The following is a 47400-nucleotide window of genomic DNA, read 5'->3' on the forward strand; positions in this document are numbered from 1 at the left end:
CGCTCCAGCCTGCCCGCACGCGCCTTTGCTGAACCAGCGGTGGCCTGCCGGTCGCGGAACCCCAGTGGTGGACCTTGCGGAAGGCGCTGCCCGCTGGGGGCGATTTGGGCGGCGACGAGAAGCGCAGCGCCGGGGTGGGCGCGCGTGAGCGCGCTTCGTGATCTGACTTGCCGCGGTTGTCCGAACGCAGCGACCGCAGGTCGCGAAGTGAGTTCTGCGGCACGACCCTGGCGCGAGCATCGCAGTGGAGTCGGCGCGCAGCGTCGACCGCCGCCGAATGAGCCGCCAGCGGGCAGCGCCTGCCGCGACGCTCATAGAAGGCACGAAAGCAGACACACACAGACTTCAGCTCAGGGCCGCGAACTGCCGGTCCGGCGCGTGACCTCCCGAGTCATTGAACGCGGATCGAAGTCAGACGCCTGCCAGCGAGGCCAGCGTCGCCGTATCCACCGCGCCGGCGTGCATGCCGTGCTGGCCGGTCTGGGCGTTGCGGTAGACGATCAGCGGCACGCTCTCCGCAGCGAGCTGGTTGAACAGGCCGGTGTTGTCCTTGACCTTCTGCAGCACCTCGTCGGGGAGGTTCGAGGGCACGCTGATGCCGCCGCCACGCGCCATCACGCTGGCCTCGTTCTCGCTCATCGCCTTGGCCGGGTCGGGCGCGGCCAGGATGGTGGCGCCCTGCGGGCCGGACTGCGGGCGCAGCAGCCCGATCGGCATCCAGACCATCTTCAGCCGGTTGAGCAGCGGCTGCGAGGCCTTCCACAGCTCGCCGCAGTGCGGGCAGGTGGTGTCGAAGAACACGTAGACAGTGTTGGCGGCCATCACCGCGCCGACAGTGAAGCCGCTGCCGCGCTGCGCGATCGCGTAGGCCTCGATGGGGCTGACGCGGCGCCCCGGGGCGGGCGCGGCGGCGGGCGCTTCTTCCTTCTTCGAGCAGGCGGCCAGCGGCGCGAGCGCCAGCGAGGCGAGGCCGAGGACGAGCGGGCGGCGGTTCATGGGCAGGTCTCCGTCAGGGGCGATGTGAAAGGGATCAGGGATGGTCGCGCAGCCACGCGGCGGCCTGGCCGCGCGACTGCAGGCCGAGCTTGTCGAGGATGTTGGCGACATGGCGCTTGACCGTGTGCGGGCTGATGTCGAGCAGGCGGGCGATCAGCTTGTTGCTGTCGCCGGCGGCGATGCGTTCCAGCACTTCGCGCTCGCGGCCGCTGAGCAGCAGGGCCGCCGGGTCCGGCGCGCTCGAGCTGCCGGCTGCTGTCGCGGCCGACACAGCCACAGCGGCCGCTGCGACCTGTGCGCCAGACATGGCAGCCACAGCGGCGCCACCCAGGGCAGGCGCTGCAGGCACCCCGCGCAGCGCTGCCGAGCGCGCGGCCAGCGCGGCAAGCACCTGCCGCTGCGACGCATCCAGCGCCGCGCCCCAGTCCTGCGCCGCCAGTGCGCCGAGCACCGCCGGGCCGGCCATCAGCGCATGGCCGGCACTGCCGGTGTCGGCCACCCGCTGCAGGGCTTCGGCCAGGGGAGTGCCGGCCTGCGCCGCGCGGCCGGCACGCAGCAGCGCATGCGCGCCGCGCAGTTGCAGCTCGATGCCCTGGCCGAGCAGGTCGAGCCTGGCGGCATCGGGCAGCAGCGCGGCGAAGGCGTCGGCAGCCTCGGCCCAGCGCCCTTCGGCAGCGGCCTCGCGCGCCGCCAGCGGCCCCGGGCCGGCACCTTCATGGGCCGGGTGCCAGGTCTGCCAGTGGCGCAGCGCCGCGGCGTCGGCACCGAGCAGGTCCAGCACACGCACCGCGATGCGGGCCACGTGCGCCCGCCAGAAGCGCAGCCGGCTCGGCGAGGCGTGCTCGGTCTCGTGCATGAACAGTTCGTCGAGGCGGCGGCGTACCGCGTCGGCGTCGCCTCGCAGGGCACCGACATAGGTGCGGATGATGTTCAACGCCACCGCGATCTCCGAGGCGCGCGCCAGCCAGCGTGCATCGGCCTCGGCCTGGCGCGCGCTGGCTTCCGCCTCGTCGATGCGCCCGGCCCACACCAGCGACGCGGCCTGCAGCCCATGCAGGGTGGCGCGCACCGGCAGCTCGCGCTCGCCGATGCGGCGCAGCGCCTCGCGCCCGTAGCGTTCGAGCAGCGGCGCCATGCCGGGCAGGCCAGCCCATGAGGTGGGCGGCGAGCACTCCCACCAGTTGAGCAGCGAGCCGTGATCCTCGAGCAGTTGCAGCACCTGGGCGAAGCGCTCGCACAGCGTCGCGTACTCGCCGCGGTCGTGCAGCAGCGTGCACTGCGCGTCGAGCACCAGCAGCTCGGCTTCCGGCGTCAGGGCCTGCGCAGACAGTTCATCGGCCAGCGCCTGCGCACGCTCGACCTCGTCGTTGGCGTTCCAGGCCGCAACCAGCAGCGCCTGCGAGAGATGCAGTTCGTCGACGTCGCCGCGTTGCCGCGCCGCCTCGACCGCGGACTCCATCAGCACCGCCATCTCGCTCCAGCGCCAGCGCATGCAGACGGCGATCGCATCGAAGCGCAGCAGCCGCGCCGAGCGCGCGCGCCAGCCGGCCGGAAACTGCGCGACCAGGCGCGACACCTCGGTGCCCTGGCCCTCGAGCAGCAGCTCGTCGGCGATCTCCGCCAGCGCCGCCTCTGCCGCCGCCCAGTCGCCGGCGCGCAGCCACAGCGCGACGCGGCGCAGCGGGTCGGTCTCGACCGCGGCCGCGCGCTGCAGCAGCCGAGGGAGTTCGTCGGGGAAGCGGCGGCGCAGCCGGTCTTCCAGCGCGTCACGGAACAGGTCGTGCAGCACCAGCGTGCGCTCGTCGGCGTCGAGCGCGGTGACGAACAGGCCGCGGCGCTCGATCTCGTCCAGCCGCTGGACGGCACGCGCATCGCCGGTCACCGCCGCGGTGTTCGCCGCGGTCAGCACCGGCAGCACCGCGCTGCGCACCAGGAAGTCGTGCAGGCCGATCGGCATCTCGTCGATGACTTCGCTGGCGAGGTAATCGAACAGGCTGCGGTCCACCGCCGCCGGCCGCCCGTTGCCGGCCGCCAGCGGCGCGCTGCCGGCACGCCCGCGCAGCGCAGCGAAGCACAGGCGCAGCCCGGCCGGCCAGCCCTGGGTGCGCTCCATCAGTTCGGACAGGCGTGCGTTCAGCTGCGGCGACTGCTCCAGCTCGACCAGTGCTTGTGCCTCCTCGGCCGTGAAGCGCAACGCCTCCTGCGTGAACTCGGCCAGTTCGTCGGCGGCACGCCAGCGTGACAGCGCCAGGCGTGGCGCGATGCGCGTGGAGATCACCACCGTCCACTGCGGCGGCAGCCGTTCGAGCAGCACGTCGAGCAGCGCATGCACCTCGGGCGACTGCACGCGGTGCAGGTCGTCGAAGACGATCACGCCGTGCGGCGCCTCGCTGGCGGCCAGCGCATTGATCAGCTCGGCCACCGTGCTGCGCGTGACACCACCCTCCTCGTCGATCAGCTGGCCGGCCAGCGCCGCAGGGGCGCTGCGCCAGGGCAGGTCAAAGGGCTCGAGCGCGGCGGTCAGCGCACTGAACAGGCGCGCCGGGTCGTCGTCCTCGTCGAGCGACACCCAGGCCAGCGCCGTGCCCTTGGGCAGCGCGGCGATCTGCCCGGCCAGCGCCGAGGTCTTGCCGAAGCCGGCCGGCGCGACCAGCAGCACCAGACGCTTGCACTGCAGCGCGTCGCGCAACGCGCCGTCGAGCGCCGGCCGCGCGATGCGGGCACTGCGCGCGCGCGGCGGCTGGATCTTGGTGGAGGCCAGGCCGGAGAGGTCCATCGCCGCGCTATTGTGCGTCGGCTCGTGCGTCGGCTCGCGCCTCAGCTCGGCGGCTCAACGCAGATGCGGCGTGTCGCTCAGCTCGTTCGGGTTGTGCTCGCCCGGTGCCAGCGGGAAATGCCGAACCAGCAGCGCGTCGACCGCGTCGATGGCGTCGTTCAGCCCGGCCTCGAAGGCCCCCTGGCGGAACGCGGCGCGCATGCGCTCCATGATCGCCTGCCACTGCGCAGCGTCGACGTGCCGGTTCAGCCCACGATCGGCGACGATCTCGATGCGGTGCTCGGCCAGCAGCAGGTAGATCAGCACGCCGTTGTTGTTCTCGGTGTCCCACACGCGCAGCTTGCCGAACATCGCCACCGCGCGTTCGCGCGCCGTCGCGCCGCGCCACAGGTAGCTCATCGGCAGGCCGGCCTCGGCGCAGACGCGGATCTCGCCGCTGTGGCGGCGTTCGCTGGCCGCCACGCGCGCCTCGATGCGTGCGAGCGTGGCGTCGTCGAGCGCGCGGGCAAGGTCGCGCTCGTCGGTCCAGCGATGCCTGAAGATTCTCGCCAGCTTGTTCACTACCAATCCCCCGAGGCGCCGCCGCCGCCGAAGTCGCCGCCGCCGCCGGAGCTGAAGCCGCCGCCACCGTCGCCGCCACCCCAGCCGCCGCCACCGCCGCCGCCCCAGATCACCGGGCCGCCATGGCCGCCGCGCGACATGCCGCGCCGCGACGCGCCGCTGGCCATCACGCCGATCAGGATCAGCGCGACGACGCCGGCGCCGGCCGCGATCAGCACACTGGCGGTGAACCACCAGGTGATGCCGCCGGCCGCCGCACCGGTGGCCAGTGCGCCGAGCTTGCGGCCGAAGATGCCGGTCATCACCATGCCGATGATCGGCACGGCGGCGAACATGAAGATCGCCAGGTCCTCGATGTTGAAGCCGGCGCCGCCGCCCTTCTTCGCCGCGGCCGAGGGTTCGGGCAGGCCTTCGCCGCCGATGCGCGCATCGAGCCGGTCGATCGCGGCGTTCAGGCCGCCGGCATAGTCGCCCTTGCGGAAGGCCGGGCTGATGACCTCGCTGATGATCTGCTTCGCAGCGAGGTCGGGCACCGCGCCTTCGAGCGTCTTGGCGACCTCGATGCGCACGCGCCGGTCGTCCTTGGCGACGACGATCAGCAGGCCATCACCGACCGCCAGGCGACCGATCTTCCAGCTGTCGGCCACCCGCTGGCCGTAGGCCGCGATGTCTTCCGGCTGCGTGCTCGGCACCATCAGCACGACCAGCTGCGAGCCGCGCTTGCCCTCCAGCGCGGCGAGCTTGGCGCTCATCGCCTGCGTCTGCTCCGGCGTCAGCGTGCCGGTCTGGTCGATCACCCGGCCGGCGAGCGGCGGCACCGGCAGCACGTCCTGCGCCTGCACGAGCGTCGCCACCGCGAGCAGCGCGGTGGCGAGCAGGAAGCGCCACAGGCGCATCACGGGCTCCGGCCTACTTCGACGCCGGCTTCTCGAAGCTCACCGCCGGCGGCTGCGAGATCTGCGCCTCGTTCTGCACGGCGAAGTTCTCCTTCACCTTGTAGCTGAACAGCATCGCCGTGAGGTTGCTCGGGAAGCTGCGCGCGAGCACGTTGTACTCCTGCACCGCCTTGACGTAGCGGCCGCGCGCCACGGTGATGCGGTTCTCGGTGCCTTCGAGCTGCACGCGCAGATCCTGGAAGCCCTGGTTGGCCTTCAGGTTCGGGTAGTTCTCGCTGACGACCAGCAGGCGCGACAGCGCGCCGGACAGCTCGCCCTGCGCGGCCTGGAACTTCTGGAACGCTTCGGGGTTGTTGACCAGCTCCGGCGTGGCCTGGATGGACGTCGCCTTGGCGCGTGCCTCGACCACCTTGGTCAGCGTCTCCTGCTCGAAGTTGGCCTCGCCCTTGACGGTGGCCACGACGTTCGGGATCAGGTCGGCGCGGCGCTGATATTGATTCAGCACCTCCGACCAGGCCGACTTGGTCTGCTCGTCCAGGCGCTGGAAGTCGTTGTAGCCGCAGCCGGTCAGCGCCAGCGCGGTGAACAGCGCGGCGATGGCGGCCAGCAGGCGGTGCGGGATGAAGAAGCTCATGGTCGGTCTCCCTTTGCTTTGAAGCGCGGCGATGGTACCCCGCGAGTCCGGATGTGGGACCGTAGCGCGTCAATTCAACGCCACCATGACAATCGGCCCATGAAGATCGTCCACGACGCCCTGCGTGCCGGTCAGGCCGCGACGCCGCCGACCGCTGCGCGCTCGGGCGTGACCATCGCCGGTGGCGCCGGCGCGCTCGGCGCGGCGGTGCTCGAAGCGCTGCTCGCCTCGCGCGCCTTCGCGCCGGTGCGTGTGCTGGTGACGCAGGACTTCCACGCCACCGTGCAGGGCCTGCAGACGCAGGATGTCACCACGCTGGCCGACGCCGGCACGCTCGGCCTGCCGCTGGCCGTGGTGGTGTTCGACAAGCCGCGCCATGCAAACGGCCGCGAAGCCGCGTTCTGGCAGCCGCAGCCGGCCGGGCTGCTGAGCCTGGCGACGCGGCTGCACGCCATCGGCACGCGCCACCTGATCGTCGTGCTGCCGCATGACAGTGCCTCGCTGCCGCAGGCACTGAAGGCCGGCATCGCCAACCTCGACGAGCAGGCGGTGGCCTCGCTCGGCTTCGAGCATGTCGTGCTGGTGCGCACTGCGCAGCGGCCGGAGCATCTGAAGCGCCCCGGCCTGCAGCGGATCGCCGACCTGGTGCTCGCGCAACTGCGCATGATGGTGCCGCAGCGCGACCAGCCGGTGCGGCCGGTGAAGGTGGCCGCGCTGGTCGCCGAGCTCACCCGCGCCCTGCCCACCAGCCCGGCCGGCACGCGGGTGATGGCGCCGGAGTGGGTGTGGCAGGCGGCGCAGGGTGGCGATCTGGACGCGCTGGTGAGCGACTGGCTGGCCGGTGCGCCGCTGCCGCAGGCCGCACTGCCGCGCCAGCGGCTCTGACGCCGGCCCTCAGCGCCGCCCGATCGGCGGCCGCCAACTGACCAGCGCATCGAGTTCGGCCTCGCGGCGTTCGCGCGGCAGCCGCTTGATGCCCTTGAGCACCCAGGCGGCACGCTCGCGTGCCACCTCCTCTTCCAGCGCCCAGCGGCGCAACTGCTGATCGGGGTTGACCAGCAGGCTGGCCAGCCAGGCGGCTTCGCGCGGCTTGAGCTGATTGGCGGGCTTGCCGAGGTGATGGCGTGAGGCCGCCTCCGCACCGCAGATGCCGTCGCCCCAGGGCAGCACGGCCAGGTAGAGCTGCAGGATGCGGCCCTTGCCGAGCGTGCGCTCCATCTCCACCGCGTAGAGCCATTCGCGCAGCTTGCGCACCGGGTCGCGTTGATCACCGGTGTAGAGCAGCTTGGCGAGCTGCTGCGGGATGGTGCTCGCGCCCTGCAGCGGCTCGCCCTCGCGCTGGTTGGCCTTGAGCACCGCCACCCAGGCGTCGAGTTCGTAGCCGGGGTGCTCGAAGAAGCGCTGGTCTTCGGCGGCGATCACCGCGTTCTGGATCCAGCCCTCGATGCGCCCGATCGCCGGCTGAGGCCGGCAGCGCGCGCCGGCGTCGGCATCGCGCAGCGACTCTGTGCCGAGGCCGTCGACCGACACGTCCGCGAGTGTCGGCTTCAGCTTGGTGAAGTGCAGCCCCTGCGCACCCAGCGTCGCCTCGGCGCGCACGGCGACGCTGCCCTCGATGCGCGCCGTGCGGGCTTCGGGCAGGGCGTTGCCGAACACCGCCAGCACCCGCGCCAGCGGCGTGTTCGGCAGCTCGGCCTGCAGTTGCAGACCCTCGCGCTTCAACTCGGCGCGCCAGGCCACGTTCACCGCCCCGGCGCCGGCGCCGAGGCGCAAGCTGCCGTCGAATCGGTCCGCGCCGCGCACATGCACACGCAGACGAGCCGCGGCGACCCGCAGCGGATGCGGGCCGAGCGCATCGAGCTGCACACGGCAGGGCGCGCAGTGCGCCTCAAGCGTGTGATCGTCGATGCGCTGCAGTTGCCACTCGCCGACGCGGCGGCCGTCGAGTCGCGGCAGCGCCAGCGGATGGCTGGCCCAGCGCAGCAGCGTCGGCACGCTGGCCTGGCGCGCGGTGCCGCCGATGTGCAGCGTCGTCGCCCACTCGCCCGGCTGCGGAGCCAGCGCACGCATCGTCAGCCAGACCATGGCTGCACCGATCAGCAGCACGGCCAGCAGCAGGCCGAGCACGAACAACAGGATCTTCTTCATCACAGACTCTCCACCACGGTGACCGCCTGCCAGGGGCCTTGCGACTGTCCCAGCGTGGCGGCCCAGAACCACGACGACGGATCGACGAAGGCGGTGCCGTCGACCGCTTCGATGCGCTCGCACACGCGCAGGCGCTGGCCGTCCACGCCGTCGGCCTCGAAGCAGCGCCACAGCCGCTGCTGCGGATCGCGCTCGAGCTGCGTGTGCGCGATGCGCCAGCCGAGGCCGCGGAAGCAGTCGGCAGCCGGGTGCAGCATGCGTGTCGGCGCCTCGACGCGGCGCATCACCAGCACGCGCGCGCCGTCGGAGAAGCGCGCGATGGCGCCGGGAAAGCGCGCCGCGAAACGCTGCTCGACCGCACTCATCGCCAGCGGGCGCAGCGCGCGGCCGTCCCACTGCCGTGGCCACTCGACGTGGCGCGTGATCGGCTCGGCATGCGACATCGGTGCGAACAGCGGCAGCGCGGCCGTCAGCGCCATCGCCAGCATGGCCAGCGCCGGCCAGTGCCTAGACCAGATCGACATGCGACCTCCTCGTCATCAGCGCAATCACCGCGCTGCACACCAGCGCCAGCGCGAGCAGGCCGATGCCTTCGTGCAGCGCACCCGCCAGCCCCAGCGGCCGCGACTCCAGCGCCACCAGCACGGTGTTGCGCAGCACGTTGCCGATCAGCACGATCGCGCCGACCGCCGGCAGACGGCGCAGGAAGGCGCCGTCGCGCAGCGCCACCAGCGCCGCCACCGCGCAGGCGCAGAACCACGCCATCCAGGCCATCTGCACACCCGAGCAGGGCGCATCGACGATGACCAGTTGCCCACGCACGAGCATCGCCGTGCCGCTGCGCTCGGCGGCGATGCCCACGCCCTGCAGCCCCCAGGCGCTGAGCTGCGCCGTCAGCACACGCAGCGGGTAGCCGCCGTAGTACTGCAGCGAGGCGATCCACGGCAGCGCCAGCAGCACCAGCCCGGCCAGCGGCAAGCGCGGCCCGCTGGCCGGCAGCCAGGCCATCAGCGCAGCGGCGAGCGACAGCGCGGCGAGCAGCGCGCAGGCCAGCGGCGGGGCGACCCACAGCGCCGCGTTGGCGGCCACGCCGAGGCCCGCGCCGGCGGCCAGCCAGCCGGTCTGCGGCGCGATGCGCAAGGTGTTCGCGCGCATCGCCACCAGCATCAACAGCGCGGCGATGGCGGCCAGGCCGAGCGGGTCGTCCGAGCCGTCCTGCACGCGCCGCGCCATCCAGGCACCGTGCGGCCAGAGTGCGGCGGCCTGCAGCGCGAGCCAGGCCACCGGCGACAGGTAGGACGGCCGGCAGGCGAGCGTCGCCGGCCCCGCCGCGGGCGCGCGCGGCAGCAACGACGCACCCATCACCACTTGCCCCGGCCCGACAGCGCCACGCCGACCAGGCCCAGCACCACCAGCAGCGACAGCCAGGCCGCCGGCTCCGGCGTGCTCGGCACCGCCGCGCCGACCTCACCCCCCACCGCCAGATTGCCCACGCCCTGCGGCAGCGGCAAGGGCTGGTTCACCGGCGCCGCAGCCTCGCTGGTGCGCACCACCTCGTCGACGGCGATGAAGCTGGTGTACTGCGTCAGCAGGCTGTAGTTCAGGCCGAGCGCGGTGATCGCCTCGCGCTGGCCGCTGCCGCCTTCCAGCGCCTCCTGGTCGGAGAGTTGCTGGATTCGGCTGCGTGCCCACAGGTGGCGCAGTGCCGACGCTTCCGCCTCCGGCGCGCTCACCGGCACGACTTCCAGGTGGTTGCCGATCGCCGCCGAGCCTTCCAGCACCAACTGGCCACGCGGCTCGCCGCGCCACTTGCCGTGGATGACCACCGGGCGGCCGCCGAGCACGTCGGGCAGCGCGTTCAGCGCGGCGGGTTCGACGTCGTAGACCTCCAGGCCCTCGAAGCGCGCCTTCAGCTGCGTCAGCACCGGCGCGTCGATCATCCTGCGCAGCCGCTCGGCCTGCGCCGCGGCCAGCTCCGGCTTGGTGACGATGAAGGGCTCGCCCTGGCCGGCGCGCGCGATGCCTTCGATCAGGTGGCGGTTCACCGAGCTGCCGATGCCGAAGGCGAACACGTTGCTGTTGCCGAGGTTGCGGCGGATCAGCTGGAAGACCTCGTTCTCCACCGTCACGTAGCCGTCGGTGATCACGATCACGCTGCGCGACACGTCGCCCGCCTTGGGCAGCGCGGCAATGCGCCGCAGCGCCGGCACGATCTCGGTGCTGCCGCCGCCGCGCTGCTGGTCGATGGTCGCGATCGCGCGTTCGATGTTGGCGCGCGTCGCCGGCACCGGGGAGGGGCTCAGCATCTGGCTGCTGCCGGAGAACAGCATCACGTTGAAGGTGTCGGTCGGCCGCAGGCTTCCGATCAGGTTGCGCAGCAGAACCTTGGCGGTGTTCAGCGGCTGGCCGTGCATCGAGCCGGAGATGTCGACGACGAAGACGTACTCGCGCGGGTTGATCTGCGCGGCGGCGATCGCCTTCGGCGGCTCGACCAGCGCGAGGAAGAAGTTCTCGCCACCGCCATCCAGGCCCTCGCCGCGAAACAGCGTCAGGCCGGTGGCCGTGCGCTCGCCGGCCAGGCGGTAGGACAGGATGAAGTCGCGGTTGGCGCGCTCGCCGCCGTCGTTCAGCGTCACCTCGGCCTGCGCCGAGCCTTCGCCGGTCACCTCGATGCCGTGCGACGACGAGCGCAGTTCCGACACCGGCAGCGGCGAGGCGAAGCGCACACGCAGGTCGAAGCCGGCGCGCGAGGCCGCGCCTTCTTGCAGGTGCGGCGTGGCCGGGAAGCTCGACGTGCCGCCGGCCGACGCCGGCCGGTGGTAGCGCGGGCCGACCACGGTCGGGAAGACGAACTCGTAGCGGCCTTCGGTGGGCGCCACCAGTTCGGTGTAGCGCAGCTCCACCTGAACGTCGTCGCCGGGCAGGATGTTGGCCACGTTCATCTGGAAAACGTTCGGGCGTTCCTGCTCGAGCAGCGCACTGGTCTTGCCCTCGCGCTTGGCCGTCTCGTGGCGGATGCGCGCGCGCTGTTTCTCCTCGATCTTCGCGTTCAGCACCCGGCCGGCCAGGCGCACCTGCATCGCATGCACCGCGGCGCCGGTGGCGCCGGGGAAGACGTAGCGCGCCTCGATCGGGCGTTGGCCCTCGTTGCGGTAGCGCTGCGTGACGGTGACGTCGGCGATCACGCCGGCCAGGCGCACCTCGACTTGCGTGGACTTCAGCGGCAGCGCATCGACCGACGGATCGCCCGCCACCTGGAAGTAGGGCCCCTCGGCCGGACGCGCCTGCGCATCGTCGGCAAAGGCGGGCGACCAGGCCACGCTGAGCGCAAAGGCCCACAGCGCGAACACGATGGCGATGAGCACCCGCCCGGTGCGCGACAAGGGCGCCAGCGGTTGGCGGAACAGCGGGAAGATCGGTCCTCGAACACGGCGCATGCGGCTTCTCCTGATGGCTTGCCGCACTCGGTGGCGGCACGGGGATCAGGATGAAAGTCGCCTGCGAAGGGCGTTCGAAGCGAATCGCGGCTGCGTGAAGTCGGCGTGAAGTGCGCAGGTACTCGGCTTGACAGCGGGCTCATGATGGGAAAATAATCCCAACAATGGCTACCGAGAACCAAATCCAGCTCGCGTTGAACGCCGCGGTGCTGAAGCTGCTGAGGCCGCTGTGCCGGCTGCTGCTTCGCCACCACGTGCCCTTCGCTGCGTTCGAGGAACTGGCCAAGCACACCTACGTGCAGGTGGCACTCGACGACTTCGGCATCCCCGGCAGGAAGCCGACGCTGTCGCGCGCCTCGATTCTGACCGGGCTGACCCGCAAGGACGTCACCCGCCTCGCCGCCGACACCGCGCCCGAGCGCGCCGCCAGCGACGAAGCCTACAACCGTGCCGCCCGCGTGCTGACCGGCTGGGCGCGTGACGCCGACTTCCATGACGCCGAAGGCCGGCCCATGGCGCTCGACCCGGTGGAGGGTCCGAAGAGCTTTGCCCAACTGGTGCGGCGCCACAGCGGCGACATGCCGGCGCGCGCCGTGCTCGACGAGCTGCTGCGCGTCGGCTCGGTTCGCGAGCGCGAGGACCGCAGGCTGGAGCTGGTCACCGCGGGCTACGTGCCGCGCAGCGGCGAGACCGAGAAGATGGGCATCCTCGGCGCCGACGTGGCCGACCTGATCGCCACCATCGACCACAACCTGCAGCACGCCGACACCGACCCGCGCTACCAGCGCAAGGTCATGTACCTGAACTACCCGGCCGACCAGCTGCCGGCGTTCCGCAAGCTCAGCAGCGCGCAGGCCCAGGCGCTGCTCGAGAAGCTCGACCAGTGGCTCGCCGAACACGGCGCGAAGCCCGGAGACGACCTGCCCGATCCCGCGATGCGCGTGGGCCTGGGCATCTATTACTTCGAGGAGCCGATGGCTCCCACCCCAGGGAAGGAAGACTGAGATGAACATCAAGCGACTCGCGGCCATGGTTACCGCCGCCGCGGTGGCCGTGCTGGCCGCCTGCGGTGGCGGCGGCTCCACCGGCGGCATTGGCGGCACCGGCAACAACCCGGATGTGGCGGTCGGCACCATCACGCAGTTCGGCAGCGTGTGGGTCAACGGCATCGAGTACGACACCAGCGACACGACGATCCGCATCGACGACAACCCCGGCGCGCAGAGCGACCTGCGCATCGGCATGGTGGTGCGCGTCGACGGCTCCATCTCCGGCGCACGCGCCGGCGAGATCACGGTCGACGGCGCCGTGAAGGGCTTCGTCGAGCAGGTCATCGACGCCAACCGCATGATCGTGATGGGCCAGCTCATCGAGATCGACAACACGACGCGCTTCGAGAACAACGTGCGTCCTGTCGTGGGCAACCGCGTCGACGTGCACGGCCTGGTCGCCGGCGACGGCGTGATCTCGGCCGGCTACATCGAGCGAAAGACGACAGCGCCGACGCCGCCCTTCGCCGTCAAGGGCGTGGTGAAGAACCAGAACACGATCGCGCAGACCTTCCAGATTGGCACGCTGACCGTCGTTTACGCCAATGTCACCATCAACGACATGCCGACGGGATCCTGGAACGGGCTGGAGGTGGAGGTCAAGGGCTCGAGCTGTGCGGCGGCGCCGGTATGCGGCACGCTGAACGCCAGCCAGGTCGAGCCCAATGGCATCGACGTCAGCGGGGCCGAGAAGGCGGAGGTCGAAGGCGTGGTGTCGGCAGTGACGGCGGGCGGCTTCACGCTCGGCGGCGTGCAGGTGGCGACCAGCGCCACGACGCGCTACGAAGGCGGCGTAGCCGCCGACCTGATCGTCGGCAGCAAGGTCGAGGTCGAAGGCACGGTCTCCGGCGGCAGGATCGCCGCGACCAAGGTGTCCTTCCGCGACGCCGTCCGCATCGAAGGCGATATCGCCTCGATCAGCGGCGACACGCTGACCATCGCCGGTGTCGGCGGCGTGAGCATCAGCGTGCCCTCGTTCGCCGAGCTGCGCGACGTGGCCTCGGTCGGCGACCTCGCGGTCGGCAACCACCTGCGCCTGCGCGGCAAGCTGGGCAGCGGCAACAGCATGGTCGCCACGCGGCTGGAGCTGCGTTCGGACACACCGGACGCGGACCTCGAGCTGCAGGGGCCGGTCACCGCCTTCGCGGCTGAAACGAGCGTCACGCTGCTCGGCGTCACGGTGCCGACGAGCGCGGTCTCGTCGTACCAGAACGCGAGCGGCACGACGATCTCGCGTGCCGCATTCTTCACCGCGCTGAAGGTCGGCACGCTCGCCAAGGCCAAGGGCGAACGCATCGGCGCCACGGTGAGCTGGAACGAGCTCGAACTGGAGAACTGAGGCCGGCGGCGTCGGCCCGCCCCGCTCAGAGCGGGCCGACCTGGTAGCCGACGCCGCGGATGGTCACGATCAGATCGGCGGCGAGCTTGCGGCGCAGGTTGTGGACGTGCACCTCGATGGCGTTGCTGCCCACGGTCTCGTTCCAGCCGTAGACCTCGGCCTCGAGCTGCTGGCGCGTGACGACGCGGCTGTGGCGACGCAGCAGCACCTCCAGCACGCGGAACTCGCGCGCGGTGAGCACGACCGTCCGGTCGTGCCATTGCACCGAGTTGTTCGAGGGCAGCAGCCGCAACGGCCCATGGACCAGCTCCCCCTCGGGCAGCCGGTCGACGTTGCGGCTGCGCCGCACGATCGCCTTGATCCGCGCCACCAGTTCGACGAGGTCGTAGGGCTTGACGAGGTAGTCGTCCGCGCCGATGTCGAGCAGCTGGATGCGGTTCTCGCGAAACCCGCGCGCGGTGATCACGATCACCGGCGTGGCGTTGCCGCCGCCGCGCATGTTCACCAGACAGTCGCGCCCGTCGAGCTCGGGCAGGCCGAGGTCGAGCAGCACGCAGTCGTACTCGTACTTGCCCGATAGCTCGAGCAGCTGATTGCCGTTGGTCACCCAATCGACGGCGTGGCCGTCGCGCAGCAGGTACTTGGAGGTCGCACGGCCGAGCTCGGCGTCGTCTTCGGCCAGCAGCAGGCGCATGAGTTGTTCTTCTTTGGTGGCAGAAATGATCTGCGTCATTTCATCAGCCCCGGCCCGCGCCGTGGAGCACTCACCCTAGGGGTCCCGGGGGTCGTTCCGCGCCCAAGTGGGGAATCCTCCCCGTTGGACCGTGCCGCCAGCTGCGCTGAAATCCGGCCTGACCATGCCTTCGTCCACCGTTCATCGCCTGCAGGCGGCAGCATTCGCGGCGGCCTGCGCCCTCGCCTGCGCGCAGGCGGCGCGGGCGCAGATCTACGCCGGCACCGGCGAGGGCGGCAGCATCGTGCTCAGCAACCACGCCAGCGACGCAGCGCCTACCCTGCTCGTTGCCGGCGATCCGGTGCCGAGGCCGGTGCAGGTGCCGCCGGCGGCCGCATCGGCTCCTGCGCCGGTGCGGCCGCGTGCGGCGCCACGCGATCTCGCCCCGGAGATCCGCGACGCCGCGCGCCGGTATGCGCTGCCCGAGGCGCTGCTGACGGCGGTGGTGGCGGTGGAATCAGGCTTCGACCCGAAGGCCGTCTCGCGCAGGGGCGCCAAGGGCCTGATGCAGTTGATGCCGGCGACCGCGCGCCGCTTCGGCGTGCGCGACGTGTTCGCGGTGCGCGAGAACCTGCACGGCGGCGCGGCCTACCTGCGCGTGCTGATCGATCAGTTCGACAACGACGTGACGCTCGCGCTGGCCGCCTACAACGCAGGCGAAGGCGCGGTGCTGCGCGCCGGCCGCCGCCTGCCCGACTACCCCGAAACGCGCGACTACGTGGCCCGCGTGCTCGCCCAGGCACCGCTGCGCTGACGGGGAACGACCCTACCCCGCGCTTCGGGGATGCCCGAGCCCGGTAGGGTGCCCCGGCATTAAGAACTGGTTAAGCCCCACCCCAAGAATCGACCGCATCGACAGGGAGGTCGACACGATGGCGGCAACGAGGGGGGGGCGGGCAACGCGGCGCCCGGGTGGCTTCACGCTGCTCGAACTGCTGGTGGTGATGGTGATCATCGGGCTGCTCGCGGGCATCGTCGCGCCGCAGTACTTCTCGCAGATCGGCAAGTCCAACGCCAAGGTGGCGCGCGCGCAGATCGAGTCCTTCGGCCAGGCGCTCGACCAGTACCGCCTCGACGTCGGCCAGTACCCCACCAGCGAGCAGGGCCTGATCGCGCTGCGCACCGCGCCGCAGCAGGCGGGGCGCTGGCAGGGCCCGTACCTGAAGCGCGACATCCCGGACGACCCCTGGGGCCGCGCCTACGTCTACAAGCGGCCGGGCCAGCATGGCGACTACGACCTGGTCAGCCTCGGCGCAGACGGCCAGCCCGGCGGCGAAGGCGAGGCGGCAGACGTCGTCTCGTGGTGACACGATGATCAAGCCCACCACCGCCCTGCTCGCCGAGACCTCCGCTGCGCGCGACAACCCGCGGCGCGTGCGGCGCATCGACGACGAGCAGTTCGCCCACGACCTGGCGCTGATGCTGCGCTCCGGCCTGAGCCTGCTGGAGGCGCTGCGCACCCTCACCGAGCAGGGCGCTGGGCACGACGTCGCGCCGCTGCGCGAGGTGCTCGCGGCACTGCAGCGTGGCGAGAGCCTGTCGCGTGCCATGCAGACCTGCGGCGCCTTCGGCGTGCCGCTGCTGGCCTGTGCCAAGGCCAGCGAGCTGACCGGCGATCTGGCCGACAGCCTGCAGCGCTTTGCCGCCAATGCCGCGCGCATCCGCGTGCTGCGAAGCCGCCTCGTCTCGGCCTGCGTCTACCCGGCGCTGCTGGTCGGCGTGACCTTCCTCGTCGTGCTGTTCCTGCTCGTCTACGTGGTGCCGCGCTTCGCGCTGGTGCTGGACAACACGGCGCAGGACGTCGCCCCGCTGTCGCGCGCGCTGATCCACCTCGGCAAGGCCATGCACGAGGTGCAGCTGCCGATCTGGCTCGGCCTGGCGGCGGCGCTGGGCGCCCTCGGTTTCGTGCTCTGGCGGCAGGCGCGCGCCGGCCAGCTCGCCGGCTGGGTGCTGCAGCAGACGGTTCGGCTGCCGTGGATGCGCCCCTACGTGCGCAGCTTCGGCCTGTCGCAGCTGTCGCGCAGCGGCGCGATGCTGATCCGCTCCGGCGTGCCGGCGCTGAAGGCGCTGGCGATGTGCCGCGAGCTGATCGCCGCCGGCGACCGCCCGAAGCTGGACCAGGCGCTGGCCGCCGCCACCACCGGCGCGCCGCTGGCGCAGTCGCTGCACGAGGCACAGCTGCTCGACACGCTGGCCTGGCGCGTGCTGCGCGTCGCCGAGGAGACCGGCCAGCTGCACGCCGCACTCGACCGCGTCGCCGACGTGCACGACGCGCTGCTCGAGCGTGGGCTCGAGCGGCTCGGGCGGCTGATCGAGCCGATGCTGATGCTGGCCATCGGCACCGTCGTCGGCGGCATCGTCGTGCTGATGTACGTGCCGATCTTCCAGATGGCCAGCAGCATCCGCTGAGGCCGCCGCCTGCAAATCATGAACGACGGCACCGCCATCGCAGCGCCCCACGGAGACGCCGCGCGCCACGTGCAGGACATGCTGACGCGCCTGGGCCAGCGCTTCGCGGCCGCGAGCCCCATGCCGCTGGACGGGCAGGACGCGCCGCCCCCCGTGCGCGAGGCGGCGATGAAGCGCTGGCTCAGCGAAGGCAGCGGCCTCACGCTGGCCGACCTGACGCACTGGACGCCGGAGCAGGCCGACGTCGAGCTGGTGCCTTTCAGCGCCGGCCAGCAACGCCTGTGCGTGGTGCTGCGCGACGGCACCGCGCTGCGCCACGTCGTGCTCGCCGATCCCTTCGACGCCGGCACGCGCATGTGGCTGGAGTCGCGCATCCGGGCGGCCGGCCACCCGCCCACCGTCTGGTACGTGGCCAGCGTGAACGACGTCGCCGCGTTCTATGCGCGGCTCGAGCGCGAGACGCGCGCGCTCGACGGCGCCGCCCGCGCCGAGGTCGACGGCGAGGCGCCGGCCGACGCTGCCGCCGACGTGCTGCAACTCTCGCTGGCCGGCATCAGCGCCGACGAGAGCCCGGTGGTGCGCTTCGTCAACGGCACGCTTTACGACGCGCTGAAGGCGCAGGCCAGCGACATCCACCTCGAATGCGCTGCCCGCGGCCTGGCGGTGAAGTACCGGCTCGACGGCGTGCTGCAGGCGGTGGCTCGCCCCGAGGGCCGCGAGTTCGCCGACCGTGTGGTGTCGCGAATCAAGGTGCTCGCCGACCTCGACATCTCCGAGCGCCGCGTGCCGCAGGACGGCCGCCTCAAGCTCAGCTATGGCGGCCGCGCGATCGACGTGCGCGTCTCGATCATGCCCAACCTCTACGGCGAGGACGCGGTGCTGCGCATCCTCGACCGCTACCAGCTCTCGGCCGAGGAGACGCTGAGCATCGAGCACCTCGGCTTCGACGCCGCCAACGCCCGCTTCATCCGCCGCCTCGGTGCCATGCCCTACGGGCTGCTGCTGGTCACCGGCCCGACCGGCAGCGGCAAGACGACGACGCTGTACGCCGTGCTCTCCGAGGTGAACACCGGCCAGGACAAGATCATCACCATCGAGGATCCGGTCGAGTACCAGCTGCCCGACGTGCTGCAGATTCCGGTCAACGAGGCCAAGGGCCTGACCTTCGCACGCGGCCTGCGCTCGATCCTGCGCCACGACCCGGACAAGATCATGGTCGGCGAGATGCGCGATGCCGAGACGGCGCAGATCGCCATCCAGGCCGCGCTGACCGGCCACCAGGTGTTCGCTACCGTGCACGCCAACAACGTGTTTGACGTGATCGGCCGGCTCTCGACGATGGGCGTGGACCCGTACAACCTGGTCTCGGCGCTGAACGGCGTGGTGGCGCAGCGGCTGGTGCGCATCGTCTGCCCGCATTGCAGCGTCAGCGAGCAGCCCGCCGCCGAGCGCCTCGAGGCCAGCGCGCTGCCCGAGGCGGCGCAGGGCTGGAACTTCAAGCGCGGCATCGGCTGCGCACATTGCCGTGGCACCGGCTACAAGGGGCGCCGCGCCATCGCACAGACGCTGGCGATGGACATCGGCCTGCGCAGCCTGATCACCGAGCGCGCCAGCCCGGCGCTGCTGCGCGACGCGGCGCGCGAACGCGGCCTGCGCACCTTGCGCGAAGCCGCGCTCGAACTCGTGGCCGCCGGCCAGACCACGCTGGAGGAGGCCAACCGTGTCACGGCCGTGGAAGAGTGAACTGAGCATCCGCCTCGGGCGCAGCGCCTGCATGGTGCAGCTGTGCGCGCCGTGGTCGCGCCGCGTGCTCGCCCAGGCGCAGGCCGAGGGAGCGGCGGCCGACGCGCTGCCTGCGGCGCTGGCCGCATTGCGCGCGCAGGGCCACGACCCGCTGCCCGTGCAGGCGCGCCTGCTGGTGCCCGACGAACGGGTCTACCTGTCGCTGCGGCCGGCCGCCGGCAGCTGGCGAATGGCACGGCAGGAGGCGAGCACGCATTTCGCCGCCGTGCTCGGCCGCCAGGATCTGCACGTGCAGGTGATGGCGCTGCCCGTCGGCTCGGCCTGGCTGGCCGCCGCCCTCGAGCCCGGCGACCTGCAGGACTGGCAGCGTGCGCTCGCCGATGCCGGCGTGCGGCTGGCCCACGTGCAGCTCGCGCTGCTCGACGACCTGCGCCGCATTGCCGCACAGGTGGCAGACGACGCCGTCGTCGCGCTGATGCGCGAGGAGGGCATGACGCTGTTGCGTGTCCAAGCCGGCGTGCCGGTTGCGCTCAGCTGGGAGCGCTGCGATCCGCGCGTGCTGCGCCTGGCCGAGCAGCGCCTGCTCGCCTTCCAGGGCGCCGGCGGCGGCAGCGACGCCATGCCGTTGTGGATGCTGTGCCGCTCACCGGCCCAGTGCGCGCAGTGGCAGGACCTGGCCGAGGGCCACCGGTGGACGCTGCTGTCGCAAGCCGACGCAGCGCCACCCGCGCCACCCGCACCCGCGGAGGTACCGGCATGAAGCGGCTGCCGCAACTCGACTTCCTCGCCGCCGCGCCGCGCCCCTGGCCCGGCATCGCCCTGGCCGCGGTGGCCGCCGTGCTGCTGCTCGTGTCGGCCCTGTCCGCCTGGCGCATCGAGCAGGACAACCGCCAGGCGCTCGCGCAACTGAACGAACGGGCGGCGCGCCTGCTGCCGCCGGCGCCGCGCAAGCTCAGCGAAGCGGAGCGCGTGCGCCACGCGCAGGCTGCGCGCGTGGCCGCCGAGTTGCGCGCGCCCTGGGCCGAACTGCTCGCCACCTTCGAGCAGCATGGCCACACCGACATCGGCCTGCTCAAGCTCGAGCCCGACGCCAAGGCCGGCGTGGTGCGCGTCACCGGCCAGGCGCGCAGCACCGCGGCACTGTTCGCTTACCTGCGCGAGCTGGAGGCGGACCCGCGGCTGGCGCAGGTCGCGCTGACCACGCACCAGACCGAGCGCGAGACGCCGGGGCAGCCGCTGCGTTTCGTCATCCAGGCCGGCTGGCGCGCCGCGCGCGAACCGGCGAAGGATCTGTCGTGAACGCCTGGCAGATCGCGTGGCAGACCGCTTGGCACACGGCCGCGCCGGCGTGGCGGCGGCATCTGGGGCGGCCGGCCTGGCTGGCGCTCGGCCTGCTGGCAGCCTGGCTGCTCGTGCAGTGGCAGTTGCGGCCGGCCCTGCTGCACGACCACGAGCGGCTGGCGCAACGCCGCGCTGCGCTGGCCGTCGCGCCGGCACAGCGCCCTGTCGGCGCGGTGGCCCAGCCGCCGCTGGCCGCCGGCGAGCTGCCATCGCCGCGGCAGCGCGGCCGCGACCTCGAAGCCCTGGTGGTGGCAGCGCAGCGCACCGGGCTGACGCTGGAGCGCGCCGACTACGCGATCGGCGCCGCGGCCAGCGGCGCGCCGATCCGCGTCGAGGCGACGCTGCCGCTGAACGGCAGCTATGCGGCCGTTCGCCGCTTCGTCGCCGAGGTGCTCAACGAGCTGCCGCATGCCGCGCTCGAGAGCCTGCAGCTCGAGCGGGCCAGCGCGCAGGCGCGCGACCTGCAGGCCACGGCGCGCATCGTGCTGTTCTACGCCGAGGAATCGCCGTGAAGCGGCGCCCGGTGCTGTTCACCAGCGCGGCGGTGGTCGGGCTGTGGTCGGCGTGGATCGTCATGCATGGCGACTCGCGCGTGGTGGCCGCCACCACAACGGCAAGGCCGGTGGCAATCCGGCCGGCACCGCAACCAGCGTCATCGGCCGGATTGCTGGCCGCGGCCACGCCGGCGATGCCGGCGCCGGCATCGAGCACGCCGGCTGCCGTCGAACGCACGCGCCTGGCCGAAGCGGCCGAGACCGACACCTTCGCCCCCCGCGAGTGGTTCCAGCCGCCGCCGCCACCCCCACCGCCCGCGCCGGCCCCACCTGCGCCGCCGCCTCCACCTCCGCCGCCTCCACCGCCGCCGAGCCTGCCCTACCGCTTCGTCGGCATGCTCGACGAAGGCGCCGCCGCGCGCCCGCGTGTCTTCCTCGCGCTCGGCGAGAAGCTGCTGGTGGCAGCCGTGGGCGACACGCTGGAAGGCGGCTTCCGGCTCACCGCGATCTCCGCCCAGGAGCTCGTCTTCGAACATGTCCAGAACCGCCACACGCTGAAGCTCGCCGTGGCCGCAGGAGCCTCCTGATGATCTCCACCCTACGCCTCGTCGCCCTGGCCGCTGCCCTGCTGCTGGCCGGCTGCGCTGCGCAGAAGCACCATGACGACGGCCTGCAGCAGATCCACGAGGGCAAGCTCGCGCCGGGGCTGCAGAGCCTGCGCAAGGCCAGCGAACTGGACCCGTCCAACGCGCGCTACCGTATCGACTACCTGACGCAGCGCGAACTGGCCACGCAGGCCATCCTCGCGCGCGCCGACGAGGCCCGCCAGGCCGGCCGGCTCGACGAGGCCGCACAGCGTTACCGCGATGCGCTGCAGCTCGACGAGGGCAACGAGCGGGCGCAGCGCGGCGCGCTGCTGGTCGCCGAGCAGCGCCGTGCCGACACCACCATCGCGCAGGCCGAGCGCGCCCTCAAGGCCGGGCATACCGAGGGCGCGCAGGACCTGCTGCGCCGCGCCGCGAAGGACCTGCCGGGCAACGCCAGCGTCCTCGCGCAACTGCGCGCCCTCGATGAGCGCATCGAGTCGGAGCGCGCCGCGCGCGAGCGTTCGCTGGCCGCCACCAGCGCGTTCCGGCGCCCGGTGACGCTGCAGTTCCGCGACGCCAACCTGAAGATGGTCTTCGAGGCGCTGTCGCGCACCGCGGGCGTGAACATCATCCTCGACCGCGACGTGAAGAGCGACCTGAAGACGACGATCTACGTGAAGGACGCGTCGGTCGAGGACACCATCGACCTGATCCTGCTGCAGAACCAGCTCGACAAGCGCGTGCTGAACAACAACACGCTGTTCGTCTACCCGGCGGTGGCGGCCAAGCAGAAGGAATACAACGAGCTGAAGGTGAAGAGCTTCCAGCTCAGCAACATCGAGGCGGCACACGTCGCCAACATCATCAAGTCGCTGCTCAAGACCAAGGACATCGTCACCGACGCGCGCAGCAACACGCTGGTGATGCGCGACACCGCCGACGCGATCGCGGTGGCCGAGAAGCTGGTCGCCGCCAACGACGTGCCCGACCCCGAGGTGATGCTCGAGGTGCAGGTGCTCGAGGTCTCGGCCGACCGCATGTCCAACCTCGGCATCAAGTGGCCCGATGCGTTCAGCGTCGCCACGCCGAAGACGGTGACCAACATCGGCGAGCTGAAGGCGCTCACGCGCGACGAGCTGCTGGTCTCGCCGCTGGGCATCGCGCTGAACCTGATGCTGCAGGACACCGAGACCAACATCCTGGCCAGCCCGCGCATCCGCGCGCGCAACAAGGAGAAGGCGCGCATCCTGGTCGGCGACAAGGTGCCGGTCATCACCAACCTGATCACCCCGCAGCAGGCCGGGCAGAGCTCGGTGATCACCGGCTCGATCCAGTACGTAGACGTCGGCATCAAGCTGGAGGTCGAGCCGCAGGTCTACGTCGACGGCGATGTCGGCATCAAGATCAACCTCGAGGTCAGCAACATCGCCAAGACCATCACCACCGACTCGGGCATCGCCTACCAGATCGGCACGCGCAGCGCGCAGACTTCGCTGCGCCTGCGCGACGGCGAGACGCAGGTGCTGGCCGGGCTGATCAACGACCAGGACCGAAGCACCGCCAGCAAGGTGCCCGGGCTCGGCCAGGTGCCGGTGGCCGGGCGGCTGTTCTCGTCGAACAACGGCAACGCGACGAAGAGCGAGATCGTGCTGTCGATCACGCCGCACATCATCCGCCCGCAGACGCTGCCCGAGGCGCGCCACGGCGACGTCTGGTCCGGCACCGACTCGGTGGTGCGCGAGAAGCCGCTGCGCCTGGACCCGATCGGCGCGGCACGCAGCGGCAGCGCCGCCCAGATGCCGGCGCTCGCGCCCAGCGGCGGCGCGACGACGGCACAGCCGGCGGCCGGCCCAAAGGCCGGCGGCGCCGGCGGCAGCACCATCCTCAACGCCGGCCGGCCGGCGATGGAGCTGGCTGCACCGCCCGCGGCCGGCGGCACCAGCCCGTCTGCCGAGCCCACCGCGCCCGCCGCGGGCGGCGCCGTGGTCGCTCCGGGCAGCGCCGCGCCGGTGGCCAGCCTCGGCGGGGGAACATCCGGCGGCGGCATCAGCACCTCGCCGCCGCCCAACCAGCGCCGCCCCGCACCGCCGTCGATCCAGCCCGGCCGCGCGCTCGCGCCGGCGGCGCCGAGCGCACCGCCCGGGATATCGCCTCCCGCACCGCCGCCGCCGGCGCCGGACGCCCGCTGAGAACAAGGCCATGCACAGCACCTGCCGCGGTTTCACGCTGATCGAGCTGGTCGTCACGCTCGCGCTGCTGGGCGTGCTGGCGATGCTCGCCGCGCCGATGACCGAGGCGGCGGTGCAGCGCAGCCGCGAGCAGGCCTTGCGCGAGTCGCTGCGCGAGATCCGCAGCGCCATCGACCGCTACCACGCGGCCGTCGAGCAGGGCCGCATCGCGCGCCGGCTCGGCGAGCCGGGCTACCCGCCGACGCTGGACGTGCTGGTCGAGGGCGTGCCCGACGCGCAGGACCCGAAGGGCGGCCGCATGTACTTCCTGCGCCGCCTGCCGCGCGACCCGTTCTTCGCCGACCGCAGCGCCCGCCCGGCGGCGACCTGGGGGCTGCGCAGCTACGCCAGCCCGGCCGACGAGCCGCGCGACGGCGACGACGTCTACGACGTGTACTCCACCGCCGCCGGCACCGCGCTGGACGGCACGGCCTACCGCGAATGGTGATGACCATGCCCCGCGCCACCCGTCCGTCGCACGGCTTCACGATGATCGAGCTGGTCATCGTGATGGCCATGCTCGGCCTGCTGCTGTCGCTCGCGCTGCCGCAGTACATGGCGACGCTGGAGCGCGGCCGCGAGCAGGTGCTGCAGTCCAACCTGGCGACGATGCGCGAGGCCATCGACAAGTACCACGGCGATCGCGGCCGCTACCCCGACAAGCTGGAGGACCTGGTGACCCAGCGCTACCTGCGCGCCATCCCGAACGACCCGTTCACCGAGTCGCCGACCTGGCTCGTGGTGGCGCCCGCCGACGCCGACAAGGGCGGCGTGATCGATGTGCAGAGCACGCTGACCGACCGCGACGGTCAGCCGCGCGGCGCCGCGCTGCCGATGACGGATGCGCCGGCCGAGACCCCGTCGCCGCTGGTCGCGCAGGAGGGCGGCTCCACGCAGGTGGTCAGCGTGACCGCAGGCGGCGCGTCGGCGCCCGCGGCAGGAGCGGCGCGATGAAGGCCGCGCGCAGCCGCGGCGTCGTGCTGATGGGCCTGGTGGTGCTGCTCGCGCTGGCCGGGCTGGCCGTGGTGCAGTTCGCCGAGTCCGCCGCCACGGCACGCCAGCGCGAGCGCGAGACGCAGCTGCTGTGGGTCGGCCGGCAGTACATGCAGGCGCTCGAGTCCTACCACCGCGCCACGCCAGGGCCGATCAAGCACCTGCCGGTCTCGCTCGATGAACTGCTGCGCGACAGCCGCTTCCCGAGCCCGGTGCGCCACCTGCGCCGGCCCTATGCCGATCCGCTGCAGCCCGAGGTGCCGTGGGGCATCGTCAAGCGCGGCAACCAGATCATCGGCGTGTACAGCCAGTCCGACGCCGAACCGCTGCGCCGCAGCGGCTTCGCCTCAGGCCTGGAAGCCTTCGAAGGCGCGACGCAGTATTCGGCGTGGCGCTTCCTGTTCGTCCCCCGCGCCATCACCGGCCTCGCGCCGGGCCGCCCGGCCACGTCGCCCGCTCCAGCCAACGCCGCCACGCCATGAGCCACCGCATCCTCGTCGTCGAAGACCACCCGCTGCTGCGCCACGGCCTGCGCGCGCTGCTGGCCACGCAGGCCGACTACCACGTGATCGACGAGGCGATCGACGGGCGCGAGGCGGTGATGAAGACCATCGCACTGCAGCCCGACCTGGTGCTGATGGATCTGTCGCTGCCCGGCGCCAGCGGCATCGACGCCACTGCGCAGATCCGCCGCCGGCTGCCGCTGCAGAAGGTGCTGGCGCTGAGCGACTACGACTCCGAGCTGCACGCCAGCGAGGCGCTGCGCGCCGGCTGCGTCGGCTGCGTGAAGAAGGACTGTGCTTCCGAGGAGATGCTGCTGGCGGTGAAGACGGTGCTGGCCGGCCGCCGCTTCCTTGGCCAGGACCTGGCCAGCCAACTCCTCGACGGCGTGCTGCATCCGGGCAAGAAACGCAGCGCCAACCCCTGGGACACGCTGTCCAGCCGCGAGCGCACGATCTTCAAGCTGATCGCCGAGGGTGGCACCAACCGCTCGGCCGCCGCTTGCCTGAACCTGAGTGCGAAGACGGTCGAGAAGCATCGCGCCAACCTGATGCGCAAGCTGCACCTGAACTCGGCGCTCGAACTGGTGCTGCTGGCGGTCGATCTCGGCCTGGTGCAGCGGCCGCGCCTGAGCACCGAGGTGTCGCCGGGCGCCCCCTCGGGCGTGCCGGCCTGAGCGGCCGCGTTCAGGGCCTGTCAGGGCTGCGGCATCCAGCGCCACTCGGCGCGGCCGTCGTGCAGCTCGGCCAGCCAGCTGCCCTTGGACGCGATGCGCTGGTCCGGGCCGATCGCCAGGCGCGGGTAGGGGCTCCAGGGCACGAGGTTCTCCAGCCCATGCTCGAGCAGCTCGAGCAGGTACTCCGGCGAGAAGCCGAAATCGACATGCGCCAAGCCCTCGCCGAGCACGGTGGCGGCCTGCAGCGTGCTGGCGGCGACGTCGGCCGGCAGCGCCGACAGGCCGTTCCCGCGCAGCCACAGCGTGGCGCGCTGCAGCTGGCGGTCGAGCGCCTCGCCGGTGCGCATCGGCGTGACGATCCAGCCGCGCGCCGTCAGCGGCAGCACGGCGTCGAGCTCGGCGCGGCCGAGCGCGTGCGTGCCGGGCAGCCAGGCCACCGGCAGCGCGAGCGGCGCGTCGCGCAGCCGCGCGGCGTGTGCCGGCGGCGCGAGCAGCGAGACGACCGCCTGCACGTCGTTCGCGCCCTTCGCGTCGTCGGTGCCATCGGCCACCGTGGCCAGCCCTTCGCGTTCGAGTGCGCTGCGCACGCGCCCGGCCAGTGACGGCGCATGGCCCCACAACTGCACGCGCTGCACACCGGCCTGGCGCAGCGCCCGCGCCGCGAGCCTCGCATCGGCATCGATGCCGGCGTGGTAGTGCAGGCTGTAGAAGCCCGGCGTCGGGCCGCCACCTGCCTCCACCAGCGGCAGCAGGCAGGGCAGCCGGTGGCGCGCGCAGAAGTCGTCCACCGGCGCCCATTGCGCTGCGCCGATGCCGGCCACCAGCGCATAGACCGGCGCGCGCGCCTGGTGCGCGTCGAGCTGCGCCGCCCAGGTCGACGGCTCGCCGTGCAGCGCCCAGTGCTCGTGCCGCCAGACGCGGAACTTGCGGTACGTCGCCATCTCGCGCGTGCGCGTGGCCTGCGCCGAGCGCTGCGCCTCCTGGCGCGACTGGCCGTTCTTGCGCTCGACGAAGCGCCGCAGCGTCGCCAGCATCGCGTCGCGACGCGCCGCGTCGGCGTCGGGTGTGCTGACGGTGGCGATGCGCAGCGTGTCGGCGCTCAGCCCCGCCGGCGGTGCCGACGAGAGCGTGCGCAGGTAGGCGCCGAGATCGGCCAGCGCGGTGTCGGGCCAGTCGAAACGCGGCATCGTGGTCGGCAGGATCACGCCGTCGGGCGTGCGGCCCTCGCGCAGCAGGCGGCCGAGCGCAGCCTCGTCGTACGCAGGGCGGATGCGCCAGCGCGAGGCCGCGGGGAAGAAGCGCCCGGTGTCGCGGTCGAAGGGCCGGAACAGCGTCGGGCCGGTGATCGGCGGCACCGCCAGGCCGCCTTCGAAGTTGCCCATGCCGCTCGGCCGGTGGCAGGGTGCGCAGGCGTCGTAGAGGCTGCGGCCACGCTCGGCATCGGCCGCCTTCGCCTGCGGCTGCACCAGCGCGGCGGCGGCCAGCAGCAGCGCGGCGAGTGCGCGCTTCACGCCGCGGCCGGCAACGCCTCGAGCAGCGCGGCCAGCTCGCCCGCGCTCGGGAAGCCTTCCACGCGCAGCCACGGCGCGCGCGCATGGCGGCGCATCAGCAGCACCGGCGGGTGCGAGGCCTTGCTGCCGCGGTAGACGTCGAAGTGCTTCTGCACGCGCAGCAGGTCGTCGAAGCGGCCGGTGTAGAACTGCCAGCCCGGTGCCGTGCGGAAGCCGCCGGCGAAGCGGCGCAGCTGCTCCGGCGTGTCGTTGTCGGGGTCGATGGTGATGCTCGCCAGCTGCAGCGCGCGGCCGCGCGCCAGCCAGTCGCGCTGCAACTGCGCGAGCACCGCGGTCTGCATCGAGCAGGTGGTCGAGCAGGTGGTGAAGACGAAGTTCAGTACCAGCGGCACCTCGTTGGCGAGCTCGCGGTCGAGCGTGCGTGCCTGGCCGGCCATCGTGGTCAGCGCAACCGCCGGCAGCGGCGCAAGCTGCGGGCGCGACAGCTGCATCTGCGCCACCGCGGCGGCCGCTGCGCGCCGTGGCAGCACGGCCCCGGCCGCGGTGCCGAGCAGCAGTGCCAGGCAACGCCGCCGTGGCGACGGAACTGCGGCCGGCGCCATGCTCAGGGTTGGGCCACAGGCGGCAGGCCGAGCGCGCGCAGCAGCGGCGCCGTCTCGCCCGGTGCGGCACGCAGCAGCGCCTCGCGCGCTGCCGGCGCCAGCTCGGGGCGGGCCTGGATCAGCAGGGCCAGTTCGCCGCTGATCAGCGCCGCCGCATACGAGGTGCCGGTGCCTGCGGTGGTCAGCGGCAGGCCGCCGGCCGACAGGTCGGTGGTGCGCAGCAGTTCGCCCGGCGCCATCAGGTCGGGATAGGGCCGCGCATCGCAGGCCGAGACGCCGCGGCTGGAGAACAGCGCCGGCGCGCCCGACGCGTCGAGCGCGCCGACGGCGAGCGCGCCGGGATTGTTCGCCGGGCTGACGCTGGAGTTGTCCATCGGCCCGCCGTTGCCGGCGGCGAACACCACGTGCATGCCGGCCGCACGCAGCCAGCGCAGGTCGCGCGCGAACTCGTCGTCGCAGACGCCCGGCCGGTCGCCCAGACCCCAGGCGTTGAGCACGATCTGCGGTGCGTCGGCGGTGCCGGGCTGGCCGTCGGGATCGAGCAGCCAGGCCATGATGCGGTGCAGCTGCGACAGCCGGCCGACGTTGCGGTCGTTGTAGATGCGCGCGGCGATCCAGCGCGACTGCGGCGCCGCGCCCAGCGTCTGCCCGCCTGCGCCGGTGCCGGCCACCAGCCCCGCGATCTGCGTGCCGTGGCCATGCTTGTCGACCGGCCGGTCGTGCTCGCCGTGCACGTCGAACCAGTCGGCGGCGCCGCCGCGGAAGCTGCCGGCCAACGCAGGGTGGCGCGCATCGATGCCGGTGTCGATCACCGCGACGGTGACGCCCTGGCCGGTCCAGCCGGCCTTCCACGCCGCCGGCACGCCCAGCGACTGCAGCACCGGCGAGGCCGGCAACTGCGCATCGAAAGCGGTGGCCTGAGCGGGATCGATCGTACGCACCTCGCCGCGGCACGACTTGGGCAGCCGCTGGCGCGGCGTCGGCCGGGCCGGCTTGCAGGGGTCGGCCACCAGGCGGCGCGACGGCGCGAGCAGGCCGAGGTCGTAGCGGATGCTGGCGATGTCGCTGCGCTTGGCCAGCTCGCGAATGTCCTTGGCCGGCAGCAGCGCCGCGATCGCGTTGAGCGTGACCAGCGGCGTGACCTCGCCGGCGCGACGCACCTGCAGGTCGAGCAGCAGGGGCGCCTGCAGCGGCGCGTTGAAGGCGCGCAGCGACTCGATCAACCGCCCCCCGCGCTGGCCCTGCGGCAGCGCCGCGACGCGCTGCGCGAGCACGTCGACATCGGGCTGCTGCGCCAGGCGCAGGATCACCGGGTAGGGCTGCGAGCCGACGTCGCGCGCCAGGCGCGCTGCCAGGTCGGGGTCGATCGTCGCGGCCTGCGCCGCCGCTGCGCAGCCGAGCACGGCGCACAGCGCCGCGGCACGCCCGCTACTGGACCAGGAGGCCACGGACTGTCGATTCGCCTGCATGGAGTGTCACCTTCTCGCCGGCGCGCAGCTTGCGGTCCGGGTTGGCAAAAAGCATGAAGTAGACCTTGTCGAGCTGCGCCGGCTGCTTGCTCGTGGCCGACTGGCGCAGCGTGCCGACCTTGGGCACCTGGGGGATGTAGAAGCGGTCGCCGGTGGCCTCGTTGACGAGCACCGGATGGATCTTGCGTTCGAGCAGCGCCTGCGCCTTGCCGATGTCCTTCACGCGGTAGCGAACGTCGATTAGGAAGTCGGCGCCGGACAGCCGCACGCCGACCAGCTCGACGCCGAAGTCCTCCATGCGCTGAGCGGGAGAACTGGCCGCGGGCGTGGCAGCCACTGCCGCAGCGCCCGGCTCTGCGGCCCGGACGGCAGCGGCCTGCGCGGCCAGCAGCACTGCGGCGGCGAGCCAGGCGCGGCGAAGCGAGAGACTTCGAACGAAATCGACCATGCCATGAACTCCTTCGGGCCATGGTGGCATCGCCTCCTGCGCGACGCGACCCCGTGGCCACAGGTTCCGGGGTCGCGCTCGCTTAGCCGCGCTTAAGTTGCGCGCCGGGCCCTTGCATCGATCAAGGCACCGTGCCGCCGGCGAAGTTGTCGATCCGCCCGCCCGGCGGCAGGAAGATGCCGACCCGGCCGCTGCCGGTGGCGCCGGCGATCGTCACGTTGCCCAGCGCGGTGGTGAGGTTGGTCGCCGTGGTCTTCCACACGTAGGCCGTGCCGGCCGCGTCGACCATCGCCGTCAGCGTGTCGCCGCTGGCGAAGCTGGCCGGGAACGACGCCTGCGTCGTGTACGTGCTGCCGTTGGCGGTCGTCTCGACGATCACCTGCGACGGCACAGCGGTGGTATAGCGCACACGGATCGCGCTGCTGTACCGGCCGGCGGTGTAGGTGCCGCCGGCCTTGAGCAGCAGGCCCGCCCCGTTCAGCGTGGTGTTCGCGAAGGTCATCGCGGCCGCCTGCTGGGTGCCGAAGACCGCCGGGCTCCAGTAGGCGTTGGCACCGGCTGCGCACAGGATCGCGGCGAGGCCGGAGTTGGTGCAGAAGGCCTGGTTCGCGTTCACCCGGATGCCGGCGTTGCCGAGCGTCACCAGCTGCTGCCAGCTGCCGCCCAACGTGTTCGCATTGCCGCGGTTGAAGCTGTCGAGCACGGTCAGCAGCGGGCGCGGCACGGCGATGCTGTCGCTGTCGGTCGCCGCGTTGTTGGCGCCGTTCGGGTCGACGAATCCGCTGGGCACCGCCACGCTGGCGGTGTTGACCAGGGTGCCACGCGCCGACGCGGCGAGCACGCCGTTGACGGTGAAGGTGGCGGAGCCGCCGACGCCGAGGTTGACGACCGCATTCAGGTTGCCGGTGCCCGACGCCACGGCGCAGGCGGCCGCGGGTGCGCAGCTCCAGCTCACCGACGAGAGGGTCGCCGGCAGCGTGTCGACCACCGTGGCGCCACTGACCGCCTGTGGGCCCGCGTTGGCGACCACGATGGTGTAGCTGACCGCCGCGCCGGCATCGACGCTCGCGAGGTTGTCGGTCTTGCTGATCGACAGGTCGGCAGAGGCCGGCTGCACGTTGACGATCACTTCGTCGATGGTGGTGAACTCGCCGTCGGCGGCGGTCAGCCGAAGCTTGTACTGGCCGGTCGTCGGGAAGCTCACACCGGTGCTCAGCGCCCCCGGCGCGGCGATGCTCACCGTACCGGGGCCGGAACCGCTCCAGGCCGCGGTGGTGGCGGCCGGCAGCCCGTCGTCCTGCACCGTGCCGGTGACCGTGGTCGTGCTGGTCGGGTAGGTGAGGGTCTGGTCCGCGCCGGCGTTGACCACCGGCGGGCGGTTCAGCGGCCCGGCCCGGTTGGTCATCGCGAAGCGCGCGACCTGCCCGCCGAGCGCGGAGCCGTCGCCGTTGTCGGTGCCGCCGCGGCGGTCGAACATCGCGCCGGCATGGCGTGTCTCGCCCACCGTGGCCGGGCCGGCGGCGACGATCGCCGCGTCGCTGGTCTTGCCGGCGGGCAGCAGCAGCGTGGCCTGTTCGCGCGGTGCGGCGTAGCGGTTGCCGTCCTCGGTGAGCAGCTGCCAGGTGCCGTCGGTCAGCATCAGCGTGCGCGACTGCAGCCCGGCGTTGGCCAGTCGCAGCACGACGCGCGAGCCGTTGGGCGCGCTGATGCCGATGTCCGAGGCGCTCAGGTCGTTGCCGTCGAACACCCGGCCGTTGACCAGGAAGAAGCGCGGCGCGTAGTTCAGCGTGCTGTTGCCGCCGGCTTTCCACTGCGCCTGGTTGCCGTCGCTGCCGAGGGTGCCGGCGATGGTCGCGTGCTGGGCCGGATCGATCTCCGACAGCAGCACTGTCGCATCGACGTCGAAGTTCGCCGCGGCATCGGCCGCCGGGGCCGGGTAGACACGTCGCGCGCCGGTGTCGACCGGCGGCGCATCCTCCCTGAGCAGGGCGAACAGGCCCATCTGCACCTGCACCTGCGGGTGCGTGCCGCTTTGCAGCAGGAAGCTGCCCGGCCGCAGGTTGTCGAAGGTGTAGGTGCGCGTCGCGCCCGGCTCGGTCTCGCCGGTGAACGAGCGCACGCGGCAGGCGAGCCGGTCGGCGGTCGACCCGGCAGCCGGATCGCAGCCCGGCCCGACCAGGTCGACCGCCGAGACCGGCGCGCCGCCGTCAGTGGGCAGCGGCTGGCCGGCGATGACCACCGAGGTCGGCACCGTCAGGCGATTGACCAGCGTGACGGCCAGCGTGGTGTCGCCGGCCGGCAGCGTGATCACCGGCGCCGCGGCGCTTGCGCGCAAGCCGCCGGCCGCCGTGCAGCTCGTGGCATCGGCGACCTCGCGATAGCCCCACATGACCACGCCGGCCGCGCCGGGCAGGTTCACGGCGTAGGGTTCGGCACACAGCGTCACCGCCGCTGCGGCCGCCTGGCCCGAGGCGATGGCCAGCAGCGCCGCCGTCGCCGCCTGCAGCAGCACCGCACGGTGGCCGCCCGTCTTGCTTGCGCTCTTCATGATCGCTCCCTGCTGCCGCTCAAGGCTGACCGGCGTCGATCGTCACGCCGTGGGGCTCGATCACCATCATGGTCATCATGCCGCCGGGGAAGATGCCGCCGTTGACCACTTCGCGCTCGTTGTGCGAGTGGAACATGTGGAAGTACGCACCCGAGGTGTTGGCCGCCCCCGCGCCGACCGGGCGGACGCCGAAGTCGCCGAGGTAGGGGCTGCCGCTGTAGAACTCGCCGTAGGCCAGCTCGAACTCCGACGGCAGCTTCACCGGGATCGGCTTGCCGATGTCGCTGGCGAGCTGATGGCGCTGCTGCGCCGTGTGGCTGCAGTAGTCGGGCGCCGCGGTGTTGAGCTGCGCCGGGTTGCACAGCTTGCCGTAGACGTCCCAGCCGAGCCCGGCGCCGGTCCAGCTCCAGATCGCGTCAAGCGTCTGGCCCGGCACGACCTTGATCGTGTAGTCGGAGAAGGCGAGGTTGGGCCCCGCGCCAGGCGCGCTGCCGAGCATGCGGCCGTCACGCGCGATCGCCCACGAGTTGTTGCCGTGGTGGTGCATCGGGTGCAGGTCGGTGCCCGCGCCGATCATGCGCAGCAGCATCTTCTCGCCCGGGTGCAGCCGCGGCAGCGTGTTGTAGGGCTGGTGCGGCAGCTCGGCGGCGAAGTTCTTCGCGAACACGTCGGGCGAGGTGCGGCCGTTGAGCGTCCAGTACTTCGGGAAGCGCTTGGACATGTCGGCGCTGAACAGGCCTTCGGAGGTCGGCGTGTAGCCCGCACCGGCCTTGAACGCGTTCACCTGCTCGGCCACGATCTGGTGAATGTCGGAGTCGATGTCGCCGACCACGAACAGCGTCTCGCGGTCGTAGGCCGTGCCGGCGTGGTCATAGGCCCACTTCGAGCCGGCCAGGTTGCTGCTCGGGTAGACGATCAGCGCGCCGACCAGGCCCATCTCGACCTGCAGCGCCGGCTGCGTGCCGCTCTGGTACAGGTAGGTGCCGGGCCGCGTCGCCGTGAAGCTGTAGCTGACCGTCTGGCCGGGCGCCGCTTCCTGCGCCAGCACGCCGGCAACGCCGCCGCTGGCCGCCACGCCGCTCTGGCCGGGGAACAGCATCGAGCTGCGCGTCGGCAGGTTGTTGGTGAAGTTGATCGTCACCGTCTCGCCCTGGTTGACGATCAGCGTCGGCCCGCTGATCTGCATCAGGCCGGTGCCGCCGGAGCCGACCGCTGCGCCGTAGCCCCACGAGTACACCTGCACGCCGTCGGCCATGCTGATGTGGCCCTCGGCGGCGAACAGGTCGAAGCTGCGCGTGGCGCCGCTCGCCGTGCCGCCGACGCCGACGATCGCCGCGCCGGCGTGGGCACCGGCCAGTGCCATCGCAGCGGCCAGCAGCCAGCGCCGGGCGCGTTGAAGGATGTGGTTCGGGCTCATGGTGGGGTCCTCCCGGTGGCTGGTCTCACTGCAGCACGAAGGTGGTCATCAGACCGCCGCGGTCCTCGCCAGCACCGTTGCTCAGCAGGTTCAGGTTGGTCGTGTAGAGGTAGTAGGTACCGGGCGGCTTGCCGCGCGTGTCGATCAGCAGGTCGATGCCGTCGCCGCCACCCAGCGTCACCGAGGCGGTGTCGTGCGCCCAGCTCTGGCCGCCGGGGCCGCGCGCGATCGCCGCGCCGCGGCCGACGATGCGCATCGGCAGGCCGAGCGCGGTGAAGGTGTAGTAGGCGTCGACGCTGAGGTTGGACAGGCGCAGCAGCACGCGCTCGCCGGCCGTCGCGCGCAGCACCGCGTGCAGCTGCTGCGACAGCGCCGGCGCGTCCGGCGCCTGCGGCATGTCGGCGGGGTTCTCCAGCGTGGTCATCGGGTAGCCGCGCCCGTTGATCTGCGTGAAGTCGCCCTTCAGCTCGAGGAAGGGCAGCGGCTGCACCAGCTCGTGAAGCTCGTGGAAGTTCGAGTCGACCGCGCCCATCTGCAACGTGAAGGCACGGTCGTAGCCGGTCGAGCCGTCGCCGTCGTTGTAGGCGAACTGGGTGAAGGTCTTCGCCGCAGCGGCGTCGGTCATCGCGCTGCCGTCCTGCCGCGGCAGCACGTTGAGCATGCCCAGCATGCCCATCTCCATGTGCTCGGTGGCCTCGACGTGGCAGTGCCACATGAAGGTGCCGGGATCGTTGACCTTGTAGTAGTAGGTGAAGGTCGAGCCCATCTGCACGGTGGCCGAGCCCTGCGGCACGCCGTCGAAGATCGCCGAGGCCTGCGGGTAGCCGTGCCAGTGCACCGAGTGCTGGTCGAACAGGTCGGGCCGGTGGATCATGCCGACGTTGGTCAGCGACAGCCAGACCTCGTCGCCCTCGCGGAAGGTGAGGGTCGGCGCCGGGAACTTGGCGTTGGCGATGCCGTTGATCATCACCTCCTCGTCCTTGCCCTCGGCCGGCGCAAAGCCGAAGCCGTACGACTGGCGTCCGTCGCCGAGCACCTGCCAGCCGTCGCCGGCGACCACGTGCACGCACACCTGGCGGTGCTGCGGGTCGCCGGCCGTGCCGGCGCCGACCTGCCGCGAGTGCAGCGTCAGGCCGGTGGCCGCGTCCGTGTCGTGCGTGATGCCCGCCGCCTCGATGTCGAACGGGCACTGCGGGTAGACACCGGCCACTGCGGCCGGCACCACCAGCATGCTGGCCAGCGCCGCGAAGAGCTTGCTGAACGGGTTCATGGTGTTCTCCCTGCCTGCTTATTGCGCGAGCGCGCCGCGGACGAAGTTGCCGCTGTCACGCAGCACGCCGTTGCGGTCGCTGGCCAGCTTCGGCCACAGCAGCGTCACGCCGCTCTGGCCGAGCGAGAAGTGGCCGCCCGGCGCCGCGACGGCAGCGGTCGTCGGGTTGTAGGTGCCGAAGTCGACCCAGCTGCCGCCGGCGAGGCCGCCGCGCGTCAGCGGGCCGAAGCGCACGTCGATGAAGTTGCCGCCCTCGTCGAACGCCGCCGCGGTGGTGGCCACGGTCGGCTCCTGCACCTCGAGCACCGGGGCGCCCTTGGGGATCGACTGCTCGAGCGCGACCATCAACTGCCTGAGCGCGCCGTTGCTGCCCAGCGCGTAGGCGCTGCCGAAGTCGATGCCGGGCACCGCCACGTCGCCCTGCGTGTTGTTCGCACCTGCCGCCGTGCCGTCGCCCGCGTTCAGCGCGGAGAACACCGAGTGGCTGCTGTTCAGCGTCGGGTCGGGCGTGGCCGCCGGGGCGAACAGCACCGCCACGTCGTTGCCGGCCCGCGTGGCCAGCGCCGGGCCCTGCAGCCCGAAGCAGGGGCTGCCGTTGGCGGTGTTGTAGGAGCAGGTCGTCTGGTCGATGGCGTAGTCGATCTTCCAGTTGAAGCTGCGGTTGCCCAGCACCACGCTGTTGACGATGCGTGCCTCGGAGAACCAGCGCGCCTTGCCGGCCAGCCCCTCGCCCACCGCGCCGAAGGTCGCCAGCCGCGCCAGCAGCCCGGCCGAGTGGCCGTAGGCGGCGATGCCGGCGCCGTTCTGCACCACCGACTCGGCGATCACCAGGCAGCCCGGGTCGCCCAGGCCCTGCGCACAGTTCGAGGCCTGCGTCGGGCTGGTGCTGCCCTGGAAGGCGCGCGCCGCGGTGGCGTAGCTGTCGTTCAGCGCGACGGTGTTGTTGACGATGTTGACGTTGGCGGCGTCCTGCAGCGAGATGCCGCCGCCGGCCACGCCCGCGCCGTTGTTGACGATCACGTTGTTGAGGATGTCGACGCGGTTCCAGCTCAGCGGCACCGGCACCAGCACGTCGTTGCTGCCGTTGACGCCGACCAGCGCGATGCCGCCGCCGTCGCCCGCACCGGCCAGGTTGCCCTGGAAGGTGTTGTTGATGACGGTCACGCTGCCGGTGCCCAGCGCGATGCCGGTGTTGGCCGGGTCGACGATGCCGATCACGGCCAGGCCGCCGCCCTGCACCGACTTGGCCTGCGAGAACGCCTGGTTGAAGCGGAACTGGTTGTCCGACACCGTGCTGGCGTAGCTCACCAGTCCGGCGAGTTCGCTGCGGTTGTCCTGGTCGATCAGCGTGGCCGTGCCGGCCAGCGTGATGAACGCGTAGTTGCCGCTCTGGCCGTAGTGCGCCATGCCGCCGCCGTCGCCGGTCGAGAAGTTGCCGGCGATGTAGTTCTGCGCCACGCGGTAGCCGCGCGAACCCGTGTACATCGAGATGCCGCCGCCGCCGCCAGCGGTGTCGCCCGCCAGGTTGCCGTTCTTCAGGATCTCGTTGTGGTGGATGTTGACCAGCAGGTTGTTCGAGTCCACCGGCAGGTCGGCCTGGTCGAGGTCGGCATGGCCGATGCGGATGCCGCCGTTGTAGAGGCCCTGGTTGCCGACGATGCGGTTGTTGGAGATCTGCAGCTGGACGGCGTTGCCGTTGGCGACGATGCCGCCGCCGGTGTCGGCACCGGTCACGGTGAAGCCGTCGATCTGCAAGGCGAGCACCGGCGAGTCGGCGTTGTTCGGGTTGCCCGGTGTCGGGTCGGCGTAGAAGGGCCCGTTGGCCATGCGTCGCGCGTTGCCGGCCAGCGGCCGCTGCAGCACGAAGAAGCCCGAGGCCTCTTCGGAGGCGAACAGCAGCGGCGCGTTGTCCACCGTGTCGCCGCTCAGGCAGGCGTCCATCGTCGCCGGCACGGCCTGGCCGGGCAGCAGCGCGGCGGACATGCCCTGCGAAAGCACCAGGTCGCAGGCCTTGCGGCGCCACGCCGCCTGGCGCACGTAGTCGGCACCCATCGCCGCATTGACGATGGTCGCCGGCGCGCCGTAGCCCTGCACGCGCACGCGCTTCCAGACGATCGGCGCCTCCTCGTAGAGGCCCGGGCCGACGGTGATCAGGTCACCGTCCTGCGCGGCGTCGATCGCCGCCTGGATGGACGCGAAGTCGTAGCCGCCGCCCTGGCCGACGGTGATCGGCCGGACGCGACCCGCCGGCATGTTGGCGGTGCCGGCGTGCAGCGTCGCGCCGCGCACGCTCTTGCGGCCATTGCCGCGCTGCACCTCGACCGTGCCGCTCACGCCGGCCGGCACGGCCACCGTCAGCACGTCGTAGCTCCAGCCCACGTTGGCGGCCGGAATCTCGCTGCCGCCGATGAAGACGCGGCCCGAGTCGGTGCAGGCGCCGGCGCTGTCGCGGGCGCAGAAGCCGTAGTCGCGCAGGATCGTCTTCGGCGCGGCATTGGTGCCCGGTGTGCCGAGGTCGTTCTGGTCGTAGGCCGGGTTGTTCACCCGCGTCTGGCCCATGCCGATGATGCGGATCGTGCCGCCGCCGGCCGGCACCCACGGGCCGACGTCGCTGCCGGCCACCTGGCCGGTGACCATCTTGACGCCCGGCGTGCCGTCGGGCTGCTCGACGTCGAGCGCGTACTGCGACGGGCCGGCGAAGGCCGCGATCGGCAGCACCGGCGTATCGAGGTAGGTCGTCTTGCCGGGCAGGTACTGGAAGGTGTAGCAGTACTGCGTGTACTGCGGGTTGTAGTGCGGGTCGATCACCTGCGCGCCGGTCGCCGGGTCCTTCATGGTCGGCGAGTTCAGGCACACGTTGACCATGTTCGGCGCCACGCCCGAGGGCATCGGCACGTTGAACGCGAAGGTCGACGGCACGAGCGCGTTGTAGGTGCCGTAGCGGTCGGAGTAGACGCGGTTGATCTCGTTGCCCGCGTAGTCGCGGATCGAGACCGGCATGAACGGCGGCGCGTACTTCTCGCCGAAGCTCGGCGAGTACGGGTCGAACTCGTTGGCCAGGTCGTCGAGGATCATGCCGACGATGTGGCCGGCCACCGGCGTGCGCGTGAACATGTGGAAGTCGGCGAACGGGTTCAACCCCGGCGCGACGACGACCAGCTTCTTGTTGCAGTACGGGCGGCGCGCCAGCACGGTGGTGCCGTCGGCCGCATAGCTGTCGCGGAAGCGCGCCGGGATCTCGACGCCCTCGAACAGGGTCAGTGCCCCGGGGACCAGGTTCTGCACCCCTCCGGTGACGAAGGGCAGGCCGTTCTCGTCCAGCGCCTCGTCGCGCGAGCCCAGGCACTCGGCCGGGTTGGCCAGCGTGCCGGGGACGAGCAGGTCGCCGAAGTCGACGTTCTTGTCCTCTTCCTTCTGGTGCTCGTAGCCGTAGGGCGCCACGCCCTCGACCATGTAGCGCCCCGGCGGCAGTGGCACCGGGTCGACGCTGTTGGCGCGCGCCGGATCGGCGTTGCAGCTGCCGTCCGCGGCCAGGCCGGCCGGGCAGTAGTCGACGAAGCCGAAGCCACCGTCGAACACGCCGTCGCGCACCTGGTTCCAGATGCGCATGCCGTCGTAGCAGCGGCTCTGGTTGGTTCCGGTGGCAAAGCTGTTGCCGGCGCGGTCGACGTAGGGCAGCGGGTCGACGCAGTTCTGCGGCATCGCGTTGTCGAAGCTGTCGGTGCCGGCGATCTGCACCGCATGGGCCAGCGTGGCAGCGCTGGGCTCGACGATGCTGCCGTCCGGCGCCACCACCTTGTTCTGGTTGTTCAGCCGGTACAGGCGGATCTCGACGTTCGGGATGCCCGGCTCGTTGTTCTCGGGCGTGGCGAACTTCGGATCGAACTCGGCACGCGTCGAGGCGTAGTGCACGACGCCGGTGATGCCGCCGTGGTCGTTCGGATCGCTCGGGTTGTATTCGCTCTTGCCCCAGTGCACGACGTTGGTCTGGCCGAGGAAGCCCTGGAAGTTCTGCAGCAGGTTGGCCGAGCTCGGCGCCACCGGGGAGCCGTCGGGGTTCCTGCCGCCGAAGATGCGCCACGGCTGGCCGGCGTTCTCGGGCTGGGCTTGCGGCGTCAGGAGCGAGTCGGGCCACAGCGGCTCGACGCCACCGTCCGCGCGCAGGCCGCGCAGCGTGCCGCCGGCGTTGGCCACCGGGCCGCCGTCGTCGGAGATGATCGTCGCGCCGGTGGCCTTGAAGCGCGCGAAGTCTGTCTCGGCGACCATCCAGTTGAAGAACGGGAAGACCTCGGCGAACTCGTAGTAGCCCTCGTCGTCGGTGACCGTCGAGTTGTAGATCGAGCCGTCGCGGAAACGGATGTTGACGACCGACTGCGGGATGCCGGGCTTGGCGCTGCCGGCGGCATCGATCGGGAAGCCGGTGCCGTCACGGTCGTAGAAGACCTTGCCCTGCAGGTTGGTGAACCAGTTGAATACCGGCACGTCGTGCAGGTCGAGGTTGGAGCCGTCGGCCGGCATGACGAACTCGAAGTTCGCGATGACGTTGTCCAGCGGCTCGTCCCACACGGCGAGCTGGTAGCGCTGGCCGGCCTTCAGCCCGCTGATCGCGAAGCGCCCCTCCTCGCCGGCCACGTCGCTGCAGGAGTTCGCGTACAGCGTGCGCCCCAGGCCCACGCCGGCGGCGATCTCGTTGAGGCCGACCCAGCAGGCCGACATCGGCTTGCCTGAGTGGAAGCGCACGCCCGGCGGGCGCGACATGTGCGTGCTGACCACCTTGCCGCTGACCGACGCCGCGCCGCTCAGGCCGCTGGCCGAGGTGTCCTTGAAGCGGCGCACGAAGCCGTGCCAGACGTGATGCCCCGGCGGCCCGAATTCCTTGAAGAAGGCCGGTTCGCCGGACTTCACCCAGGCGTCCACGCCCCAGGTGCCCTCGATCGTCGTGGTCTGGTGCCACTTCGACTGATCCTGGCCGTGGATGGCCGGGGCGATCTCGAAGCCGTTGTCCCACACGACCTGGTCGGTGCGGGTGCGCTGCGCCGCCGTCGGCACCCAGATCGGCACGTTGGTGGGGTTGCCGTTCGCGTCGGCGAAGTTGCAGCGCTGCACGCTGGGCATCTGCGGCGGCGCGACCGAGAAGACGGTGTACTTCGCCGGCGACAGGTTCTTGATGCGCACCACGCCGTTGCGGTCGGTCCACAACTGGTTGGCGCCGAGCCTGGCTACCATCAGCGAGCCGTCGGCGTTGTAGCGCGGCGAGCCGTCGGGGTTGAGTGCGTACTCCGTGCCCAGCGGGTTGCCGAAGGTGTCGGTGGCCACGCGGCCGCCCGAGGCACCGTAGGCGCCGCCGGCCTCGAACATCTGCACCTCCCAGCCGCACAGCGGCGCCTCCTGCACCCCCGGCGCATCGGCCGAGCCGTTGATCGGCGCGTTGTCCTCGAACACGAACACGGAGATCTGCGCCGTCTTGAACGGCAGTGGATTGACCGGCACGACCACGTCCGGGTAGGCGCCCGCCGCATCCGCGCGGATCGGCAGGCCGTTCATCGTGTAGCCGGTGGCGGTGGTGCCGAAGCTGGCGTTGTCCGGCATCACCGACACGTAGTAGCGCTTGCCGGGCTCGCTCGGGTTGAAGCTCACCACGCCGCCGGCGCTGCTGTGGCCGACCTGCACGACCCGCGTGTGGCTGCGGTGGAAGCCGAGCGAGAGCGTCGGGTCGCCGCTGAGGCCCGTCACGTCGGGCACGACGTCGTAGGTGGCGTCTTCCTCGATGGTGTAGCGGTAGGCGTTGACGTCGACACCGTCGGTGCCGCGCACGCGTATCTCCATCGCCTGCGCCGAGGCGAGGCCAAGGCACGACAGGCCGAGCAGCACGCGGACGATGCTGACCGCGGCATGGTTCCAGAGCGCGCGAGTGGACGGTGATTCCATGGTTCCCCCTACTGACCATGAACCGTGGCCCGCAGCGGGTCCGGTTCCATTGCCTTCGGGGTCACTCTATGGACGTGCCCGATTGCTGCGTCGGGTGGCGCTCCTGCTCTTCGCGGTAGGGAGCCCCCCCATCACCCCCGGATCGCGGGGGACGCTGCGCGGCGTGTGCGGATCTGCCTTAGCGCGGCTTAATCGCCGCCCCCGTCGCAGCGGATTTCCGCGACTCCGGGGTCGCCGCAGGCAGGCGCATTGATGACAATCGCCGCAAACAGTTCGAAGCGAGCGACCGACTCCGATGCGCATCCTGATGGTCGAAGACGACACCCTGTTCGGCGGTGCGCTGCACAAGGCACTGCTGCGCGCCGGCTACGCGGTGGACTGGATCCAGTCCGGCCGCGAGTTCGTCGCCGCCATGCGTTCGGCCGAGTACGGCTGCGTGCTGCTCGACCTGAACCTGCCCGATCTCAACGGCGAGGAGTGCCTGCGCACGCTGCGCGAACGCAACCCGGGGCTGTCGGCGATTGTCATCACGGCGCGCGGCGGGCTGATCGACCGCGTGCGCCTGCTCGAGCTCGGCGCCGACGACTACCTGACCAAGCCGGTCGACCTGGACGAGGTCACCGCGCGCGTGCGTGCCGTGACCCGGCGCGCGCAGCTGGCCCAGTCCGGCGGCGCCAGCGTGCTCACGCACGGTGCGCTGAAGCTGCAGCCGGCGCGCCGCACCGCCACCTGGAAGGGCAAGGTGGTGCCGCTGACCAACCGCGAGTTCTGGCTGCTCGAGACGCTGGTGCGCAAGAAGGGCCAGATCCTGTCGCGCGAACGGCTCGAGGAGGCGCTGTACGGCTGGGGCGACGAGGTCGACAGCAATGCGGTGGAGGTCTACATCCACCACCTGCGGCGCAAGTTCGACCCGGCGCTGATCAAGACGGTGCGCGGGCTCGGCTATCACCTGGGTGCGGAGGTCGGCGATGAAGTCGAAGGTTAGGGATTGGTCGCTGCGCACCCGCTTGCTGCTGATCGCCGCGACGGCCAGCCTGGCGACGCTGCTGGCCGGCGGTGCGGCCATGTACTGGGCAGCCGGCCACGAAGACCAGCGCCTGCTCGACTCGCGCCTGGAGGACCTGGCGCGCACCGTGCTGTCGTTCTCCGAGCACGAGATCACCGAGATCCTCGGCGACGGCCGCACCGAGCTGATGCACGCCGAGACGGCAGCCACGCTGGGCTCGCGCTACCGCTACCAGATCTGGACGCGCCACGGCAACATGCTGCTGCACAGCTACAAGGCCTCGCCCCACGAGCCGATGATGCCGCTGCGGCAGACCGGATTCGTCACGGTGCCGATCGACGGCGATGACTTCCGCGTCTACGCGATGGAGGGCAACGGCGGCGAGATGGTGATCCAGGTCGCCGAGCGCCTCGCCGAACGCGATTCGGCGATCGGCATCGTCGGCTTCTACTTCTTCTCTTTCCTGCTGCTGCCCTTCGCGCTGGTGTTCACTGTCACGTGGTGGCTGATGAGCCGTTCGCTGCGTGCCATCGACGCCTCGGCGGCACAGCTCAGCGAGCGCAGCCCGATCGACCTGACGCCGCTGGTGGCCGAGAACCCGCCGGTCGAGCTCAAGCCGATGATCAGCTCGATCAACGCGCTGTTCGAGCGCATCAACAAGACGCTGTCGCTCGAGCGCGGATTCACCTCGGTGGCGGCGCACGAGTTGCGCACGCCGCTGGCGGGCCTGCGCGCGCAGGCGCAGATCGCGGCCACCGCGCATTCGCCGGAGGAACTGGCCGAGGCGCTCGCATCGGTCATGAAGGGCGTCGACCGTGCGGCGCACCTGCTCGATCAGCTGCTCGACCTGGCGCGCATGGAGAGCGTCGCGCACCAGGCCGACGGGCTCAGCCAGTCGGTCGACGTGGCCGTCGTCTACGAGAGTGTGCTGCGCGACCTGGGCACGCTGGCCGAGCGTCGCGGGCTCAGGCTCGAGTCGGCGTTCGTCGAGCGCCGCATCGTCGCGATGGAGCTGGGCATGCTGCTGCTGGTGCGCAACCTGCTGGGCAATGCGATCCGCTACACGCCGGCAGGTGGGCAGGTCAGCATCAGCACGCGCCGCGAGGGCGACTCGGTGATGCTGATCGTGGACGACTCCGGCCCCGGCATTCCGGCGGAGTCGCGCAGCCGCGTCTTCGAGCGCTTCGATCGCCTCGGCGCCCAGGGCAGCGAGGGCGTCGGTCTGGGCATGTCGATCGTGCAGTCGGTCGTCGTCGCCCACCACGCGATGATCCGCCTGCTCGAATCCCCGCTGGGTGGGTTGCGCGTGCTCGTGCAGTTCCCGCCTCGCCGCGCCTGACTGGCACCGCGCCCGTCTTCATGTTTCTTTAAGGCTCGCGCTCCAGACTGCGCGGCAGGCGCCCTCGCCAGGCCACGGGCAGTCCGGGGCCGGCGACGGCATGTGTGGTGATCGGCCGGCCTGCCATGGACAACGACTGGATAGCTGCGGCGCGTCTGCATTTGACGCACGAGACGATGCCGGGCGTCGGCCGCAGCATGCGGCTGGCAACGCCCTGGCCCGGCCGGAGCGTGCCGGAGGCTCCCTTGCGTTTCCTTGTGCTGAGCCCCGATGACACGCTCGCGGCGAACCTGACCGCGGTGCTGCGCGCGGCCGGCCACGAAGCCGTTCGGCTGCGCAGCCTGCCCGATGTGCACGAGCCCCTGCCGCGTGCCGATGCCGTGCTCGCACAGCTGACGGGGCCGGCGCTCGACGGCGCCGACCTGTCGGCATCGTTGCGACGCATCGTGGCCGTGCTGCCGGTGCTCGTGGTCGGCGAGCCGCCGGCGGGGGCCCCTGGCGCGGAGCACGTCGACGCCAGCGCCGATGCCGGACTGCTCGCCGAACGCCTCATCGCGCTGGGCCAGCGCCCCGCCGCACCGCCGCGGGGCCGCTGGCTGGGCGGCGAACTCGACATCGACCTCGTGCGCGAGGTCGCGATGCTCGATGGCGTTCGCGTGGACCTGACGCCGATCGAGTGGCGCATCACCGCCACCCTGGCCGCGCACGAGGCGCACGCCGTGCCGCGCGCCGCGCTCGCCCGCCTCATCGGCGGCGATGCCGGCGAGGCCAGCGACAACGCCGTCGCCGTGCACCTGTACAACCTGCGCCGCAAACTCGGCCGGCACGCGATCGAGACGATCCGCGGCCGCGGCTTCCGCCTGCGCCGCTGAGGAGCGCGGGCCGGCGCGGGGCTATCGCGCGCTGTAGCCCCGCCCGTCCATGCAGGCCAGCGTCGCGCGGTGGAAGACGCCGGCGTCGGCCATCGCCGAGGGCTGCGTGGTCGCCCAGCGATTGCACTCCTGCCGGTCGGCTTCGAGTTGCGCGGCGCCCTGCCCCTGGCGCGGATAGAAGATCGGGTCGGGCGGCGCCTTGGGCGGCGGCATCGGCGGCGCCGGCGGCTCGGCGTAGACCACCGGCGGCGCGACGATGACCGGCGCCGGATAGCCCACCCAGGGCCCGCCGTAGTAGCCACCGTGGGGCCCCAGGTACAACGGCACGCCGATGCCGATGCTCAGGCCGCCGTGCCAGCGGCCATGGCGGCCATGCGCCTGGGCAGCCTCGCTGGCCAGCAACGCGGCGAGAACGATCAGGGGCAGGACGGTCGGGCGTGGCATGGCGGCTCTCCTCGGGGCCGCGGCAGCGCGCCCCCGGATGCATTCTGGACCGCCTGGCAACGATCTAGAAGTCGCGCTGCAGGCGTCTTCGTATCGGCCAGTGTCCGAGCCAGCCCGCCAGCCGGGCGAGCACGCCCGCGCGGCGTGGCGCCGCCTGCAGCACGTCCAGCGGCACCTGCGCAGTAGACGGCGAGAACACCGGCACCTGGGCGGGCCGGGCGGGGGCCTTCGGCGGCACGGGAGCCGCGTCGCGCCGCGCCGGCACGGCGGCGGTATCGGCGCGCGCCGCGCCTTCGGTCGCGCGCCGTGCGGGCTCGAACACCGGCTTCAGCCAGTCGAGGATCGGTTGCCACTGCGCCAGGTCGGCCTGCGCGCGCGAGGGCGGCAGGTCGAATACCGTCAGGCCCTGCTCGGCGCAGCGCACGTAGGCCTGCGTCTCACGCAGCACCCCGATCACCGGCAGGCCAAGCTCGGCCGCCCAGGCCCGCAGCGATTCCTCGCCGCGGGTGCGGGCATCGAGCCGCATGCCGATGGCAGCCACCTTGCACCTGCCGCTGGCCACGCGCGGCAACAGCTTCAGCTCCGCATAGCAGTCGGCGGCGGACTCGCGGTCGAACATCGAGTGGCTGACCGGCAGCAGGATCGCATCGGCGGTCATCACCACCTTGGCCAGATCGAGCCCGCGCAGGCCGCCCGGCGTGTCGAGCACGACGTGGGTCACGCCGGCCGGCGGCCGCATGACGTTGCGCGGGTCGGCTGACCAGCCGACGATGGCGCGGCCACGCACGGCGGGGTTTGCCTCGCGGCGTTTCAGCCACGACTGCGCGGACCCCTGGAAGTCGACGTCGCCCAGCATGGCTGCGCGCCCGGTGGTGGAACACCAGGCGGCGAGGTGTGTGGCCAGCGTCGACTTGCCGCTGCCACCCTTGCGATTGACGACTGCGACGACAGGCATGGGCGGAATTTCCGCCGCATTAGACCACCCCGCGCGCTCACCGCGAGCGGGTGAGAACACGGGGTTATCGCCCGCATTTCACGCCAGCACCCACCGCCCGACGGCCGGCGGGATCAGTCGTCGTCGCTCTCGACCTCGACCTGCTGCGCCACCAGCACGCCATCGACCAGCTTGCCTTCGACCTCGACACGCTGGCCGGCGAGCGTGGCCGGCGTGACGTGCTTGAAGTAGGTGGTCTCGGTCCAGCGCACCGCGATGGGCGCACCGGACCGCGGGGTCAGCGTGAAGCGCGAGGCCGCAGCGTCGACGCTGCCGGCCGTGCCCTTGCGCTCGACGGTGGCGCCGTCCGGCTCGTCTTCGCAGTGCACCGACTTCGCGATCACGCCGGTGGCGCCGAGCGCCCCCTCGACCGCGACGAACTGCCCCTCGGCGAGCACGCCGTTCGGGCAGGACTCGATCTCGGCGGTGCTCGCATCGACCGCCACGCCACGCACGCTGAAGCGCAGCGTCGCCAGGTCGAGCCCGGCGACGTTGCCCTTCAGCTCGGCTTCGGCCTCGCTTCGGCCGTCGCGGATGCGCACCGACTCCGCCCGCACCGAACCGTCGCGCTGCATGGTGCCGCGCGCCTGCACGTACAGGCCGTCGGCCAGCGACGCTCCGTCCGGACGAATATCGGCGCCGACGGCGTTGACAGTCGTGCCGCCGAGGTCGAAGCGCGCCGACGCCGCGTCGAACAGGCCGATCACGCCGCTGATCCGCACCTCGTCGCCGGCGCTGCCCGCGGAGCGGATGCGCAGCTGCGCGGCATCGACCTGCGCAGGCGCACCCGGCGGTCCGACCAGCGAGGCCAGCGGCGCCAGCACCGACACGACCTGCCCTTCGGCGAGCGTGGCGCCGGCCGGCAGCACGGTGGCCGAGGCGGTGAGGATGCGCAGGCTGCCGAGCTGGAAGCCGGTGGCGTCGATCGCGCTGGCCAGGCCGGTCAGCTTCAGGTAGGCGGGCAATGCAGCGCGGCGCTCGACGCGGGTGGCCTGGATCGCCACGCCGCCGGCGCTGCGCACGATGAAGCCGTGCACCTCGACGGTGTCGGCTGCGCGCACCGAGGCCGCACCGGTGTAGCCGCCGGCGAACTGCGTCACCGGGCCGCGCGTCGCGTCGCCGTTGATCGTCACGGCCTGGCCGAGCAGCACGAAGCCGGCCGGCGCGTCGACACGATCGACCGCACCGAGCAGCGCCGCATCGACGCGCAGGCGCGTCAGCGCGCCGGTGGCGTCGGCCTCGAGCTCGACGCGCTCGCCAAGCAGCACTTCGGTGCGGGTCTGGTCGCCCGGAGCGTCTTCCTCGAAGGTGGCCACCTGGCTGTCGTCGAAACGGTCGCCGTCGACGATCACGCTGCCGAAGCCGTTGACCGTGCCCTGGGCCACGTCGGGGCTGATGCCGGTGCCCCCCGAGCCGACGCCGCCGCCGCAGCCGGCCGCGAACAGGGCCAGCGCGGCGGCCGCCACGACCAGCCAGCGAGCGAGAGTGGCGCGCTTCATGACTTCTTCCTCTTCGCGGCGGGCCGGCTGGCGCGCGGCGTCGTGGTGCCTGCGGCCGCGGCGCCGATCGTGCCGGCCTGCGGTTCGCCATAGAAATACACGCCGAAGCGCATGCGCTGCTGCTCGCCCTCGGGAGTCCGCTCGTCGGCGGCCACACGCTTGCCTGCTTCCTTCACCATGGTCTCGAACGCCTCCTGCCAGGCCTCTCGCGCCAGTTCATGCAACTGCTCGACCGAGGCGGCAGACAGACCATCGGCGAAGACACTTTGTTCGAGGTAACGAGGCGCATCGGTGGTCAGGTTGTGGACGGCGGCGGCCATGTGGTCGCCGGCATTGGCGGCGAACAGTGCCGTCAGTTCGTCCAGTCTCCGGCTGGGCAGGAAGGACGTGCTGACCGGGATCAAGAGATCGCCCTCCAGCGTCACCAGCCCGAGGCGCAGCAGTTCATCCATCACGGTGCGGGGGTGCACGTCGACCGACACCTCGCGCGCCAGCGACTCGAAGGTGATCCC

The 47400-nt window shown here is 71.9% G+C and carries 40 protein-coding genes and 1 pseudogene; 19 read left to right on the forward strand and 22 right to left on the reverse strand.

What is annotated here, in order from left to right; all coding sequences use genetic code 11:
- Positions 1-411: 411 nt before the first annotated feature.
- The 5 genes from AAG801_RS12155 to AAG801_RS12175 are packed head-to-tail and all read right to left on the reverse strand — an operon-like array spanning position 412 to position 5863.
- The gene (locus AAG801_RS12155; RefSeq protein WP_341888597.1) at positions 412-996 is read right to left on the reverse strand and encodes a DsbC family protein; all 585 of its coding nucleotides are present in this window, start codon (positions 994-996) and stop codon (positions 412-414) included.
- A 34-nt stretch (positions 997-1030) separates the two neighbouring features.
- Positions 1031-3772 carry a LuxR C-terminal-related transcriptional regulator gene (locus AAG801_RS12160; RefSeq protein WP_341888598.1) on the reverse strand — a complete coding sequence of 914 codons (2742 nt, stop codon included), beginning with the start codon at positions 3770-3772 and terminating at the stop codon, positions 1031-1033.
- 54 nt (positions 3773-3826) lie between these two features.
- Positions 3827-4339 (reverse strand): TPM domain-containing protein, encoded by a 513-nt coding sequence (locus AAG801_RS12165; protein WP_341888599.1) that lies wholly within the window; start codon positions 4337-4339, stop codon positions 3827-3829.
- Positions 4333-5229 (reverse strand): TPM domain-containing protein, encoded by an 897-nt coding sequence (locus AAG801_RS12170; protein WP_341888600.1) that lies wholly within the window; start codon positions 5227-5229, stop codon positions 4333-4335. The genes AAG801_RS12165 and AAG801_RS12170 overlap by 7 nt, the downstream gene beginning before the upstream one ends.
- Before the next feature lie 13 nt (positions 5230-5242).
- Positions 5243-5863: a LemA family protein gene (locus tag AAG801_RS12175; RefSeq protein WP_341888601.1), complete on the reverse strand. Its 621-nt coding sequence runs from the start codon at positions 5861-5863 to the stop codon at positions 5243-5245.
- A gap of 99 nt (positions 5864-5962) precedes the next feature.
- Between AAG801_RS12175 and AAG801_RS12180 the strand changes: the two genes are divergently transcribed.
- The gene (locus AAG801_RS12180) at positions 5963-6748 is read left to right on the forward strand and encodes a hypothetical protein (RefSeq protein WP_341888602.1); all 786 of its coding nucleotides are present in this window, start codon (positions 5963-5965) and stop codon (positions 6746-6748) included.
- A 9-nt stretch (positions 6749-6757) separates the two neighbouring features.
- On the opposite strand, the gene AAG801_RS12185 is transcribed toward AAG801_RS12180, so the two are convergent.
- Genes AAG801_RS12185 through AAG801_RS12200 form a run of 4 tightly spaced genes read right to left on the reverse strand, consistent with a single transcriptional unit; the run spans position 6758 to position 11448 of the window.
- On the reverse strand, positions 6758-8011 hold the full coding sequence (locus AAG801_RS12185) for a biosynthetic peptidoglycan transglycosylase (RefSeq protein WP_341888603.1): 1254 nt from the start codon (positions 8009-8011) through the stop codon (positions 6758-6760).
- On the reverse strand, positions 8011-8535 hold the full coding sequence (locus AAG801_RS12190) for a hypothetical protein (protein ID WP_341888604.1): 525 nt from the start codon (positions 8533-8535) through the stop codon (positions 8011-8013). Before AAG801_RS12190 ends, AAG801_RS12185 begins: the two co-directional genes overlap by 1 nt.
- On the reverse strand, positions 8519-9373 hold the full coding sequence (gene xrtQ / locus AAG801_RS12195) for an exosortase Q (protein WP_341888605.1): 855 nt from the start codon (positions 9371-9373) through the stop codon (positions 8519-8521). Before xrtQ ends, AAG801_RS12190 begins: the two co-directional genes overlap by 17 nt.
- Positions 9373-11448: a VIT domain-containing protein gene (locus tag AAG801_RS12200; RefSeq protein WP_341888606.1), complete on the reverse strand. Its 2076-nt coding sequence runs from the start codon at positions 11446-11448 to the stop codon at positions 9373-9375. The genes xrtQ and AAG801_RS12200 overlap by 1 nt, the downstream gene beginning before the upstream one ends.
- A gap of 164 nt (positions 11449-11612) precedes the next feature.
- Between AAG801_RS12200 and AAG801_RS12205 the strand changes: the two genes are divergently transcribed.
- Both AAG801_RS12205 and AAG801_RS12210 read left to right on the forward strand, forming a co-directional pair.
- Positions 11613-12452 carry a DUF6502 family protein gene (locus AAG801_RS12205; protein ID WP_341888607.1) on the forward strand — a complete coding sequence of 280 codons (840 nt, stop codon included), beginning with the start codon at positions 11613-11615 and terminating at the stop codon, positions 12450-12452.
- 1 nt (position 12453) lies between these two features.
- Positions 12454-13836 (forward strand): DUF5666 domain-containing protein, encoded by a 1383-nt coding sequence (locus AAG801_RS12210; protein WP_341888608.1) that lies wholly within the window; start codon positions 12454-12456, stop codon positions 13834-13836.
- 25 nt (positions 13837-13861) lie between these two features.
- Here AAG801_RS12210 and AAG801_RS12215 read toward each other — a convergent pair whose 3' ends face one another.
- Positions 13862-14530 carry a response regulator transcription factor gene (locus AAG801_RS12215; RefSeq protein ID WP_341888609.1) on the reverse strand — a complete coding sequence of 223 codons (669 nt, stop codon included), beginning with the start codon at positions 14528-14530 and terminating at the stop codon, positions 13862-13864.
- 163 nt (positions 14531-14693) lie between these two features.
- Here AAG801_RS12215 and AAG801_RS12220 point away from each other — a divergent pair, with 163 nt between their 5' ends.
- The 13 genes from AAG801_RS12220 (at position 14694) to AAG801_RS12280 (ending at position 25541) form a co-directional block, all read left to right on the forward strand.
- Entirely contained in the window at positions 14694-15323 is a 630-nt protein-coding gene (locus AAG801_RS12220) for a lytic transglycosylase domain-containing protein (RefSeq protein ID WP_341888610.1), read from the forward strand.
- Between the two features lie 118 nt (positions 15324-15441).
- Positions 15442-15876: a type II secretion system major pseudopilin GspG gene (gene gspG / locus AAG801_RS12225; RefSeq protein ID WP_341888611.1), complete on the forward strand. Its 435-nt coding sequence runs from the start codon at positions 15442-15444 to the stop codon at positions 15874-15876.
- A 4-nt stretch (positions 15877-15880) separates the two neighbouring features.
- Positions 15881-16978 carry a type II secretion system F family protein gene (locus AAG801_RS12230; protein ID WP_341888612.1) on the forward strand — a complete coding sequence of 366 codons (1098 nt, stop codon included), beginning with the start codon at positions 15881-15883 and terminating at the stop codon, positions 16976-16978.
- 18 nt (positions 16979-16996) lie between these two features.
- Positions 16997-18721 carry a GspE/PulE family protein gene (locus tag AAG801_RS12235; RefSeq protein ID WP_341888613.1) on the forward strand — a complete coding sequence of 575 codons (1725 nt, stop codon included), beginning with the start codon at positions 16997-16999 and terminating at the stop codon, positions 18719-18721.
- Entirely contained in the window at positions 18699-19481 is a 783-nt protein-coding gene (locus AAG801_RS12240) for a hypothetical protein (protein ID WP_341888614.1), read from the forward strand. Before AAG801_RS12235 ends, AAG801_RS12240 begins: the two co-directional genes overlap by 23 nt.
- Complete coding sequence (locus AAG801_RS12245; RefSeq protein ID WP_341888615.1) at positions 19478-20020, forward strand: PilN domain-containing protein; 543 nt, start codon at positions 19478-19480, stop codon at positions 20018-20020. The genes AAG801_RS12240 and AAG801_RS12245 overlap by 4 nt, the downstream gene beginning before the upstream one ends.
- Positions 20017-20574, forward strand: coding sequence for a hypothetical protein (locus AAG801_RS12250; RefSeq protein WP_341888616.1), 558 nt, complete (start codon positions 20017-20019; stop codon positions 20572-20574). The genes AAG801_RS12245 and AAG801_RS12250 overlap by 4 nt, the downstream gene beginning before the upstream one ends.
- Complete coding sequence (locus tag AAG801_RS12255) at positions 20571-21143, forward strand: hypothetical protein (protein ID WP_341888617.1); 573 nt, start codon at positions 20571-20573, stop codon at positions 21141-21143. The genes AAG801_RS12250 and AAG801_RS12255 overlap by 4 nt, the downstream gene beginning before the upstream one ends.
- Entirely contained in the window at positions 21143-23332 is a 2190-nt protein-coding gene (locus AAG801_RS12260; protein WP_341888618.1) for a secretin N-terminal domain-containing protein, read from the forward strand. The genes AAG801_RS12255 and AAG801_RS12260 overlap by 1 nt, the downstream gene beginning before the upstream one ends.
- Positions 23333-23342: 10 nt before the next feature.
- Positions 23343-23819, forward strand: a complete 477-nt coding sequence (locus AAG801_RS12265; protein ID WP_341888619.1) for a type II secretion system protein — start codon at positions 23343-23345, stop codon at positions 23817-23819.
- 5 nt (positions 23820-23824) lie between these two features.
- Positions 23825-24325 carry a prepilin-type N-terminal cleavage/methylation domain-containing protein gene (locus AAG801_RS12270; RefSeq protein WP_341888620.1) on the forward strand — a complete coding sequence of 167 codons (501 nt, stop codon included), beginning with the start codon at positions 23825-23827 and terminating at the stop codon, positions 24323-24325.
- Positions 24322-24846 (forward strand): type II secretion system protein, encoded by a 525-nt coding sequence (locus tag AAG801_RS12275; protein WP_341888621.1) that lies wholly within the window; start codon positions 24322-24324, stop codon positions 24844-24846. Before AAG801_RS12270 ends, AAG801_RS12275 begins: the two co-directional genes overlap by 4 nt.
- The gene (locus AAG801_RS12280) at positions 24843-25541 is read left to right on the forward strand and encodes a response regulator transcription factor (protein WP_341888622.1); all 699 of its coding nucleotides are present in this window, start codon (positions 24843-24845) and stop codon (positions 25539-25541) included. The genes AAG801_RS12275 and AAG801_RS12280 overlap by 4 nt, the downstream gene beginning before the upstream one ends.
- A 20-nt stretch (positions 25542-25561) precedes the next feature.
- Here the strand turns inward: AAG801_RS12280 and AAG801_RS12285 are convergent, their stop codons facing one another.
- The 8 genes from AAG801_RS12285 to AAG801_RS12320 form a co-directional block, all read right to left on the reverse strand.
- Positions 25562-27052, reverse strand: coding sequence for a cytochrome c (locus tag AAG801_RS12285; RefSeq protein WP_341888623.1), 1491 nt, complete (start codon positions 27050-27052; stop codon positions 25562-25564).
- On the reverse strand, positions 27049-27654 hold the full coding sequence (locus AAG801_RS12290; protein WP_341888624.1) for an SCO family protein: 606 nt from the start codon (positions 27652-27654) through the stop codon (positions 27049-27051). The genes AAG801_RS12285 and AAG801_RS12290 overlap by 4 nt, the downstream gene beginning before the upstream one ends.
- Positions 27655-27656: 2 nt before the next feature.
- Positions 27657-29123, reverse strand: coding sequence for a S8 family serine peptidase (locus tag AAG801_RS12295; RefSeq protein WP_341888625.1), 1467 nt, complete (start codon positions 29121-29123; stop codon positions 27657-27659).
- A complete protein-coding gene (locus tag AAG801_RS12300; protein WP_341888626.1) occupies positions 29083-29571 on the reverse strand; it encodes a hypothetical protein in 489 nt (162 codons plus the stop codon). Before AAG801_RS12300 ends, AAG801_RS12295 begins: the two co-directional genes overlap by 41 nt.
- A gap of 121 nt (positions 29572-29692) precedes the next feature.
- Positions 29693-32119: a hypothetical protein gene (locus tag AAG801_RS12305; protein WP_341888627.1), complete on the reverse strand. Its 2427-nt coding sequence runs from the start codon at positions 32117-32119 to the stop codon at positions 29693-29695.
- Positions 32120-32138: 19 nt separating this feature from the next.
- Complete coding sequence (locus AAG801_RS12310; RefSeq protein WP_341888628.1) at positions 32139-33536, reverse strand: multicopper oxidase domain-containing protein; 1398 nt, start codon at positions 33534-33536, stop codon at positions 32139-32141.
- A gap of 25 nt (positions 33537-33561) precedes the next feature.
- Positions 33562-34806: a multicopper oxidase domain-containing protein gene (locus AAG801_RS12315; RefSeq protein WP_341888629.1), complete on the reverse strand. Its 1245-nt coding sequence runs from the start codon at positions 34804-34806 to the stop codon at positions 33562-33564.
- 18 nt (positions 34807-34824) lie between these two features.
- A complete protein-coding gene (locus AAG801_RS12320; protein ID WP_341888630.1) occupies positions 34825-40734 on the reverse strand; it encodes a hypothetical protein in 5910 nt (1969 codons plus the stop codon).
- A gap of 295 nt (positions 40735-41029) precedes the next feature.
- Here AAG801_RS12320 and AAG801_RS12325 point away from each other — a divergent pair, with 295 nt between their 5' ends.
- From AAG801_RS12325 to AAG801_RS12335, 3 genes are all read left to right on the forward strand, one after another.
- Positions 41030-41719 carry a response regulator transcription factor gene (locus tag AAG801_RS12325; protein WP_341888631.1) on the forward strand — a complete coding sequence of 230 codons (690 nt, stop codon included), beginning with the start codon at positions 41030-41032 and terminating at the stop codon, positions 41717-41719.
- A complete protein-coding gene (locus tag AAG801_RS12330; protein WP_341888632.1) occupies positions 41703-43079 on the forward strand; it encodes an ATP-binding protein in 1377 nt (458 codons plus the stop codon). The genes AAG801_RS12325 and AAG801_RS12330 overlap by 17 nt, the downstream gene beginning before the upstream one ends.
- Positions 43080-43324: 245 nt before the next feature.
- The gene (locus AAG801_RS12335; protein WP_341888633.1) at positions 43325-43951 is read left to right on the forward strand and encodes a winged helix-turn-helix domain-containing protein; all 627 of its coding nucleotides are present in this window, start codon (positions 43325-43327) and stop codon (positions 43949-43951) included.
- A 21-nt stretch (positions 43952-43972) separates the two neighbouring features.
- Here the strand turns inward: AAG801_RS12335 and AAG801_RS12340 are convergent, their stop codons facing one another.
- The 4 genes and pseudogenes from AAG801_RS12340 to AAG801_RS12355 all read right to left on the reverse strand — a co-directional run.
- Positions 43973-44395: a hypothetical protein gene (locus AAG801_RS12340; protein ID WP_341888634.1), complete on the reverse strand. Its 423-nt coding sequence runs from the start codon at positions 44393-44395 to the stop codon at positions 43973-43975.
- Between the two features lie 64 nt (positions 44396-44459).
- Positions 44460-45350, reverse strand: a complete 891-nt coding sequence (locus tag AAG801_RS12345) for a ParA family protein (protein ID WP_341888635.1) — start codon at positions 45348-45350, stop codon at positions 44460-44462.
- A 113-nt stretch (positions 45351-45463) separates the two neighbouring features.
- Complete coding sequence (locus AAG801_RS12350; protein ID WP_341888636.1) at positions 45464-46888, reverse strand: DUF5666 domain-containing protein; 1425 nt, start codon at positions 46886-46888, stop codon at positions 45464-45466.
- Positions 46885-47400: pseudogene (locus AAG801_RS12355) on the reverse strand (hypothetical protein); the annotation flags it as partial. The gene AAG801_RS12350 and the pseudogene AAG801_RS12355, both read right to left, overlap by 4 nt.

Source organism: Variovorax sp. YR752, assembly GCF_943372545.1.

What these genes read in the sequence shown, in the direction of transcription:
- AAG801_RS12155 (WP_341888597.1), bottom strand. Translation starts at nt 996, where the DNA reads ATGAACCGCCGCCCGCTCGTCCTCGGCCTCGCCTCGCTGGCGCTCGCG.
- AAG801_RS12160 (WP_341888598.1), bottom strand. Translation starts at nt 3,772, where the DNA reads ATGGACCTCTCCGGCCTGGCCTCCACCAAGATCCAGCCGCCGCGCGCG.
- AAG801_RS12170 (WP_341888600.1), bottom strand. Translation starts at nt 5,229, where the DNA reads ATGCGCCTGTGGCGCTTCCTGCTCGCCACCGCGCTGCTCGCGGTGGCG.
- AAG801_RS12175 (WP_341888601.1), bottom strand. Translation starts at nt 5,863, where the DNA reads ATGAGCTTCTTCATCCCGCACCGCCTGCTGGCCGCCATCGCCGCGCTG.
- AAG801_RS12180 (WP_341888602.1), top strand. Translation starts at nt 5,963, where the DNA reads ATGAAGATCGTCCACGACGCCCTGCGTGCCGGTCAGGCCGCGACGCCG.
- AAG801_RS12185 (WP_341888603.1), bottom strand. Translation starts at nt 8,011, where the DNA reads ATGAAGAAGATCCTGTTGTTCGTGCTCGGCCTGCTGCTGGCCGTGCTG.
- AAG801_RS12190 (WP_341888604.1), bottom strand. Translation starts at nt 8,535, where the DNA reads ATGTCGATCTGGTCTAGGCACTGGCCGGCGCTGGCCATGCTGGCGATG.
- xrtQ (WP_341888605.1), bottom strand. Translation starts at nt 9,373, where the DNA reads ATGGGTGCGTCGTTGCTGCCGCGCGCGCCCGCGGCGGGGCCGGCGACG.
- AAG801_RS12200 (WP_341888606.1), bottom strand. Translation starts at nt 11,448, where the DNA reads ATGCGCCGTGTTCGAGGACCGATCTTCCCGCTGTTCCGCCAACCGCTG.
- AAG801_RS12205 (WP_341888607.1), top strand. Translation starts at nt 11,613, where the DNA reads ATGGCTACCGAGAACCAAATCCAGCTCGCGTTGAACGCCGCGGTGCTG.
- AAG801_RS12210 (WP_341888608.1), top strand. Translation starts at nt 12,454, where the DNA reads ATGAACATCAAGCGACTCGCGGCCATGGTTACCGCCGCCGCGGTGGCC.
- AAG801_RS12215 (WP_341888609.1), bottom strand. Translation starts at nt 14,530, where the DNA reads ATGCGCCTGCTGCTGGCCGAAGACGACGCCGAGCTCGGCCGTGCGACC.
- AAG801_RS12220 (WP_341888610.1), top strand. Translation starts at nt 14,694, where the DNA reads ATGCCTTCGTCCACCGTTCATCGCCTGCAGGCGGCAGCATTCGCGGCG.
- gspG (WP_341888611.1), top strand. Translation starts at nt 15,442, where the DNA reads ATGGCGGCAACGAGGGGGGGGCGGGCAACGCGGCGCCCGGGTGGCTTC.
- AAG801_RS12230 (WP_341888612.1), top strand. Translation starts at nt 15,881, where the DNA reads ATGATCAAGCCCACCACCGCCCTGCTCGCCGAGACCTCCGCTGCGCGC.
- AAG801_RS12235 (WP_341888613.1), top strand. Translation starts at nt 16,997, where the DNA reads ATGAACGACGGCACCGCCATCGCAGCGCCCCACGGAGACGCCGCGCGC.
- AAG801_RS12245 (WP_341888615.1), top strand. Translation starts at nt 19,478, where the DNA reads ATGAAGCGGCTGCCGCAACTCGACTTCCTCGCCGCCGCGCCGCGCCCC.
- AAG801_RS12260 (WP_341888618.1), top strand. Translation starts at nt 21,143, where the DNA reads ATGATCTCCACCCTACGCCTCGTCGCCCTGGCCGCTGCCCTGCTGCTG.
- AAG801_RS12265 (WP_341888619.1), top strand. Translation starts at nt 23,343, where the DNA reads ATGCACAGCACCTGCCGCGGTTTCACGCTGATCGAGCTGGTCGTCACG.
- AAG801_RS12270 (WP_341888620.1), top strand. Translation starts at nt 23,825, where the DNA reads ATGCCCCGCGCCACCCGTCCGTCGCACGGCTTCACGATGATCGAGCTG.
- AAG801_RS12275 (WP_341888621.1), top strand. Translation starts at nt 24,322, where the DNA reads ATGAAGGCCGCGCGCAGCCGCGGCGTCGTGCTGATGGGCCTGGTGGTG.
- AAG801_RS12280 (WP_341888622.1), top strand. Translation starts at nt 24,843, where the DNA reads ATGAGCCACCGCATCCTCGTCGTCGAAGACCACCCGCTGCTGCGCCAC.
- AAG801_RS12290 (WP_341888624.1), bottom strand. Translation starts at nt 27,654, where the DNA reads ATGGCGCCGGCCGCAGTTCCGTCGCCACGGCGGCGTTGCCTGGCACTG.
- AAG801_RS12295 (WP_341888625.1), bottom strand. Translation starts at nt 29,123, where the DNA reads ATGCAGGCGAATCGACAGTCCGTGGCCTCCTGGTCCAGTAGCGGGCGT.
- AAG801_RS12300 (WP_341888626.1), bottom strand. Translation starts at nt 29,571, where the DNA reads ATGGTCGATTTCGTTCGAAGTCTCTCGCTTCGCCGCGCCTGGCTCGCC.
- AAG801_RS12305 (WP_341888627.1), bottom strand. Translation starts at nt 32,119, where the DNA reads ATGAAGAGCGCAAGCAAGACGGGCGGCCACCGTGCGGTGCTGCTGCAG.
- AAG801_RS12310 (WP_341888628.1), bottom strand. Translation starts at nt 33,536, where the DNA reads ATGAGCCCGAACCACATCCTTCAACGCGCCCGGCGCTGGCTGCTGGCC.
- AAG801_RS12315 (WP_341888629.1), bottom strand. Translation starts at nt 34,806, where the DNA reads ATGAACCCGTTCAGCAAGCTCTTCGCGGCGCTGGCCAGCATGCTGGTG.
- AAG801_RS12320 (WP_341888630.1), bottom strand. Translation starts at nt 40,734, where the DNA reads ATGGAATCACCGTCCACTCGCGCGCTCTGGAACCATGCCGCGGTCAGC.
- AAG801_RS12325 (WP_341888631.1), top strand. Translation starts at nt 41,030, where the DNA reads ATGCGCATCCTGATGGTCGAAGACGACACCCTGTTCGGCGGTGCGCTG.
- AAG801_RS12330 (WP_341888632.1), top strand. Translation starts at nt 41,703, where the DNA reads ATGAAGTCGAAGGTTAGGGATTGGTCGCTGCGCACCCGCTTGCTGCTG.
- AAG801_RS12340 (WP_341888634.1), bottom strand. Translation starts at nt 44,395, where the DNA reads ATGCCACGCCCGACCGTCCTGCCCCTGATCGTTCTCGCCGCGTTGCTG.
- AAG801_RS12345 (WP_341888635.1), bottom strand. Translation starts at nt 45,350, where the DNA reads ATGCCTGTCGTCGCAGTCGTCAATCGCAAGGGTGGCAGCGGCAAGTCG.
- AAG801_RS12350 (WP_341888636.1), bottom strand. Translation starts at nt 46,888, where the DNA reads ATGAAGCGCGCCACTCTCGCTCGCTGGCTGGTCGTGGCGGCCGCCGCG.